The organism is Luteimonas dalianensis (assembly GCF_049339425.1).
Classification (GTDB): Bacteria; Pseudomonadota; Gammaproteobacteria; order Xanthomonadales; family Xanthomonadaceae; genus Luteimonas; species Luteimonas dalianensis.
This window is the reverse complement of the sequence record NZ_JBMPPO010000006.1, coordinates 56840-113074: the sequence shown is the minus strand read 5'-3', so window position 1 is coordinate 113074 and position 56235 is coordinate 56840. Positions and strand designations below refer to the sequence as shown.

53 protein-coding genes, 1 other RNA gene and 1 pseudogene (2 of these 55 only partly in view) are annotated in these 56235 nt (G+C 70.7%); 7 read left to right on the top strand and 48 right to left on the bottom strand.

The genetic code is table 11. From position 1 onward, the window contains the following. The 3 genes from ACOZ90_RS10160 to ACOZ90_RS10150 all read left to right on the top strand — a co-directional run. Positions 1–102, top strand: the 3' end of a protein-coding gene (locus tag ACOZ90_RS10160) for a SirB2 family protein (RefSeq protein ID WP_422893540.1). It extends 300 nt beyond the left edge of the window; only the last 102 of its 402 coding nucleotides appear in the window; its start codon lies off the left edge, out of view; its stop codon occupies positions 100–102. A 42-nt stretch (positions 103–144) separates the two neighbouring features. Then, the gene (locus tag ACOZ90_RS10155) at positions 145–1251 is read left to right on the top strand and encodes a PLP-dependent cysteine synthase family protein (RefSeq protein ID WP_422893539.1); all 1107 of its coding nucleotides are present in this window, start codon (positions 145–147) and stop codon (positions 1249–1251) included. 206 nt (positions 1252–1457) lie between these two features. Continuing rightward, entirely contained in the window at positions 1458–3524 is a 2067-nt protein-coding gene (locus tag ACOZ90_RS10150) for a TonB-dependent copper receptor (RefSeq protein ID WP_422893538.1), read from the top strand. Between the two features lie 76 nt (positions 3525–3600). On the opposite strand, the gene fabB is transcribed toward ACOZ90_RS10150, so the two are convergent. The 17 genes from fabB to ACOZ90_RS10065 all read right to left on the bottom strand — a co-directional run bounded on the left by fabB (position 3601) and on the right by ACOZ90_RS10065 (position 18563). Next, positions 3601–4824, bottom strand: a complete 1224-nt coding sequence (gene fabB, locus ACOZ90_RS10145) for a beta-ketoacyl-ACP synthase I (RefSeq protein WP_422893537.1) — start codon at positions 4822–4824, stop codon at positions 3601–3603. A 2-nt stretch (positions 4825–4826) separates the two neighbouring features. Beyond that, complete coding sequence (gene fabA, locus ACOZ90_RS10140; protein WP_422893536.1) at positions 4827–5342, bottom strand: 3-hydroxyacyl-[acyl-carrier-protein] dehydratase FabA; 516 nt, start codon at positions 5340–5342, stop codon at positions 4827–4829. A 96-nt stretch (positions 5343–5438) separates the two neighbouring features. Further along, positions 5439–6113 (bottom strand): 7-cyano-7-deazaguanine synthase QueC, encoded by a 675-nt coding sequence (queC, locus tag ACOZ90_RS10135; protein ID WP_422893535.1) that lies wholly within the window; start codon positions 6111–6113, stop codon positions 5439–5441. Positions 6114–6153: 40 nt separating this feature from the next. Next, positions 6154–6837 carry a 7-carboxy-7-deazaguanine synthase QueE gene (gene queE, locus ACOZ90_RS10130; RefSeq protein WP_422893534.1) on the bottom strand — a complete coding sequence of 228 codons (684 nt, stop codon included), beginning with the start codon at positions 6835–6837 and terminating at the stop codon, positions 6154–6156. Between the two features lie 53 nt (positions 6838–6890). Further along, on the bottom strand, positions 6891–7685 hold the full coding sequence (ybgF, locus tag ACOZ90_RS10125) for a tol-pal system protein YbgF (protein ID WP_422893533.1): 795 nt from the start codon (positions 7683–7685) through the stop codon (positions 6891–6893). Between the two features lie 25 nt (positions 7686–7710). Then, the gene (gene pal, locus ACOZ90_RS10120; protein ID WP_422893532.1) at positions 7711–8223 is read right to left on the bottom strand and encodes a peptidoglycan-associated lipoprotein Pal; all 513 of its coding nucleotides are present in this window, start codon (positions 8221–8223) and stop codon (positions 7711–7713) included. Positions 8224–8284: 61 nt separating this feature from the next. Then, entirely contained in the window at positions 8285–9604 is a 1320-nt protein-coding gene (gene tolB, locus ACOZ90_RS10115; protein WP_422893531.1) for a Tol-Pal system beta propeller repeat protein TolB, read from the bottom strand. Between the two features lie 151 nt (positions 9605–9755). After that, entirely contained in the window at positions 9756–10706 is a 951-nt protein-coding gene (tolA, locus tag ACOZ90_RS10110) for a cell envelope integrity protein TolA (protein WP_422893530.1), read from the bottom strand. Continuing rightward, positions 10707–11144 (bottom strand): protein TolR, encoded by a 438-nt coding sequence (gene tolR / locus ACOZ90_RS10105; protein WP_422893529.1) that lies wholly within the window; start codon positions 11142–11144, stop codon positions 10707–10709. Positions 11145–11215: 71 nt separating this feature from the next. Next, the gene (gene tolQ / locus ACOZ90_RS10100; RefSeq protein WP_422893528.1) at positions 11216–12016 is read right to left on the bottom strand and encodes a protein TolQ; all 801 of its coding nucleotides are present in this window, start codon (positions 12014–12016) and stop codon (positions 11216–11218) included. Further along, positions 12013–12456 carry a tol-pal system-associated acyl-CoA thioesterase gene (ybgC, locus tag ACOZ90_RS10095; protein WP_422893527.1) on the bottom strand — a complete coding sequence of 148 codons (444 nt, stop codon included), beginning with the start codon at positions 12454–12456 and terminating at the stop codon, positions 12013–12015. The genes tolQ and ybgC overlap by 4 nt, the downstream gene beginning before the upstream one ends. After that, the gene (gene ruvB / locus ACOZ90_RS10090) at positions 12449–13492 is read right to left on the bottom strand and encodes a Holliday junction branch migration DNA helicase RuvB (RefSeq protein WP_422893526.1); all 1044 of its coding nucleotides are present in this window, start codon (positions 13490–13492) and stop codon (positions 12449–12451) included. Before ruvB ends, ybgC begins: the two co-directional genes overlap by 8 nt. A gap of 175 nt (positions 13493–13667) precedes the next feature. Beyond that, on the bottom strand, positions 13668–14681 hold the full coding sequence (locus ACOZ90_RS10085) for an LLM class flavin-dependent oxidoreductase (protein WP_422893525.1): 1014 nt from the start codon (positions 14679–14681) through the stop codon (positions 13668–13670). A 51-nt stretch (positions 14682–14732) separates the two neighbouring features. Beyond that, the gene (locus ACOZ90_RS10080; protein WP_422893524.1) at positions 14733–16643 is read right to left on the bottom strand and encodes a potassium transporter Kup; all 1911 of its coding nucleotides are present in this window, start codon (positions 16641–16643) and stop codon (positions 14733–14735) included. 29 nt (positions 16644–16672) lie between these two features. Next, entirely contained in the window at positions 16673–17263 is a 591-nt protein-coding gene (ruvA, locus tag ACOZ90_RS10075; RefSeq protein ID WP_422893523.1) for a Holliday junction branch migration protein RuvA, read from the bottom strand. A gap of 16 nt (positions 17264–17279) precedes the next feature. Beyond that, positions 17280–17801 (bottom strand): crossover junction endodeoxyribonuclease RuvC, encoded by a 522-nt coding sequence (gene ruvC / locus ACOZ90_RS10070; protein WP_422893522.1) that lies wholly within the window; start codon positions 17799–17801, stop codon positions 17280–17282. A 21-nt stretch (positions 17802–17822) separates the two neighbouring features. Then, positions 17823–18563, bottom strand: a complete 741-nt coding sequence (locus tag ACOZ90_RS10065) for a YebC/PmpR family DNA-binding transcriptional regulator (protein ID WP_422893521.1) — start codon at positions 18561–18563, stop codon at positions 17823–17825. Here ACOZ90_RS10065 and ACOZ90_RS10060 point away from each other — a divergent pair. Beyond that, the gene (locus tag ACOZ90_RS10060) at positions 18557–18784 is read left to right on the top strand and encodes a putative transporter small subunit (protein WP_422893670.1); all 228 of its coding nucleotides are present in this window, start codon (positions 18557–18559) and stop codon (positions 18782–18784) included. The two genes, ACOZ90_RS10065 and ACOZ90_RS10060, sit on opposite strands and share 7 nt — an antisense overlap. Positions 18785–18793: 9 nt before the next feature. Here the strand turns inward: ACOZ90_RS10060 and ACOZ90_RS10055 are convergent, their stop codons facing one another. From ACOZ90_RS10055 to ACOZ90_RS10030, 6 genes are all read right to left on the bottom strand, one after another. Continuing rightward, positions 18794–19408 carry an esterase/lipase family protein gene (locus ACOZ90_RS10055; RefSeq protein ID WP_422893520.1) on the bottom strand — a complete coding sequence of 205 codons (615 nt, stop codon included), beginning with the start codon at positions 19406–19408 and terminating at the stop codon, positions 18794–18796. 11 nt (positions 19409–19419) lie between these two features. Beyond that, complete coding sequence (locus tag ACOZ90_RS10050) at positions 19420–19932, bottom strand: GNAT family N-acetyltransferase (RefSeq protein ID WP_422893519.1); 513 nt, start codon at positions 19930–19932, stop codon at positions 19420–19422. Positions 19933–19941: 9 nt separating this feature from the next. Beyond that, complete coding sequence (aspS, locus tag ACOZ90_RS10045) at positions 19942–21702, bottom strand: aspartate--tRNA ligase (RefSeq protein WP_422893518.1); 1761 nt, start codon at positions 21700–21702, stop codon at positions 19942–19944. Between the two features lie 169 nt (positions 21703–21871). Continuing rightward, a complete protein-coding gene (locus tag ACOZ90_RS10040; RefSeq protein ID WP_422893517.1) occupies positions 21872–22174 on the bottom strand; it encodes an FmdB family zinc ribbon protein in 303 nt (100 codons plus the stop codon). A gap of 126 nt (positions 22175–22300) precedes the next feature. Further along, a complete protein-coding gene (locus tag ACOZ90_RS10035; protein WP_422893516.1) occupies positions 22301–22996 on the bottom strand; it encodes a hypothetical protein in 696 nt (231 codons plus the stop codon). 62 nt (positions 22997–23058) lie between these two features. Then, positions 23059–24915: an ABC-F family ATP-binding cassette domain-containing protein gene (locus ACOZ90_RS10030; protein WP_422893515.1), complete on the bottom strand. Its 1857-nt coding sequence runs from the start codon at positions 24913–24915 to the stop codon at positions 23059–23061. Between the two features lie 59 nt (positions 24916–24974). Between ACOZ90_RS10030 and ACOZ90_RS10025 the strand changes: the two genes are divergently transcribed. Continuing rightward, positions 24975–25733, top strand: coding sequence for an SIR2 family NAD-dependent protein deacylase (locus tag ACOZ90_RS10025; protein ID WP_422893514.1), 759 nt, complete (start codon positions 24975–24977; stop codon positions 25731–25733). A gap of 17 nt (positions 25734–25750) precedes the next feature. Here ACOZ90_RS10025 and ACOZ90_RS10020 read toward each other — a convergent pair whose 3' ends face one another. From ACOZ90_RS10020 to rluD, 6 genes are all read right to left on the bottom strand, one after another. Further along, complete coding sequence (locus ACOZ90_RS10020) at positions 25751–26656, bottom strand: TIGR01777 family oxidoreductase (protein WP_422893513.1); 906 nt, start codon at positions 26654–26656, stop codon at positions 25751–25753. Between the two features lie 67 nt (positions 26657–26723). After that, the gene (locus tag ACOZ90_RS10015) at positions 26724–28013 is read right to left on the bottom strand and encodes an O-acetylhomoserine aminocarboxypropyltransferase/cysteine synthase family protein (RefSeq protein ID WP_422893512.1); all 1290 of its coding nucleotides are present in this window, start codon (positions 28011–28013) and stop codon (positions 26724–26726) included. A 124-nt stretch (positions 28014–28137) separates the two neighbouring features. Next, positions 28138–30723: an ATP-dependent chaperone ClpB gene (gene clpB, locus ACOZ90_RS10010; RefSeq protein WP_422893511.1), complete on the bottom strand. Its 2586-nt coding sequence runs from the start codon at positions 30721–30723 to the stop codon at positions 28138–28140. 140 nt (positions 30724–30863) lie between these two features. After that, entirely contained in the window at positions 30864–31397 is a 534-nt protein-coding gene (gene gloA, locus ACOZ90_RS10005; RefSeq protein ID WP_422893510.1) for a lactoylglutathione lyase, read from the bottom strand. A gap of 70 nt (positions 31398–31467) precedes the next feature. Next, on the bottom strand, positions 31468–32271 hold the full coding sequence (pgeF, locus tag ACOZ90_RS10000) for a peptidoglycan editing factor PgeF (protein WP_422893509.1): 804 nt from the start codon (positions 32269–32271) through the stop codon (positions 31468–31470). Position 32272: 1 nt separating this feature from the next. Next, positions 32273–33298 carry a 23S rRNA pseudouridine(1911/1915/1917) synthase RluD gene (rluD, locus tag ACOZ90_RS09995; RefSeq protein WP_422893508.1) on the bottom strand — a complete coding sequence of 342 codons (1026 nt, stop codon included), beginning with the start codon at positions 33296–33298 and terminating at the stop codon, positions 32273–32275. An 87-nt stretch (positions 33299–33385) separates the two neighbouring features. Between rluD and ACOZ90_RS09990 the strand changes: the two genes are divergently transcribed. Beyond that, a complete protein-coding gene (locus tag ACOZ90_RS09990) occupies positions 33386–34237 on the top strand; it encodes an outer membrane protein assembly factor BamD (protein ID WP_422893507.1) in 852 nt (283 codons plus the stop codon). A 21-nt stretch (positions 34238–34258) separates the two neighbouring features. Here ACOZ90_RS09990 and ACOZ90_RS09985 read toward each other — a convergent pair whose 3' ends face one another. The 19 genes and pseudogenes from ACOZ90_RS09985 to ACOZ90_RS09895 form a co-directional block, all read right to left on the bottom strand. Then, on the bottom strand, positions 34259–35149 hold the full coding sequence (locus ACOZ90_RS09985) for a vitamin K epoxide reductase family protein (RefSeq protein WP_422893506.1): 891 nt from the start codon (positions 35147–35149) through the stop codon (positions 34259–34261). Positions 35150–35164: 15 nt separating this feature from the next. Beyond that, positions 35165–36802 carry an NAD+ synthase gene (locus ACOZ90_RS09980; protein ID WP_422893505.1) on the bottom strand — a complete coding sequence of 546 codons (1638 nt, stop codon included), beginning with the start codon at positions 36800–36802 and terminating at the stop codon, positions 35165–35167. A gap of 264 nt (positions 36803–37066) precedes the next feature. Further along, positions 37067–37975 carry a UDP-3-O-acyl-N-acetylglucosamine deacetylase gene (gene lpxC / locus ACOZ90_RS09975; RefSeq protein ID WP_422893504.1) on the bottom strand — a complete coding sequence of 303 codons (909 nt, stop codon included), beginning with the start codon at positions 37973–37975 and terminating at the stop codon, positions 37067–37069. Positions 37976–38251: 276 nt separating this feature from the next. After that, on the bottom strand, positions 38252–39514 hold the full coding sequence (ftsZ, locus tag ACOZ90_RS09970; RefSeq protein ID WP_422893503.1) for a cell division protein FtsZ: 1263 nt from the start codon (positions 39512–39514) through the stop codon (positions 38252–38254). A gap of 95 nt (positions 39515–39609) precedes the next feature. Continuing rightward, complete coding sequence (gene ftsA / locus ACOZ90_RS09965) at positions 39610–40845, bottom strand: cell division protein FtsA (RefSeq protein WP_422893502.1); 1236 nt, start codon at positions 40843–40845, stop codon at positions 39610–39612. Beyond that, complete coding sequence (locus ACOZ90_RS09960; RefSeq protein ID WP_422893501.1) at positions 40842–41579, bottom strand: cell division protein FtsQ/DivIB; 738 nt, start codon at positions 41577–41579, stop codon at positions 40842–40844. The genes ftsA and ACOZ90_RS09960 overlap by 4 nt, the downstream gene beginning before the upstream one ends. Then, positions 41576–42514 carry a D-alanine--D-alanine ligase gene (locus tag ACOZ90_RS09955; protein WP_422893500.1) on the bottom strand — a complete coding sequence of 313 codons (939 nt, stop codon included), beginning with the start codon at positions 42512–42514 and terminating at the stop codon, positions 41576–41578. The genes ACOZ90_RS09960 and ACOZ90_RS09955 overlap by 4 nt, the downstream gene beginning before the upstream one ends. Beyond that, positions 42511–43959 (bottom strand): UDP-N-acetylmuramate--L-alanine ligase, encoded by a 1449-nt coding sequence (gene murC / locus ACOZ90_RS09950; RefSeq protein ID WP_422893499.1) that lies wholly within the window; start codon positions 43957–43959, stop codon positions 42511–42513. The genes ACOZ90_RS09955 and murC overlap by 4 nt, the downstream gene beginning before the upstream one ends. Next, entirely contained in the window at positions 43956–45275 is a 1320-nt protein-coding gene (ftsW, locus tag ACOZ90_RS09945; protein ID WP_422893498.1) for a putative lipid II flippase FtsW, read from the bottom strand. The genes murC and ftsW overlap by 4 nt, the downstream gene beginning before the upstream one ends. Beyond that, on the bottom strand, positions 45275–46360 hold the full coding sequence (mraY, locus tag ACOZ90_RS09940) for a phospho-N-acetylmuramoyl-pentapeptide-transferase (RefSeq protein WP_422893497.1): 1086 nt from the start codon (positions 46358–46360) through the stop codon (positions 45275–45277). The genes ftsW and mraY overlap by 1 nt, the downstream gene beginning before the upstream one ends. Then, positions 46350–47747 carry a UDP-N-acetylmuramoyl-tripeptide--D-alanyl-D-alanine ligase gene (locus tag ACOZ90_RS09935; protein WP_422893496.1) on the bottom strand — a complete coding sequence of 466 codons (1398 nt, stop codon included), beginning with the start codon at positions 47745–47747 and terminating at the stop codon, positions 46350–46352. The genes mraY and ACOZ90_RS09935 overlap by 11 nt, the downstream gene beginning before the upstream one ends. Further along, complete coding sequence (locus tag ACOZ90_RS09930; protein ID WP_422893495.1) at positions 47744–49213, bottom strand: UDP-N-acetylmuramoyl-L-alanyl-D-glutamate--2,6-diaminopimelate ligase; 1470 nt, start codon at positions 49211–49213, stop codon at positions 47744–47746. Before ACOZ90_RS09930 ends, ACOZ90_RS09935 begins: the two co-directional genes overlap by 4 nt. A 41-nt stretch (positions 49214–49254) precedes the next feature. Then, a pseudogene (locus ACOZ90_RS09925) lies at positions 49255–50982 on the bottom strand (peptidoglycan D,D-transpeptidase FtsI family protein); the annotation flags it as partial. After that, complete coding sequence (ftsL, locus tag ACOZ90_RS09920; RefSeq protein ID WP_422893669.1) at positions 50979–51239, bottom strand: cell division protein FtsL; 261 nt, start codon at positions 51237–51239, stop codon at positions 50979–50981. The pseudogene ACOZ90_RS09925 and the gene ftsL, both read right to left, overlap by 4 nt. 2 nt (positions 51240–51241) lie before the next feature. Further along, the gene (gene rsmH / locus ACOZ90_RS09915) at positions 51242–52210 is read right to left on the bottom strand and encodes a 16S rRNA (cytosine(1402)-N(4))-methyltransferase RsmH (protein WP_422893493.1); all 969 of its coding nucleotides are present in this window, start codon (positions 52208–52210) and stop codon (positions 51242–51244) included. Further along, positions 52207–52653, bottom strand: a complete 447-nt coding sequence (gene mraZ / locus ACOZ90_RS09910) for a division/cell wall cluster transcriptional repressor MraZ (RefSeq protein ID WP_422893492.1) — start codon at positions 52651–52653, stop codon at positions 52207–52209. Before mraZ ends, rsmH begins: the two co-directional genes overlap by 4 nt. 389 nt (positions 52654–53042) lie before the next feature. Then, the gene (locus ACOZ90_RS09905; protein ID WP_422893491.1) at positions 53043–53258 is read right to left on the bottom strand and encodes a hypothetical protein; all 216 of its coding nucleotides are present in this window, start codon (positions 53256–53258) and stop codon (positions 53043–53045) included. 128 nt (positions 53259–53386) lie between these two features. After that, positions 53387–53737: RNase P RNA component class A (rnpB, locus tag ACOZ90_RS09900), an RNA gene on the bottom strand. Between the two features lie 64 nt (positions 53738–53801). Continuing rightward, positions 53802–54656 (bottom strand): ferritin-like domain-containing protein, encoded by an 855-nt coding sequence (locus ACOZ90_RS09895; RefSeq protein ID WP_422893490.1) that lies wholly within the window; start codon positions 54654–54656, stop codon positions 53802–53804. A 199-nt stretch (positions 54657–54855) separates the two neighbouring features. On the opposite strand from ACOZ90_RS09895, the gene ACOZ90_RS09890 reads away from it, so the two are divergent. Continuing rightward, on the top strand, positions 54856–56235 hold the 5' portion of the coding sequence (locus tag ACOZ90_RS09890; protein ID WP_422893489.1) for a 4Fe-4S binding protein. Its footprint extends 810 nt past the window's final position; the window shows 1380 of its 2190 coding nt (coding positions 1–1380); the start codon lies at positions 54856–54858; its stop codon lies beyond the right edge, outside the window.

The window sequence follows — 56235 nt, the reverse complement described above, 5'->3', positions numbered from 1 at the left end:
AGGGCGGCCTGCTACGTGGCCGCGCTGGCCACGTTCGCGATGATCTACGGCATCGCCCGCGCCCACCATCCGCTGGGATACCTGTACGGCTTCTTCGCCTGAGGGCCTGCGGTTGAAGCGGCGGTACGCGTATCCTGTACGCCCATGGACAATCAACTTCCCCCGGCCACCAACGACCCTGCCGCCCAGCGCAGCTGGACCCGTGAAGCGCTGAAGCTCCTGCGCCAGGAGGCCGCTCGCTCGGCCGACACCCACCTGCTGCGGCTCTCGTTCGAGGGCTTCCCCGGCATCGACTTCTACTTCAAGGACGAGGCCGCCCACCCCACCGGCAGCCTCAAGCACCGCCTGGCCCGCTCGCTGTACCTGTACGCGCTGTGCAACGGCCGCCTGCGCGCCGGCCAGCCGGTGGTGGACGCCTCGTCGGGAAGCACCGCGATCTCCGAAGCCTGGTTCGCGCGCCTGCTGGGCCTGCCGTTCACCGCGGTGATGCCCGCCGCCACCGCGCCGCGCAAGATCGCCGACGTGCAGGCCCTGGGCGGGCACTGCGACCTGGTCGACGACCCCTCGCAGGTGTACGAGCGCGCCGCCTGGCACGCCGCCAACGGCGCCTGCCACCTGGATCAGTTCGGACTGGCGGTCACCGCCACCGACTGGCGCGGCAACAACAACATCGCCGAATCGATCATCAGCCAGCTCGCCGCCGAGCCGCACCCGGAGCCGGCGTGGATCGTCTGCGGCGTAGGCACCGGCGGCACCTCGGCCACCATCGGCCGCTACCTGCGCTACCGCGGCATGGCCACCGGACTGTGCGCGGCCGAGCCGGCCGGCAGCGCCTTCGTCCACGCCTGGCGCGAACGCGACCGCGGCGTGCGCTGCAGCCGGCCCACGCTGATCGAGGGCATCGGCCGGCCGCAGGTTGAGCCGGGCTGGGTGTTCGAGACCGTGGACGAGGTGATCGAGGTGCCGGACGCGGCCTCGATCGCGGCGATGCACGTCCTGAAGGAACACCTGGCACGCCCCTACGGCGGATCCTCGGGCACCAACCTGGTGGCCTGCCTGCAGCTGGCCTGCCGCATGCGCGAGCAGGGCCGGAAAGGCAGCATCGTCAGCCTGCTGTGCGACCCGGGCGAGCGTTACGACCAGACCCTGTACGACCCGGCCTGGCTCAAGCACCAGGGCATCGACCCCGGGCCCTGCACCAGTGCCCTGCGCCGTACCCTCGCCACCGGCACCTGGCGGCCCCTGGCCTGACTCCTCCGGAAAAAGCGGGAAATCATACGTCTGTTTGACTTGGGTCATGGGGGCGGGAACGACCTGTCGATAAGCTTTTCAACACGGGGAAACCAGCCCCGCATGAAGAATCGACAGCCGTCCACCGCTGCCGCGTAGAGGGCGACCCGGAGTCGCATCCGCACGCGCGAGGACGCGCCGCAGGGATCTGAAACCGGAGCTTCCCCATGAACAGATCCATCCTGTGCCTCGCGCTCGCGGCAGCACTTGCACATGCGCCTGCGCTGGCGTCCCAGCTCGACGCGGCCGGCGCCGATCCGCAACAGAACGTCGTCGACTTCGACGCCATGGTCGTCACCGGCGTGGCCCCAAGCGCCGCGCTCACGTTCGTCACCGACCCGCGCCAGCCCAGGCAGCCGGTTCCCGCAAGCGACGGTGCCGACTACCTCAAGACCATCCCCGGCTTCGGCACCATCCGCAGCGGCGGCACCAATGGCGACCCCGTGCTGCGCGGCATGTTCGGCTCGCGCCTGAACCTGCTCGCGGGCGATGGCGCCCTTGCCGGTGCCTGCCCCTCGCGCATGGACAACGCGATGTCCTACATCTCGCCGGAAACCTGGGACGCCCTGACCGTCACCAAGGGGCCCCAGACGGTGCTGTGGGGTGGTGGCGCCGCCGCGGGCACGGTGCGCTTCGAGCGCGACATCCCGTATTTCCCCGAGCCGGGCGTGCAGGTCCGCGGCAGCGTGCTGGCCGGCAGCAACGGCCGCAATGACCAGGTGATCGACTTCGCCGGCGGCAATGAATCGTTCTACGGCAGGGTCACCGCGAACCGCTCCGACTCGGACGACTACCAGGACGGCGACGGCAACCGCGTGCCTTCGGCATGGCTCAAGTGGAACGCGGACGCGGCCATCGGCTGGACCCCGGACGCGGACACCGTCATCGAGGCCAGCTTCGGCCGCGGCGACGGCGAGGCCCGCTACGCCGGCCGCGGCATGGACGGCTCGCAGTTCGACCGCACCAGCTACGGCCTGCGCTTCGAGAAGAAGAACATGCAGGGCACGCTCAACGAGGTCGAGGCCAACCTGTACTACAACGACATCGACCACGTGATGGACAACTACTCGCTGCGCGACCCGGATCCGGACGGCATGATGCCGATGCCGATGGCCAGCAACGTGGCCCACCGCACCGTGGGCGGGCGCGCCGCGCTGACGTGGCGAGGCCACCACTGGGATCTCACCGGCGGCATCGACGGCCGCGCCAGCAGGCACTCCCAGCGGCGGGGCGCGGGCCGCGACGCCTATCTTGCCCAGCCGTGGAACGTGGACGCCCGTTTCCGCCAGGCCGGCGCCTTCGCCGAGCTGCACTGGCACCTGAGCGACCGCCACCACCTGATCGGCGGCGCCCGGCTGGATCGCTCCGAGGCCGAAGACCGGCGCATGCACGCCGGCGGCGGCCACGGCGGCGGCGCGATGCCGATGCCCAACCCGACGTCCGGGATGACCCGCAGCGAAACCCTGCCCTCGGCCTTCATCCGCTACGAGCAGAACGTGCCCGATTCGAACCTGAGCTGGTACGCCGGCGTCGGCCACACCGCGCGCATGCCGGACTACTGGGAGCTGTTCTCGCCCGACCACGGGCCGGACGGGTCGGCCAACGCCTTCGCCGGCGTGGATCCCGAACGCACCACCCAGCTCGACCTGGGCCTGAACTACAAGGGCAAGTCGATCGACGCCTGGGTATCCGTCTATGCCGGCCGGATGCGCGACTACATCCTGTTCGACTACGGCATGCACGGCACCACCGCCGGCAACGCCGACGCCGACATCCGCGGCGGCGAGGCGGGCATCGAGTGGCGGCCGGCGGAGAGCTGGAAGGTCGGCGGCAGCCTGGCCTACGCCTGGGGCGAGCTGGCCGACAGCGGCCAGCCGCTGCCGCAGATGACGCCGATGGAGGCGCGCCTGACCGCGGGCTACGACAACCGGCGCTGGAGCGCCGGAGCGCTGCTGCGGGTGGTGTCCGGCCAGGATCGGGTCAGCAAATCGCTGGGCAACGTGGTCGGGCGCGACCTGGGCCCGAGCCCCGGCTTCGCGGTGTTCTCGCTCAACGGCGGCTACCGCTTCAGCGAAACGGTGCAGCTGACCGCCGGCATCGACAACCTGTTCGACCGCAGCTACAGCGAGCACCTCAACCTGGCCGGCAACAGCGCCTTCGGCTACCCGGCCGACCCGGTGCGCATCAACGAGCCCGGCCGCACCGGGTGGGTCAAGCTCAACCTGGAGTTCTGACCCCGCCTGTGGCGCCCCGCCATCGGTGGGGCGCTGCGGTACCGGCGTCGAAGCGCGCCATGCGCCGCCGGGGAGGTCAGGCGGGGCGGGCGAACACCAGGCTGGCGTTGGTACCGCCAAAGCCGAAGCTGTTGGACATCACCGTACGCAGCTCCGCGTCGCGGCTTTCGCGCACCACCGGGAAGTCTTCGGCCTTCGGATCCAGGGTCTCGATGTTGGCCGACCCGGCGATGAAGCCGCCGTGCATCATCAGCAGGCTGTAGATCGCCTCGTGCACGCTGGCCGCGCCCAGCGAGTGGCCGCTCAGGGCCTTGGTCGAGGACAGCGGCGGCAGCTTTTCGCCGAAGGCCTCGCGCACCGCCTCCAGCTCGACGATGTCGCCGGCCGGGGTCGAGGTGCCGTGGGTGTTGAGGTAGTCGATATCGCCCACCGGCGTGCCGTTCAGGCCCGCCAGCGCCATGCGCATGCAGCGCACCGCGCCCTCGCCGGACGGCGCCACCATGTCGGCGCCGTCGGAGGTCACGCCGTAGCCCACCAGCTCGGCCAGGATCGGCGCGCCGCGCGCAACCGCGTGCTCGTAGTCCTCCAGCACCAGCATGCCGCCGCCGCCGGCGATCACGAAGCCGTCGCGGTCGGCGTCATACGGGCGCGAAGCGGTCAGCGGGCTGTCGTTGCGCTTCGTGGACAGCGCGCCCATGGCGTCGAACTGCGCGGTCATCGCCCAGTGCAGCTCCTCGCCGCCGCCGGCGATCACGATGTCCTGCGCGCCGTGGCGGATCAGGTCGGCGCCGGCGCCGATGCAGTGCGCCGAGGTCGCGCAGGCCGCCGACAGCGAGTAGCTCACGCCGCGGATGCCGAAGGCGGTCGACAGCGTCGCCGACACCGTGGAGCCCATCGAGCGCGGCACCATGTACGGGCCGACCTTGCGCACGCCGCGGTTGCGCAGCAGGTCGGCGGTTTCCACCTGCCACTCCGGCGAGCCGCCGCCCGAGCCGGCCACCAGCCCGGTACGCTCGCTGCGCACCTGGGCGTCATCCAGGCCCGCCGCCGCGATGGCGTCGCGCGCGGCGACATAGGCGTACGCGGCCGCGTCGCCCATGAAGCGCTTGAGCTTGCGGTCGATCTGCGCGGCCAGGTCGATCTCCGGCACGCCCGCCACCCGGCTGCGCAGCCCCAGCTCCTCGTATTCGGGCACGAAGCGGATCCCGGCCCGGCTGTCACGCAGCGAGGCGGACACCGTTTCCAGGTCATTGCCAAGGCAGGACACCACACCCATCCCTGTCACCACGACGCGACGCATTTTCAGAATCCCTTGGTGGAGGAGAACAGGCCCACGCGCAGGTCGGAGGCCAGGTAGATTTCACGGCCGTCGACCAGGGTGCGGCCATCGGCGATCACCAGGTCGAGCTTGCCGCGCATGGTGCGGCGGATGTCGATCTCGTAGCTGACCAGCTTGGAAGTGGGCAGCACCTGGCCGCTGAACTTCACCTGGCCCACGCCCAGCGCGCGGCCCAGGCCGGTCGCGCCCAGCCACGGCAGGTAGAAGCCGCACAGCTGCCACATCGCATCCAGCCCCAGGCAGCCCGGCATCACCGGGTCGCCTTCGAAATGACAGTCGAAGAACCACAGGTCCGGCCGGATATCCAACTCGGCCCGCAGCTCGCCCTTCCCGTAACGGCCACCCTCGGTGGAAACGTGGGTGATGCGATCGAACATCAGCATCGGCGGCGCCGGAAGCCGGGCGTTGCCGGGCCCGAACAGTTCGCCACGCGCGCAGGCGAGCAGCTGTTCGTAGTCGTACGAGGAAGGCTGGTTCATGTCATCCGATGCTGGGAGTAAGCGGGCCATTTTGCGGGTTTTCCGCGAAAATTTCCCCATACGCGGGCGTATCCCGGCTCCCGCCGCGGCCCCGGCTCAGGCGTAGCGCGTGGGATCGGCCACCCCGGCCCCCGCGAACCCCTGCGCCCGCAGCCGGCAGGCGTCGCAGCGGCCGCAGGCGCGGCCTTCGGCATCGGCGCTGTAGCACGACACCGTGGCGGCGAAGTCCACGCCCAGCCGCACCCCTTCGCGCACGATATCGTCCTTGCCCAGCGCCATCAGCGGCGCATGCACCTGGATGCCGGCGCCCTCCACGCCCGCCCTGGTGGCCAGGTTGGCCAGCGCCTGGAACGCCTGGATGAACTCCGGCCGGCAGTCCGGATAACCGGAGTAATCCACCGCATTGACGCCGCAGAAGATATCCGCCGCGCCAAGCACCTCGGCCCAGCCCAGGGCGATGGACAGCATGATGGTGTTGCGCGCCGGCACGTAGGTGACCGGGATTTCGCCCGCCGCATGGTCGGCAGCCTCGGGCACGGCGATGTCGTCGGTCAGCGCCGAGCCGCCGATGCCGCGCAGATCCACCGCGACCACCTTGTGCGCCGCCGCGCCCTGCGCCCGCGCCACCCGCGCCGCCGCCTGCAGCTCGGAGGGATGCCGCTGCCCGTAGTCCACGCTCAGCGCGTGCGCGGCGAACCCGCGCTCGCGGGCCAGGGCCAGGACGACGGCGGAATCCATGCCGCCGGACACCAGTACGACTGCGTTCTTCATGGGTCGACGGGAACTCCCGCAACGGGCCGGGCCGCGAAGGTCATCGTCCGGGCTCGTCGTTCCAGAGGATCTTGTGCAGCTGCATCTGGAAGCGCACCGGCAGCCGGTCGGCGACGATCCAGTCGGCCAGCTCACGCGCCTCCAGCTCGGACTTGCTGGGCGAGAACAGCACGTCGCAGCGGGCGGTGATGTCGTGCTCGCCCACCACCTCCTTCGCCCAGTCGTAGTCCGCGCGCCCGCACAGCACGAACTTGACCTGGTCGTGGGGCGTGAGCAGGCCGATGTTGTCCCACAGGTTGCGGTGCGCCTCGCCCGAGCCCGGGGTCTTGATGTCCAGCACCCGGCTCACCCGCGGATCGGCCTGGCCGATGTCGATCGCGCCGGAGGTCTCCAGCGACACCGCGTAGCCGGCATCGCACAGCCGCCGCAGCAGGTCGGCACAGCGCTTCTGCGCCAGCGGCTCGCCGCCGGTCACGCACACGTGGCGCACCCCGTGCCGGGCCACTTCGTCCAGGATGTCGCCGATCGTCCACCACTGGCCACCGTGGAACGCGTAGGCGGTGTCGCAATAGGTGCAGCGCAGCGGGCAGCCGGTCAGGCGCACGAACACCGTCGGCCAGCCCGCCTCGCGGGCTTCGCCCTGCAGCGACAGGAAGATCTCGGTGATGCGGAGCCGGTCGGCCGCGACCGCGGCGTCGGCCGCGTGGGGGGCGACGGCGTTCATGGCGATATTGTAAGCGGTGCGCGCGCAGGCCCGGGCCGGCCCGGCGGCGGGGTTCAGCGCAGCCGGGTCAGCCGGATCACGCGCAGGCGGTCGTCGGCGGTCACCGCCGCGTCGCTGCCGGGGTAGCGCTCAACCACGCTGGCCAGGGTCTGCTCGGCCGCATCCAGCTCCTGGCGGCCAAACTGCGACAGGCCGACCTTGAGCAGGGCGCGCGGCGCCCGCGAATCCTCGGGAAACTGCTCGATCAGCGCCTCGAACTGGCGCTGTGCGCGCTCGTAGTTCTCCAGCACGTAGAAACTCTCGCCCAGCCAGTAGTGGGCGTTGGGCGCCAGGCCACCGGCCGGGTGCGCCTGCAGGAACTGCTGGAACAGCTCCGCCGACTGCTCGTACTCGCCCGCGCGCAGGGCACTGAAGGCGACCTCGTAGGCGGCCCGCTCATCCGGATCCTGCGCGGGCAGGACGCGGGCGGGCGCGGATTCGCCCGCATCGCCCACCTCGGGCACGGGCACCGGCAGTCCGTCGCCACCTTCCGGGTCGGGCAGCGCGGGCGCGGGCATCCCGCCCTCCAGCCGGTTGAGCCGGCCGTCCGCGTCCAGGTACTGGGCACGCGAGGTTTCGCGCATCTGTTCGATGCCGTGCTGCAGCTCTTCGATCTGCGAACGCAGGGACACCACCTCGCGCCGCAGCTCGCTGACCTGTTCAAGCAGATCCACGTTGCTGGTGCGCGACATGGAATCCTGGCGCTCCAGCGCCGCGACCCGGTCGGCCAGGCTGGCGCGCTGTGCAAATGCGGGTGCGGCGGCCACCAGGGCCGCCGCAACCACGATTGGAACGATTGACTTACGCATCTGTACGACTACGTGCTACGCCGGATCAGCGCGCGGTGTAGATGATCTCGACCCGACGGTTCTGCGCCCAGCAGTCTTCGCTGGTGTCGGTGCACTGCGGACGCTCTTCGCCATAGCTGACCACGGTGAGCTGGGTGCCCGAGCCGCCGTTGGCCTGCAGGGCCGACGACACCGAGTTGCCACGGCGCTCGCCCAGGCCGAGGTTGTAGTCGCGGCTGCCGCGCTCGTCGGCATGGCCTTCCAGGGTGATGCGGGCCGACGGACGGTCACGCATGTACTTGGCATGGCACGCCATCTGCGCCTGGAACTCGGGACGCAGGGCCTCCTGGTCGAAATCGAAGTACACCACCCGCTGGCGCAGGCAGGCATCGGTATCCAGGTCCTCGGGGCCGAACACGCCGGTGGTCGGCGCGGGCTCGGTGGTGGTCGGCGGCGGGGCCGGCGGCGGCGGCGGAGCCTCCTCCTGCACCTGGCGGGCGCAGCCGACAGCGACGAAACACAGCGCGGTGGCAAGCAGGACTCGGGTAGTGGTCTTCATCTCGTCGATCCTATTGATTGAACTCGGCGTTCAGGTTGATGGAAACGATGTGGAGACGGCGTCAGCGTGATTCCCGGAAAGGTCCCCAGGCCGGCTCCCGCACATCCCCATCGGCAAGCACCAGGCGCTGGCGCACGCGACCATCGGACGAAACGGCGTACAGCACCCCTCGCCGTCCCTCACGTGCCGCGTACAGGATCATGCTGGCGTTCGGTGCGAAGCTCGGTGATTCATCGAGCGAACCGGGCGACAGCGTGGACCAGCGCGGCGTGCCGAGGCTGCGATCCAGCACCGCAATACGGTACACGTTGCCGGCGCCTTGTGCCACGGCAATCTTCTGCCCGTCGAAGGAAACGCTCGGATCGGAGTTGTAGCTGCCCTGGAACGTCACCCGGCTTTCGCCGCCGCCGCTGGCGGGCACCTGGTAGACCTGCGGCCGGCCGCCGCGATCGGAGGTGAAGTACACCGTGCCGCCGTCGTTGCTCCAGGCCGGCGAGGTGTCGATGCCGAAGTGGTTGGTGAGCCGGGTCAGCGCCTTGCTGGCCAGGTCCATCACGTAGATCTCCGGGTTGCCGCTGCGCGAGAGGGTCAGCGCCAGCCGGTTGCCGTCCGGCGAGAACGCCGGCGAGGCGTTGATGCCGCGGAAGCTGGACACCAGCTCGCGCCCGCCGCTGGAAATGTCCTGGATGTAGATGGCCGAATTGCCGCGCTCGAAGCTCACGTAGGCCAGGCGGTTGCCGTCCGGGCTCCAGGAGGGCGACAGCAGCGGCTCGTTGGAACGCACCACGGTCTGCGGGTTGTGGCCGTCGGAGTCGGCGACGATCAGCGCGTAGCGCGCGTTCTCGCCCGCGCCGGACTGGGTGACGTAGGCGATGCGCGTCCAGAACGCGCCGCGTACGCCCAGGATCGCCTCGTAGATCGCGTCCGACATCTGGTGGGCGACGTCACGCATGGCGCCGGTGCGGGCGGTCATGGCCATCCCCAGCACGCGCTCCTGCTTGGCCACATCGAACAGCTCGTACTCCACCCGGTAGGCGCCGCCGGCGGCGTCCAGCACCCGCCCGACCACCAGGAAGTCCTGGCGCAGCATGCGCCAGGTCGGGTACTGCACCTCGGCGCCGCGCGTGGGCTGTTCGACGATGTCGCGCTCGGGCAAGGTCCGGAACTGACCGGAGCGGTCGAGGTTGGCGCGGATCACCGCGGCCACGTCGGTGTCCGGCGCGGCCGCCGACCCCTGGTAGGGCATCGGCACCACGGCGATCGGCAGCGCCGAGGCGTGGCCGCCGACGATGTCGATCTCCAGGCCCTGCTGCTGCGCGGAGGCGATCACGGGCAGGAGCAGGGCAAACAGGGCGAACAGGCAGCGGATCATCGGTTTCATCGTCGTACCCGGGTTGAATTGGGGAATATCAGCAACGCTAAAGCTTGGGGGAGAGGCGTGTAGCCAGGATGAATGCCGCCCGATCCTTCGTGGGCGGGCCGGCGAGGCAGCCCTTGGCGGGATCACGCTGGCTCACACGGACGGAACGCAGCTATCGATCCTGGGCGGTGAAGTTGAGGTTGAGGCGGCGGTTGAAGACAGACTCGAAGCCGGCGTACGGAAGCGGCTCGGCGCGGCGCACCGCCGCTTCCACCGAACGCCGCCCGAGGGCGTCGTAAGGACAGGAATTGTCGAATTCGACGTTCATCACCTGCCCCCCCGGCAGCTGAGTAATGTAGATCCGGCAGCGCTGGCCCAGCGGCACGTTGTCCGGCCGCGTCCAGTTGCGCACGATCGCCTCCTGCAGCGCGGCGGCGTAGCGCGCGGCCAGGTCGCTGTCGCCATCGGGCGTGCCGGGCGGAGGACTGGCGGTGGAGCCGCCAGTTTCCCGGGTCTCGCGTTCGCGCCGGGAATCGGCGATCTGGTCGAGCTTGCGCTGGGCCTCCTCCGCCTCGCGCCGCACCCGCTCCTGCTCGGCGCGCAGCTTCTTCAGCTCCTCTTCGCGCTGCTGGCGGGCCAGGCGGCGCTTCTGCTCGGCCTCTTCCTGTGCCTGGCGCTCGGCCAGCTCGATCTGCTCCTGGCGGCGGCGCTCCTCCTGCTCGCGCTCGGCGCGCAGTTCGGACTCGGCGTCGGCGCGGGCTTCCTCCTGCTCCACCACGTCCGGATCGGGGATCTGCTCCTGCGGCTCCGGCTGCGGTTCCACCGGCGCGTCCTCGGGAACCGGCTCGGGCAGCGGCTGCGGTGGCGGCACGGTCTCCTCTTCCACCGGCTCCGGCTCGGGAGCCGGCTCCGGCAGCGGCTCGGGCGCTTCGGACAGGGCCTGGCGGGCGGCCGGCGACAGCGCGTCGGCGTCCACGATGTCGGCGCTGATCGGCAGTCCGGCCGACTGCGGCGCGGCGCTGCGTGTCCAGTACATGCCCACGAACACCAGCGCGAACAGCAGCACGTGCAGCAACAGCGCCAGCACGACTGCCTGTGCGGTGTCTGCCCGCGCCTCGCGCATCTACTCGGCGCCCTCGCGCGGACGGCTGAGCAGGCTCACCCGGGTGATGCCGGCGGCGTTGACCTGGTCCAGCGCGTCCATCACCTGCTGGTAGCTGGCCGCGCCGTCACCGCGGATGAGCACCGAGGCGTCCGGATTCTGGTTGTGGATCGCGCCCAGGCGCGCGCCAAGGTCGTCCGGGCTCACCGACTGGTTGAGGCCTTCCACCATCAGCGCCAGCGAGCCGTCGGGGTAGATGCTCACCACTACCGGGTCGCTGGGCGATTCCAGCGAACGGGCGTTGGAATCGGGCAGGTTGATGTCCGTGCCCAGGTTCAGCAGCGGCGCGGTGACCATGAAGATGATCAGCAGCACCAGCATCACGTCGATATAGGGAACGACGTTGATTTCGTTCTTGAGCTTGCGCCGGTGGCGGCGGCGGGTGGAGATGACCGACATGGGGACTCCGGGCTTGTCTTGCGTTCAGGCCAACGGCCGGGCGCGGGCGCTGGGGTTGCGCGCGCGGCGGGCTACTCGTCGTCGGCGTAGGCCTGGCGTTCCAGGATCGTGGAAAACTCGTCGGAGAACGCCTCGTAGCGGGTGGCGATGCGCTCGACCTTGGTGGCGTAGCGGTTGTAGGCCCAGACCGCCGGGATCGCGGCGAACAGGCCCATCGCGGTGGCGATCAGCGCCTCGGAGATGCCCGGGGCGACGGTGGCGATGGTGGCCTCGCGCACGTTGGCCAGGCCCTGGAAGGAGATCATGATCCCCCACACGGTGCCCAGCAGGCCCACGTAGGGCGCGATCGAGCCGACGTTGGCCAGGAACTCAAGGTTGTGCTCAAGGCCGTCCAGTTCGCGCGAGGTGGCCACGCGCATGCCGCGCTGGGCGCCTTCCAGCTGGCTGCCGGGGGTGGCGCTGCGGCGCTGGCGCTGGCGCGAGAACTCGCGGAAGCCGGCCTCGAAGATCGCCTCCAGGCCCTCCACCTCGCGGTTGCGCTCGGTGGCGGCGGCGTAGAGCTTGCCCATGTCCGAGCCCGACCAGAAGCGCTCCTCGAAGCGGTCGGCCTCGCGCGCGGCGCGGTCGAGCATCTTCTTCTTGCGGAAGATGATCACCCACGAGGCGATCGAGGCGAACAGCAGCAGCAGCATCACCAGCTGCACCGGGATCGAGGCGTGCAGGATCAGCTGCAGCATGTCGATGTCGCTGCCCACGGCGACCGCGGCTTCGGCCACGCCGGGATCGGCGGGCAGCTGGCTGGCGGTGGCCGCGCCGTCTTCCGGAAGCGGCTGGATTTCAGTCGCCTGCATCAACATCGTCAGTGGGATCATGCATCCGCTCCAGGGTTGTTTGTCACGTGTGTCGCAAGTTGTCGGTGCAGCGCCTCCGGGATGCCCCGGGGACGGAAGCCGGCCGCATCCAGCGCCGCCAGCCGCACCTGCGCATCCAGCAGGCGCCGGCCCCCGCACTCGATCGCCTGGTCGACGACCAGGCTGGCCCGGCGGCACTCGCGCAGCGCCACCGTCACCTCGAGCACATCGTCCAGCCGCGCCGGCGCGCGGAAGTCGATCCGCATCGCCCGCACCGCGAACACCAGCCCGTGCGAGGCCCGCAGTGTTTCCTGCCCGTAGCCCAGCCCGCGCATCCATTCGGTGCGGGCCCGTTCCATGAAGGCCACGTACCGGGCGTGGTACACCACGCCACCGGCGTCGGTATCTTCCCAGTACACCCTTGTCGGAAGGCTGAACAAGGGCTCAGACCCGCTACTCATCGAACAGTTCCCGCGAATCCCCGGCCGCCTGCGGCTGCGGGCGCGGCTTCAGCCCCAGGTGGCGGAAGGCCTTGTTGGAGGCCATCCGCCCGCGCGCGGTGCGCACCAGGAAGCCCTGCTGGATCAGGTAGGGCTCGATCACGTCCTCCAGGGTGCCGCGCTCCTCGCTCAGCGCCGCGGCCAGCGATTCCACGCCGACCGGGCCGCCGTCGAAGTTCTCGATGATCAGGTTCAGCAGGCGCCGGTCGAGGTCGTCGAAGCCCTCCGGGTCGACGCCGAGCATCTTCATCGCCGCGTCCGCCACCTCGCGGTCGATCCGGCCGCCGGCGCGCACCTGGGCGTAGTCGCGCACCCGCCGCAGCAGCCGGTTGGCGATGCGCGGTGTGCCGCGCGAGCGGCGCGCGATCTCCCCGGCGCCCTCCGGCTCGCAGTCGATGCCCAGGATCCCGGCCGAACGCCGCACGATCCGCTCCAGCTCCGCAGCGCTGTAGAACTCCAGCCGCTGGACGATGCCGAAGCGGTCGCGCAGCGGCGCGGTCAGCAGCCCCGCGCGGGTGGTGGCGCCGATCAGGGTGAACGGCGGCAGGTCGAGCTTGATCGAGCGCGCGGCCGGGCCCTCGCCGATCATGATGTCGATCTGGAAATCCTCCATCGCCGGGTACAGCACCTCCTCGACCACGGGCGAGAGGCGGTGGATCTCGTCGATGAACAGCACGTCGTGCGGCTGCAGGTTGGTCAGCAGCGCGGCCAGGTCGCCGGCCTTCTCGATCACCGGCCCGGAGGTGACCCGCAGGCTCACCCCCAGCTCGTTGGCGATCACGTGGCTGAGCGTGGTCTTGCCCAGCCCGGGCGGGCCGAAGATCAGCACGTGATCCATCGCCTCGCCGCGCTTTTTCGCCGCCTCGATGTAGATCGACATCTGGTCGCGGACGGGCTGCTGGCCCAGGTAGTCGTCCAGCCGCTGCGGCCGGATCGAGGCCTCCGCGGCCTCGTCCTCGCGGGTCGCGCCGGGGGTGATGATGCGCTCTTCGGTCATCGGGCTATGGTCGCATAGGTGCGCGCCCCGGGCGCATGCGCCGCCCCCGCAGGAGCGCGCCATGCGCGCGATACCGCGTGACATTCATCCCCGCCACGTGGCTCCGGCCATGATGTGCTGGCCGAAGCTGATCCGCGAAGCACGATTCACGCGGCTTCGCGCGCATGGCGCGCTCCTACCGGAGTAGATCCCAGGCTTCGGCGGCGATGCTGAAGCTGCGCTTGCGCGCCTCCAGGCTGGCCAGGTTGGCGGTCAGGATCAGCTCGTCGGGACGGTGGCGCTCGACGAAGTCGGCGATGCCCTCGGCCACGTCCTTCGCGTCGCCCACCACCGAGCAGGACAGCGCCTGCCCCACCGCGGCCAGCTCCGGCGGCGTCACCACCGAATGGATGTCGTCCACCGGCAGCGGCACCTTGCCCGGCGGCCCGGAGCGGCGCAGGTAGGCGAACATCTGCTGCAGGCTGGTGAACTCGCGCTCGGCCTCGGCGCGGGTATCGGCGGCCACTACGTTCAGGGCCAGCATGGCGTAGGGCTCGCGCAGGCGCCTGGAAGGCTTGAAGTTGCGGTGATACACCGCCAGCGCCTCGCTCATCATCGCCGGGGCGAAGTGCGAGGCGAACGCATACGGCAGGCCCATCGCCGCCGCCAGCTGGGCGCCGAACAGGCTCGAGCCCAGGATCCACACCGGCACGTCCACCTCCGAGCCGGGCACCGCCTGCACCAGCTGGCCGGGCTTGACCGGCTCGAAGTAGTTGATCAGCTCGGCGACGTCGTGCGGGAACGCCTCGGCGCCCTCGTAGTAGCGGCGCAGCGCGCGCACGGTGGGCTGGTCGGTGCCCGGCGCGCGGCCCAGGCCCAGGTCGATCCGGCCCGGATACAGCGTGGCCAGGGTGCCGAACTGCTCGGCCACCTGCAGCGGCGCGTGGTTGGGCAGCATCACCCCGCCCGCGCCGACCCGGATGGTCTTCGTGGCGCCCGCCACGTGGCCGATCAGCAGCGCGGTGGCGGCGCTGGCCACCCCCGGCATGTTGTGGTGTTCGGCCATCCAGTAGCGGTTGTAGCCAAGCTGCTCTGCGTGCCTGGCCAGCGCCACCATGTCGGAGAACGCGGTGGCAACGTCGCTGCCTTCGGCCACCGGGGCCAGGTCGAGGATGGAAAGCGGGATCTTCTGCGTCGGGGCTGTGCTCATGTGCACAGCATGGGGGCGGGCCGGCGGCTTTGCCACCGGCCGCGGCGCATCTCAGATTTCCACCGGCGTGCCCAGTTCCACCAGGCGGTCGCCGGGGATGTGGAAGTATGCCGAGGCCGGCGCGGCGTTGCGGTGCATGGCCGAGAACAGCCGCTCGCGCCACAGCGCCATGCCGTGGCGTACGCCCGCCACCACCGTCTCTCGGCTGGTGAAGTAGGTGGTCTCCAGCGGGTCGATCCAGAGCCCGTCCTCGTCGTCGCAGGCCGCCATCAGCGCCACCGGCACGTCCGGGGTCTCCATGAAGCCGAAGCGCAGGGCCACGCGATAGAAGCCGTCGCCGATCTCCCTGACCTCCATGCGCTTTTCGCGCGGCGCCCAGGGCACCTCCAGCGTGTCCACGGTCAGCACCACGTTGCGCTCGTGCAGCACCTTGTTGTGCTTGAGGTTGTGCACCAGCGCCGGCGGCACCACGCCCTTGTCGGCGGTCAGGAACACCGCCGTGCCCGGCACCCGCTGCGGCGGCGCCAGCATCAGCCCGGGCAGGTAGTCGTCCAGCTTCTCGCCGTGCTCGCGGATGCGTTTGCGCAGCAGGATCCGGCCGCGGCGCCAGGTGCGCAGCAGGGTGAACAGCACCAGCCCCAGCAGCAGCGGGAACCAGCCGCCCTGCGGCACCTTGGCCAGGTTGGCGGTGACCAAGGCCAGGTCGATCACCAGGAACAGCGCGCAGGCCGGCAGCACCCAGCGCCGCCAGCGCGGCCACAGCGCGCGGGCAACGATTGCCAGCAGCGCGGTGTCGATCAGCATGGTCATCGACACCGAGACGCCGTAAGCCGATGCCAGCGCCGACGAGCTGCCGAAGCCGAGCACCAGCGCCAGCACGACCACCATCATCAGCCAGTTCACCACCGGGATGTAGATCTGGCCGATGGTCTCGTGCGAGGTATGGCGCACCCGCATGCGCGGGACATAGCCCAGCTGCATCGCCTGGCGGGCGATGGAGAAGCCGCCGGTGATCACCGCCTGCGAGGCGATCACCGTGGCCGCCGTGGCCAGCACGATCATCGGGAACCGGCCCCACTCCGGCACCCCGTGATAGAACGGATTGGCGATCGCGGCCGGATCCTCCAGCACCAGCGCGCCCTGGCCCAGGTAGTTGAGCATCAGCGAGGGCAGCACCAGGCCGTACCAGGCGTAGCGGATCGGGCGCGCGCCGAAGTGGCCCATGTCGGTATAGATCGCCTCGCCGCCGGTCACCGCCAGCACCACCGCGCCGAGGATGAAGACCCCGCCCCAGGCGTGGTCGATGAAGAACCGCGCCGCCCAGTACGGATTGATCGCCTTGAGCACCTCCGGCGCGTGCAGGATGTCGGCCACCCCCAGCACCGCCAGCACCAGGAACCAGAGGATGGTGATCGGCCCGAACACCCGCCCCACCTTCTCCGTTCCGTAACGCTGGGTGGTGAACAGCACCAGCAGCACCAGCACCGCGATCGGCACCACCCAGTGATCCAGCGCCGGCGCGGCCACTTCCAGCCCCTCCACCGCCGCCAGCACCGACACCGCCGGGGTCAGCACGCCGTCGCCGAAGAACAGCGCCGCGCCGAGGATGCCGAAGATCCCCACCCACCACGCCGAACGCGACCCCTGCGGCAGGCTGCGCTGGGCCAGCGCCATCAGCGCCATGATCCCGCCCTCGCCCTCGTTGTCGGCGCGGGTCACGATGCTCACGTACTTCACCGTCACCACCAGCACCAGCGACCAGAACACCAGCGACAGCACCCCGAGCACGGTGTCGTGGTCGGGCACCAGGCCGTAGTCGGGGGAGAACGCCTCGCGGATCGCGTACAGCGGGCTGGTGCCGATGTCGCCGAACACCACCCCCAGCGCGCCGACGGTCAGGCCGAACAGGCCGATCCTGGCGTGGCCCTGCGGCTGCCTGCGGGAGGGAACGGATCCGGCCATGGGAAGTCCTGGCGACGGCGGGGGGGCCGTCAGCGAAGTGCGGACTGTAGCGCCTTGCGGATGATGGTTTCGGCAGTGTCGCCCTCGCCGCCGGCGGCGCGGGCCATCTTCTGCGCCTCCGCCGGGCGGTAACCGAGCTGCTGCAGGGCCACCACCGCCTCGGACATCGGGTCGGCCGGGGCCACGCCGGCGCTCGCCACCGCCGCGCCACCGGCCAGGTCGGCCGCACGGTCACGCAGCTCCACCACGATCCGCTCGGCGGTCTTCTTGCCGATGCCGGGGATCCGGCACAGGGCGGTGATGTCGCCGGCCTGCACCAGCAGCGCGAACTCGCCCACCGAAGCGCCCGACAGGATCGCCAGCGCGATCTTGGCGCCAATGCCGCTGACCTTCTGCACGTCGCGGAACAGGCGCCGCTCGGCCTCGGTGAGGAAGCCGTAGAGGGAAACCGTGTCTTCCTTGTGCGCGTAGTGGGTGAACAGCGACACCTCGCGGCCCACCTCGGGCAGGTCGTAGAAGGTGCTCATCGGCGCCTCCAGCTCGTAGCCCACCCCGGCCACGTCCAGCACCAGCCACGGCGGCTGCTTGTGCGCGAGGGTGCCGCGCAGTCGTCCGATCATGTCGTTGCCGTCCTCTTCACTTGCGCGCCCAGGCCTGGCGCGTACCCACGCCCAGCCGGCGTGCGCTGGCCCTGACGTGGGCGTGGGTGATGGCCGCCGCCAGCGCATCGGCGGCGTCGGCCTGCAGCTTGCCGTGCAGGTTGAGCAGGATGCCGACCATGTGCTGGATCTGCGCCTTCTCCGCGCCGCCGCGGCCCACCACCGCCAGCTTGATCTCCTTGGCCGCGTACTCGTGCACCGGCAGGTCGCGCAGCACCGCCGCGCAGATCGCCGCGCCGCGGGCCTGGCCCAGCTTCAGCGCCGAGTCCGGGTTGCGGGCCATGAACACCTGCTCGATCACCGCCTCGTCCGGCCGGTGCGCCTCGATCACCTCGCCCAGCCCGTCCAGCAGCAGCCGCAGCCGGCCCGGGAAGTCTGGCGCCGACAGCAGGGTCAGCGGCCCGTGGAACACGTGCGTCATGTTGCCGGCGGCATCGACGTCGATGATGCCCACGCCGGTGCGCTGGGAGCCGGGATCGATGCCGAGGATGCGGGTCATGTCGGGGCCGGGGCGACGCCGTCAGGCGTAGGCGTCCTCGCCCAGCTCGGCGTTGGAGTACACCGCCTGCACGTCGTCGATGTCCTCCAGCCAGTCCAGCAGCTTGACCACCTGCTGGCCGGCCTCGCCGTCCACCGCCACGTCGTTGTCGGCGCGCCAGGTGACCTCGGCCTGGGCCGGCTCCGCGCCGGCGGCCACCATCGCGTCGCGCACCTGGGCGAAAGCCTCCGGGTCGGTCAGCACGTCGATCGAGCCGTCGTCGGGATAGGTCACGATGTCATCGGCGCCGGCCTCGATCGCCGCCTCGGTGATCGCGTCCTCATCCGAGCCCGGCGGGTAGCTGATCACGCCCAGCTTGCGGAACATGAAGGCCACCGAGCCGTCGGTGCCCAGGTTGCCGCCGAACTTGCTGAAGGCGTGGCGCACGTCGGCCACGGTGCGCACGTGGTTGTCGGTCAGGCAGTCCACGATCACCGCCACCCCGCCCGGGGCGTAGCCCTCGTAGCGGATCTCCTCGTAGTTCACGCCCTCCAGCTCACCAGTCGCCTTCTTGATGGCGCGCTCGACCACGTCGCGGGTCATGTTGGCGCCGAAGGCCTTGTCCATCGCCGTGCGCAGGCGCGGGTTCTGGGCCGGGTCACCGCCGCTGGCGCGCGCCGCCACGGAGATCTCGCGGATGATCTTGGTGAAGATCTTGCCCCGCTTCGCGTCCTGCGCGTTCTTGCGGTGCTGGATGTTCGCCCACTTGGAATGTCCTGCCATCTTGCCGGATCCGGAAAAAGCCTGAGGGATGGCGCGATTATAGGGCTTCCGCCGGGCTCCACGACGCCCGCCGGGGAAGGGCCGGCCCGGCCAGCATCGCCCTGCTTTCCTTCTGCATCCTGGCCTGGCCCGCCCTCGCCCTGGGCGTGCTGGTGCTGCTGTGCGTGGCCCTGGCCCGCGATATCCGCGCCGTCAGGAAAAAGGGCACCGGCCTGGTCTGAGCCGGAGCGCTAGCCGCGCCCGAACCCGCCGCCGCGCAGGAACCGGGCCGCCTGCGTGGCAACTTCGGGTGAGAGCAGCAGGCCCGTGTGGCTGGTACGCACGACCAGGTGATCCACCAGCCCCGGGGCGCGGGTTTCGGCCACCGCCACCGTGCCGTCGTGGTCGCCCTGGAAGTGGCCGAAGAACCGGCCCAGGCCGTAGGGCGCGCTGCCGGCGATCATTCCCACCGCGATCCCTTCCGGCCAGCGGGGGCAGCCCTCCAGCAGGATCTCCCGGCTGCGGCCGAAATAGATCCCCGACAGGCGGAACCCGGACAGCTCTCCGGCCGCGGCGCTCCCGCACAGCGGCGAGCCCAGGCACAGCACCCGCCCCACCCGGGCCTCCGGATCGGCGCGCAGCGCATGCAGCGCCACCAGGCCGCCCATGCTGTGTCCGACGACATGCGCCGGCCCGCCTTCGCGCAGCCTGTCCAGCAGCGCCGCCATGGCCGCGCGCGGGCTCTCACGGATGGTGTGGTAGCCGAGCACCTCGGGCTCGAACCCCGCCGCTCGCAGCCTGCGCGCCAGCGGCCGCATGGTGATGCCGGCCATCCACAGCCCGTGCAGGAGGATGACGCGCCTCATGCCCAACGATCCTAACGGCGGCGCATGATGAATTCGCGGTCGCGGGCGCGGCCGACGGGGAACAGGTATTCGCCGACGATCTCGAAGCCGCGGCGGGCATAGAAGCGCTGGGCACCGAGGTTCTCCGACCACACGCCGATCCACAGCGTGCGCGGGCCCTCGCGCTGCAGCCAGTCCATCGCGGCGTCGAACATGCGCGCGCCCCAGCCGCCGCGCTGATGCGCCTTGAGCAGGTACAGCCGCTTCAGCTCGCCGTCGCCCGGCGCCACGTCCGGATGCGGCAGCCCGCACGGGCCCGCGGCCGCGTGGCCGACCGCCTCACCGTCGTACTCCAGCAGCCACACCGCGTAGTCCGGGTGCGCCAGGATCACCCGCTGCTTCTCCACCGCATAGGCGTCATCGAAGAACGCCTGCAGGTCTTCCGGCGGGTACAGGTGGCCGAAGGTCTCGTCGAAGGTACGCTCCGCCAGCCGCGACAGCGTCGCGGCGTCGTCGACCGTGGCGCGGCGGATCGTCAGCGACATCGACCTGGCCTACTCCGGCTTCCGCACCGCCACGTGCAGCTCCACAAGCTGGGCATCGTCGATCGGCGACGGCGCATCGGTCATCAGGCACTGCGCGCCGGTGGTCTTGGGGAAGGCGATCACGTCGCGGATCGAATCGGTGCCCGCCAGCAGCGCCGCCATCCGGTCGATGCCGAAGGCGATGCCCGCGTGCGGCGGCGCGCCGTACTTCAGCGCGTCCAGCAGGAAGCCGAACTTCTCCTGCGCCTCCTGCGCGCCGATGCCCAGCAGCTCGAACACCGCCTTCTGCATCGACGGCCGGTGGATGCGCACCGAACCGCCGCCGATCTCGTTGCCGTTGAGCACCAGGTCGTAGCCACGGCTGGTCGCCGTGCGCGCGTTGGCGCGCAGCGCGTCCTCGTCGTCCACGGCGGGCGCGGTGAACGGGTGGTGCAGCGCCACGTAGCGGTTCGCCTCCTCGTCCCATTCGAACATCGGGAAATCGGTGACCCACAGCGGCTTCCAGCCGTCTTCCACCAGCTCGAAATCCTCACCCGCCTTCAGCCGCACAGCGCCCATGAAGGCGCTCACGGTCGGATAGTCGCCCGCGCCGAAGAACACCATGTCGCCGCTGCCCGCGCCCACGTGCGCCAGCAGCGCCTCGAACGGCGCGTCCTCGAAGAACTTGCGGATCGGCGACGACACCGCGCCGTCTTCGCCGATCTTCACGTAGGCCAGGCCCTTGGCGCCGTACTTGCCCGCGTGCGCCGCGTACTCGTCGATCTGCTTGCGCGACAGCCGCGCGCCGCCGGGGATCCGCAGCGCGCACACGCGCCCGTCCTCGGTCCCGGCCACGTCGGCAAACACCTTGAAGCCGCTGTCCTTCACCAGGTCGGCAACGTCCACCAGCTCCAGCGGGTTGCGCAGATCCGGCTTGTCCGAGCCGAAGCGGCGCATCGCCTCCGCATACGGCATGCGCGGGAACGGATCGGCCAGCGCCACCCCGGCCACCTCGACGAACACCTCGCGCACCATCGCCTCCACCGTGTCCTGCACGCTGGCCTCGTCCACCCACGCGAACTCCATGTCCAGCTGGGTGAACTCGAGCTGGCGGTCGGCGCGCAGCGCCTCGTCGCGAAAGCAGCGCGCAATCTGGTAGTAGCGGTCGAAGCCGGCCACCATCAGGATCTGCTTGAACAGCTGCGGGCTCTGTGGCAGCGCGTAGAACTCGCCCGGGTGCTGGCGCGCCGGCACCAGGAAGTCGCGCGCGCCCTCGGGCGTGGCCTTGGTCAGGATCGGCGTCTCGATGTCCTGGAAGCCGCGCCCGTCCAACCAGCGGCGCAGCGCGCTGACCAGCTTCGTGCGCACCCGCATGCGGCGCTGCATCTCCGGATGGCGCAGATCCAGGTAGCGGTACTTCAGGCGGATGTCCTCGCCCGGGTTCTCGTGGTGGTGGAACGGCAGCGGCTCGGCCTTGTTGAGCACCTCGATCGCGGTCGCCACCACTTCCACCTGGCCGGTGGGGATCTTCGGGTTCACCGATTCGCGCCTGCGCACGGTGCCGGTCACCCGCAGGCAGTCCTCGTAGCCCACGTCGGCGGCGATGGCGATGACTTGCGCATTGCCATCGGCCTGCGACGGCTCGGCCACCACCTGCACGATGCCTTCGTGGTCGCGCAGGTCGATGAAGCACAGGCCGCCCAGGTCACGGGCAACGTCGGCCCAGCCGCAGAGGGTGACGGTCTGGCCGATCAGCGACTCGTCGATCAGGCCGCAAAAATGGGTACGCATGGGGACTCCGGGAACGGGAAACGGGCCGCCGGCAGGGCGGAACCCGTCATTTTAGGTTGTTCCGGGGAGCGCTGGGAGCCCGGCGGCGCGGTGGTGGCGATTGGGCGCAGCCGGGCGCAGTGGCGAACGCGGGGCGCTGGCGTCACGCGGCTTCGCGCGCATGGCGCGCCTACGCGGAGTTGGGCTCGACCTTCTTCGGCGTGCTGGTCTTGGCGGGCGCGTCGGCGGGCTTGTCCGCAGCGGGCTTGCCGGCCTCGCTGCCGCCGGCCAGGTTGCGCTTCTTTTCCCCGCCCTTCTTGAAATCGGTCTCGTACCAGCCGCTGCCCGACAGGCGGAACGACGGCGCGGTGAGCTGGCGCTTGACGGCGGCCGCGGCGCACTCGGGGCAGGCGTCAGGGTCGGGATCGGACATCTTCTGCAGGCGGTCGAAGGCGTGGCCGCAGGCGGTGCACTCGAAGGCGTAGATCGGCATGGCTGGCTCGGGCGAAAAGTCGGGGAAAAACGCAATCGGCCCGATATATCGGGATGAACCCCGCGCTTTCAAGCCCCCTGTAGGAGCGCGCCATGCGCGCTCCTACAAAGGGGAGTCGAGCCGGTCTCAGTAGCCCCAGGGCGTGGGCGGGGTCTCGACCGGCTGGGTGAGGTCGAACTCCACCTGGAACAAGCGTCCCTCCGGATTCAGCTCATCCGCCGGTCGCGCCAGCTCGTACAGGAAGCGCTGGCCGGGCTCGATCTCCATCGCCCACGCGTTGGTGGTCGACACCGACAGCCCGTCGCGGGCGTTGAACATGTCGATCGACTCCTGGTCGACCGGGAACACCTGGCGCTGGGCGGTGCCCGGCTCCACGGTATCGCCGCCGTACATGGTGGTCGGATCGTCGCTGCCGTCCTCCAGGCGATGGTCGTGCTTCAGGCGCAGGCCGTCGTCGGTGCGGGTGAGGATCCAGGTGCGCGAATGGTTGTCGCCCACGTGGAACGGCACCTGCAGCTCGCGGGTCGGGTCGTCGCAGCCGCGCACGTGCATCACCAGATCCTGGCCTTCGAAGGCGTCGGGCTCATCGGTCGCCGGTTCGTTGGCGATGATGCGCCCGGCAAACGCCTGGCCGCAGTGCTCGGCCAGCCGCACCAGGAACTCGTCGGCGGGAGCGAAGGTGTCCTCGGCGGCGGCAGCGGCCACGGCCGCCGCGGCTTCGGCCTGGGCCTCGGCCACCGGATCGGTGTCGTCGGTGGAGGGCGCGCAGGCCGCCAGGGCCAGCGCGAGCGCGGTCGTCAGGGGAATGGTCAGTCTGTTCATCCGCGAAACTTAACCCGCGCCGCCAACGCAGGCAAACGCGCTCCCGCAGCGCGGCACCGGCCTCAGTCTTCCAGCAGCGCCAGCCAGCGTTCCTCGGCGCCGCCGAGCCGCCCGGCCACCGCCTCGCGCTCGCGGCCCAGTTCCACCAGCCGGTCGGCGTCGGCGTGGTGGGCCGGATCCGCAAGCGCCGCGTCGATCCGCGCAAGCTCGGCTTCCAGCTCCGCCACCTCGCTTTCCGCCTCGGCCAGCCTGTGGGGATTGACCTTGCGCGCCGGAGCGGCCGGTTTCGGCGGTGCCGCTGCGGGCTTCGTCGACCCCTTGCCGCTGCCGTCGCCCCGGCTTTCCCCCTGGCGCGAGCGCAGCCACGCCGCGTACTCGTCCAGGTCGCCGTCGAACGGCTTCACCACGCCGTCCGACACGCGCCAGAACAGGTCGCTGACCAGGCCGATCAGGTGCCGGTCATGCGAGACCAGCACGATCGCGCCGTCGAAGTCGCTCAGCGCCTCGGCCAGCGCCTCGCGCATGTCCAGGTCAAGGTGGTTGGTGGGCTCGTCGAGCAGCAGCACGTTGGGCTGCTTCCAGGCGATCAGCGCCAGCGCCAGGCGCGCGCGCTCGCCGCCGGAGAAGCCGTCGATGCTCTCGAACGCGCGGTCGCCGGGGAAGTACCACTTGCCCAGGAAGTCGCGGAACGCCTGGGTGGGCGAATCCGGCGACAGCTCGCGCAGGTGATCGATCGGCGAGGTGCCGGCCACCAGCGACTCCACCGTGTGCTGGGCGAAGTAGCCGATGCGCAGATCCGGGTGCGCCGCGCGCTCGCCTTCCAGCAGCTCCAGCTCGCCCACCAGCGACTTCACCAGGGTCGACTTGCCGGCACCGTTGGGCCCCAGCAGGCCGATGCGGTCGCCGGCCTCCAGGCCGAAGCCGACGTTCTCCAGAATGCGCGCATCGGCGCCGTAGCCGCATACACCGTCGTTGATGCGCAGCAGCGCGTGCGGCAGCTTCGCCGGCTGCGGGAACTCGATCCGGAACCCGCGCTCGACCCGCACCGCCTCGGTGCCGGCCAGCTTGGCCAGCCGCTTCACCCGGCTCTGCGCCTGGCGGGCCTTGCTGGCCTTGGCCTTGAAGCGGTCGATGAACTTCTGCAGGTGGGCGCGCTCGGCCTGTTCCTTCTCGTGCGCGATCTGCTGCTGGCGCAGGTGCTCGGCGCGCTGGCGCTCGAAGGCGGTGTAGTCGCCCACGTACAGCTTCGCCTTGCCATCGTGCAGGTGCAGGGTATGCGTGCTCACGCCGTCCAGGAACTCGCGGTCGTGGCTGATCAGCAGCAGCGTGCCCTGGTACTTGAGCAGCCACTGCTCCAGCCACAGCACCGCGTCCAGGTCGAGGTGGTTGGTGGGCTCGTCCAGCAGCAGCAGGTCGCTGGGCATCATCAGCGCGCGGGCCAGGTTCAGGCGCACCCGCCAGCCGCCGGAGAACGCGCTGACCGGGCGGCGGTGGGTGTCGGGCGCAAAGCCCAGCCCGTGCAGCAGGCGCCCGGCGCGGGCCTCGGCGTCGTAGCCGTTGAGTTCGGCCAGGCGGTGGTGGGCCTGGGCGACGGCGTCCCAGTCCTCGGCCGCGGTCGCCTCGGCCTCGGCGCGCAGCGCGGCGGCCACCTCGGTGTCGCCGGAGAGCACGAACTCGATCGCGGGATCGGGCAGCGAGGGTGTTTCCTGCGCCACGCTGGCGATACGCAGCCTGGACGGCAGGTCCAGGTCGCCCTGGTCGGCCTCGACCTCACCGCGCACGGCGGCGAACAGCGAGGACTTGCCGGTGCCGTTGCGGCCGACCACACCCACCCGCCAGCCCGCGTGCAGGGCCAGGTCGACGGAGGACAGCAGCAGCCGCTCGCCGCGGCGCAGGGCGAAGTTCCGGAAGGCGATCATGGGGCGCGCAGTTTAACGGTCAGGCCCGGCCATCGGGCGCCCTGGGGCACAATCCGTTCATGCAGATCACCGTCATCACCGGCGCCGGCATGTCGGCGGACAGCGGCATTCCCACCTTCCGCGACGCGCTGACCGGCCTGTGGGCGCGCTTCGATCCCCAGCGGCTGGCCACCCCGGAGGCCTTCCACGAGGATCCGGCCCTGGTCTGGGGCTGGTACCGCTGGCGCGCGGCCCTCGTGCTGCGCGCGCAACCCAATGCCGGGCACCTCGGCCTTGCCCGGCTGGAAGACGCGGGCCACGAGGTCACGGTGGTCACCCAGAACGTGGACGACCTGCACGAGCGTGCCGGATCAAGCCGGGTGCTGCACCTGCACGGCAGCCTGTTCGCCTCGCGCTGCATCGATTGCGGGCGGGTGCCGGCCACCGAGCCGCTGGGCGAAAGCCTGGATGCGGTCGCCGCCGACGGTGCGCGCGAAACACCACCCGCCTGCACCGCCTGCGGGTGCCCGCTCCGCCCCGGCGTGGTGTGGTTCGGCGAAGGCCTGCCGGAAGACCAGTGGCTGCAGGCGCAGGACGCCGTTGCCGGCTGCGACCTGGCGCTGGTGATCGGCACCTCCAGCCTGGTCTACCCCGCCGCGGCCCTGCCGCTGGCCGCCCTGCAGGCCGGAACCCCGGTACTGGAGATCAATCCGCAGCCGACCGCGCTGTCCACGCAGGCCGACGCCAGCTGGCGCCTGACCGCCAGCGCCGGCGTCGAGCGCCTGCTCGCCCGGCTGCAGGCACTCCCCCACGCCAACCCCGCCGACCTGCTCCCGTAGGGGCGTCTGTGGGGGTGTTATCGGCGCAGCGCGGATTCCAGGTAGGGCGCGAGTCGGGGGTGCCGGAACTCGAAGCCGGACTCCTGCAGCCGCTCCGGCAGCACCCGCTGGCCGTCCAGCAGCAGGGTCGACATCTGGCCCAGGGCCAGCCGCAGCGCCCGGCCCGGCACCGCGAACACCGCCGGCCTGTGCAGCGCCCCGGCCAGCGCGCGGGTGAACTCCCGGTTGCTGACGGGCTCGGGCGCGGTCAGGTTGACCGGCCCGACCGGTGCGCTGCCGGCTCCCTCCAGGTGCTGCAGCAGCAGGCGCCGCACCGCCTCCACCCAGTCCCGCCGCGCAACCCAGCTCAGCATCTGCCGGCCGTCGCCCAGGCGCCCGCCCAGGCCCATCCGAAACGGCAGCAGCAGCCGCCCGAGCATGCCACCGTCCGGGTGCAACGCGATGCCCGTGCGCAGCAGCAGCACCGGCACCTCCAGCGACACCGCCTCCATCGCCGCATTCTCCCAGGCCTCGCACAGCGAATGCGAGAAGTCGTCGGCCGGCGCACTGTCCTCGCCCAGCGGCGTGTCGCCCTGGGCACCGTACCAGCCCACCGCCGAACCGCTGAGCAGCACCCGCGGGCGCTCCTCGCTGCGGCGCATCCAGTCGACCAGGCGCCGGGTCGGGCCGAGCCGGCTTTCGAACAGCAGCTTCTTGCGCCTGTCGCTCCAGCGCTTGCCGGCGATGTCGGCGCCGGCCAGGTTCACCACCGCGTCGAAGCGGTCATGCGGTGCGAGGGCGTCGTAGGCCAGAACCCGCACCCCGTCGGGCGCCTCACGCGAAGCGTCACGGGACAGCCATGCAACCCGCACACCGTCCTCCTGCAGCCGCGCGGTGAGCGCGCGCCCCAGGAAACCGCTACCGCCCGAAATGAGGATCTGCATTGCACCAACCGTCAGCCAGTGGCGGCAGTGTGGTGCCCGGCGGATCAAGCCCCCGTAAAAAGACCGCTCACACCTGCGCCAGCGCCTGCTTGATGTCGGCGATCAGGTCGTCCACGTGCTCGATGCCCACGCACAGGCGCACCGTGTCCTCGCTCACGCCGGCCTTCTCCAGCTCTTCGGGCGAGAGCTGGCGGTGGGTGGTGGAGGCCGGATGGGTGGCCAGCGAACGGGTGTCACCGATGTTGACCAGGCGGGTGAACAGCCCCAGCGCGTCGAGGAACTTCGCCCCCGCCTCGCGCCCGCCCGGCAGGCCGAAGGTGAACAGCCCCGAGGCCGCGCCGCCGCGCAGGTACTTGCGCGCCAGCGCGTGTTCGGGGTGCTCCGGCAGGCCGGCGTAGTGCACCCACGCCACCTTCGGGTGCTGCTGCAGGTGGCGAGCGATGGCCATGGTGTTGGCGTTGATCCGATCCATGCGCAGCGGCAGGGTCTCGATGCCCTGCAAAATCAGGAACGCGTTGAACGGCGACAGCGCCGCGCCGGTGTTGCGCAGCGGCACCACCCGCGCCCGGCCGATGAACGCCGCCGGGCCCAGCGCCTCGGTGTAGACCACGCCGTGGTAGCTGGGATCCGGTTCGTTGAGCTGCGGGAAACGGCTCCTGTGCTCCGCCCAGGGGAATTTCCCGGAGTCCACGATCGCCCCGCCGATGCTGTTGCCGTGCCCGCCCAGGTACTTGGTCAGCGAATGCACCACGATGTCGGCGCCGAAGTCGATTGGCCGCAGCAGGTACGGCGAGGGCACGGTGTTGTCGACGATCAGCGGCACCCCGTGCGCGTGCGCCACCTCGGCCACCGCCTCGATGTCGGTAATGTTGCCCAGCGGGTTGCCGATCGATTCGATGAACACCGCCTTCGTGCGCCCGTCGATCAGATTCGCAAACGCCTGCGGGTCGCGGTGGTCTGCGAAGCGCACGTCGATGCCGTACTGCGGCAGGGTGTGCGCGAACAGGTTGTAGGTGCCGCCGTACAGGGTGCTGGCCGAGACGATGTTGTCGCCGACGCCGGCGATGGTCTGGATCGCGTAGGTGATCGCCGCCTGCCCCGAGGCCAGGCCGAGCGCGCCCACGCCGCCCTCCAGCGCCGCCACCCGCTGCTCGAGCACGTCGGTGGTCGGGTTCATGATCCGGGTGTAGATGTTGCCCGGCACCTTGAGGTCGAACAGGTCGGCGCCGTGCTGGGTGTTGTCGAAGGCGTAGGCGACAGTCTGGTAGATCGGCACCGCCACCGAGCGGGTGGTCGGATCCGGGGTGTAGCCGCCGTGGACGGCGATGGTTTCGGGCTTCCAGTCGGGGTTGCTCATGGCGGGCTCGCGCGGTGGATCGGCCTTCCACGCTAACCCGGCGGGCCCTGGCGGTGGCGCCCGCAGGGGAAATCAGCTTGCCGGCAGTGGAACGGTTCGCCGCGGCGAACCGTTCGCGCCCTGCTCAGCCCTTGGTGAAGGCCAGTTTCCCGCCGTCCGCATCCACCCGGACGGTATCGCCCTGGCCGAACTCGCCGGCAAGGATCTTCGACGCCAGTGGGTTCTCCAGCTGCTGCTGGATCGCCCGCTTGAGCGGCCGGGCGCCGTAGACCGGGTCGAAGCCGACGTTGCCCAGCAGCTCGAATGCCGCGTCCGACACCTGGATCCGCAGCCCGCGCTCGGCCAGGCGCTTCTCCAGCCCGGCCATCTGGATCCTGGCGATCGACTTGATCTGCGCCTTGTCCAGCGGATGGAAGACCACGATGTCGTCGAGCCGGTTGATGAACTCCGGGCGGAAGTGCGCCTGCACCACGCCCATCACCGCCGCCTTCATCCGGGTGTAGGCCTCCGCCGAATCGTCGCCGTCGAACTCCTGGATCATCTGCGAGCCCAGGTTGGAAGTCATCACGATCACCGTGTTGCGGAAATCCACCGTGCGGCCCTGGCCGTCGGTGAGGCGGCCGTCGTCGAGCACCTGCAGCAGGATGTTGAACACGTCCGGGTGCGCCTTCTCGACCTCGTCGAGCAGGATCACGCTGTACGGGCGCCGGCGCACCGCCTCGGTGAGATAACCACCTTCCTCGTAACCGACGTAGCCCGGGGGTGCGCCGACCAGCCGCGAGACGCTGTGCTTCTCCATGAACTCGCTCATGTCGATGCGTACCATCGCGTCGCTGGAGTCGAACAGAAATTCGGCCAGCGCCTTGCACAGCTCGGTCTTGCCCACGCCGGTCGGGCCCAGAAACAGGAACGAGCCGTCCGGGCGGTTGGGATCGGCCAGTCCGGCACGGGCGCGGCGCACCGCGTCCGACACCACCTTCACCGCCTCGTCCTGGCCCACCACGCGCGCGTGCAGCGCATCCTCCATTTTCAGCAGCTTGTCGCGCTCGCCCTCGAGCATCTTGCTCACCGGGACCCCCGTCCAGCGGGCCACGACTTCCGCGATCTCCTCGTCGGTCACCTTGTCCTGGAGCAGGGTGAAGCCGGTGGTCTCCGCCTCCTGCGCGGCGGCCAGCTGCTTCTCCAGCTCCGGCAGGCGGCCGTACTGGATCTCGCTCATCTTCGTGTAGTCCTGCGCGCGCTGGGCCGACTCCAGCTCCAGCCGCGCCTGCTCGATCTGCTCCTTGATCTTCGTCGCGCCCTGCACGGTGGCCTTCTCGGCCTTCCACACCTCTTCCAGGTCGTTGTACTCGCGCTCCAGCGTTTCGATCTCGGCCTCCAGGTCGGCCAAGCGCTGCCTGGAGGCGTCGTCGCTCTCCTTCTTCAGCGCCTCGCGCTCGATCTTGAGCTGGATCAGGCGCCGCTCGCGCCTGTCCAGCTCCTCGGGCTTGGAATCGATCTCCATGCGGATGCGGCTGGCGGCCTCGTCCATCAGGTCGATGGCCTTGTCCGGCAGCTTGCGGTCGGCGATGTAGCGGTGGCTGAGCGTAGCCGCGGCCACCACCGCCGGGTCGGTGATCTCCACCCCGTGGTGCACCGCGTACTTCTCCTTCAGCCCGCGCAGGATGGCGATGGTGTCCTCCACCGTCGGCTCGTCCACCACCACCTTCTGGAACCGCCGCTCCAGCGCCGCGTCCTTCTCGATGTACTGCCGGTACTCGTCCAGCGTAGTGGCGCCGATGCAGTGCAGCTCGCCGCGCGCCAGCGCCGGCTTGAGCATGTTGCCCGCGTCCATCGCGCCGTCGGCCTTGCCCGCGCCGACCACGGTGTGCAGCTCGTCGATGAACAGGATGATCCGGCCCTCGTTCTTGGCCAGGTCGTTGAGCACGCCCTTGAGCCGCTCCTCGAACTCGCCGCGGAACTTCGCCCCCGCGATCAGCGCGCCCATGTCCAGCGCCAGCACCCGCTTGCCGCGCAGGCCCTCGGGCACCTCGTTGTTGACGATGCGCTGCGCCAGCCCCTCCACGATCGCGGTCTTGCCCACGCCCGGCTCGCCGATGAGCACCGGATTGTTCTTGGTGCGCCGCTGCAGCACCTGGATCGTCCTGCGGATCTCCTCGTCGCGCCCGATCACCGGATCCAGCCTGCCCGACTCCGCCCGCGCGGTGAGGTCGACGGTGTACTTCTCCAGCGCCTGGCGCGACTCCTCGGCATTCTCGTCCTGCACGCTCTCGCCGCCGCGCACCTTGTCGATCGCCGCCTCCAGCTGCTCGCGATTGGCGCCGGCGCCCTTCATCAGCCGCCCTGTTTCGCCGCCGTCCTCCAGCGCCGCAAGCAGGAACAGCTCCGACGCGATGTAGGCATCGCCGCGCTGCTGGGCCAGCTTGTCGGTCACGTTGAGCAGCCGCCCCAGGTCGTTGCCGACCGAAACGCTGCCGGCCTGTCCGGATACCTTGGGCAGCCGGTCCAGTACCTCGCCCAGCTGCTCTCGCAGCAGCGGCACGTTGACGCCGGCCTGCCCCAGCAGCGGCCGGGTGCCGCCGCCCTGCTGGTCGATCAGGGCGACCAGCAGGTGGGCGGGTTCAATCAGATTATGGTCACGGCCAACGGCCAGCGACTGGGCGTCGGCCAGCGCCTGCTGGAAGCGTGAAGTGAGCTTGTCCATCCGCATCGGACTGTCCTCTGGAAGTGTGGCCGGAGCGTCCCGGCAATGATGTCCAGATGCGGGCTTCAGGGTTGTGAATCAAGGGCCGGGAACGGCCGACTGCCGCCCGAGCCGAGCCCCGCCTTGCCCGGCAGGCCACCGCAAAGTCAGTCGAGCGGCACCGGCTGGATGATCTCCACCCAGTAACCATCCGGATCCTTGATGAAGGCGATCTCGCGCATCCGCCCGTCGGTGAGGCGCTTCTGGAAATCGACCCCGAGCTCCTCGAACCGCTCGCACGCTGCCACCACGTCGGGAACGGTGATGCACAGGTGGCCGAAGCCGCGCGGGTCCGAATTGCCGTCGTGGTACACCGGGCCGTCTTCCTTCTCGGTGCCGTGGTTGTGGGTCAGCTCCAGCACCCCGCGCTGGCGCGCCACCCACTCCTTGCGCGCCGCATCGTCCTGCGGGATCACCGACGGGTCGTCCACCGTCACCAGGAAATACAGGCTGAAACCGTTCTCCGGGTAGTCGTTCTTCCGCACCAGCGTGAAACCCAGCACCCGGGTATAGAAATCCAGCGACGCCCGCGGATCCTTCACCCGCAGCATCGTGTGGTTGAAGAGGAAATCGCGGGTGGCGGGGTCGCGCTCGGCGACGCCCGGGACCTGCGCCAACGCGGCCAGGGAATCTGCGGACATGGTGTTCTCCTGCATGGGGGATCGCCCATTATCGGCCACCGCCCGGTGACCGCGGCGTCGTGACCGGGCCTCAGGCGAAATGGATCACGCTCGCCATGCGCCCGGCGCGGCCATCACGGCGATGGGAATGGAACCGCTGCGGATCGGAGATCGTGCACAGCCCGCCGCCGTGGATGTCGGCCGCGGCGATGCCCGCCGCCTCCAGGCGCCTGCGCGCCAGCGCGTACAGATCCACGTGCCAGTGGCCCGGCCGGGTCGGCATGAAGGCTGCGGCGGCCGCCGGGTCGTGCCCGGTGAACGCGTCGCGGACTTCGGTACCCACCTCGTAGGCCTGCGGCCCGGCCGCAGGGCCCAGCCACGCCAGCAGCGCCTGCGGCGGCGCGGCCATCGCGGCGACGGTGTTTTCCAGCACCCCCGCCGCCAGCCCGCGCCAGCCGGCGTGGGCCGCGCCGACCCGGCGACCGTCCCGGGACGCGAACAGCACCGGCAGGCAGTCGGCGGTCAGCACCGCAAGCACCACGCCGGCCGCTGCGGTCACCGCCGCGTCGGCCTCGCATTCGCCGGCCACGCGGGCCCCTTCCGCGACCGCATCCCCGGCAGCCAGCGCGCGATCCACCACCAGCACGCCGGTTCCGTGCACCTGGCGCAGCCAGTGCGGCGCGGACGGCAGCCCGGCCCGGGCCACCAGCGCGGCGCGGTTCGACGCCACCACCGCCGGATCATCGCCGTCCGGCCCGCGCGCATTGCCCAGGTTGAAGCTGCCGAACGGCGGCGCGGAGCCACCGGCGCCATGGCGCAGGGTGGTGAAGGCGCGCACGCGCGGCGGCGCGGGCCAGTCGGCCGGGAGGAGTGCCTCGGCCGGGGCGGCCGCCACGTCAGCGGCGCCCGCCGCCCGCGTGGGCCGCCGTATCCTCGCGCAGCAGCCGCATCAGCTCCTGCATGTCCGCCGGCACCGGCGCGCTGGTACGCACCGGCTCGCCGCTGCGCGGATGGGCGAACTCCAGGGTTTCGGCGTGCAGCGCCTGGCGCCGCAGGCCGCGCAGCGCCACCACCAGTTCCTCCGACGCCCCCTTGGGCAGCTTCAGCGCGCCGCCGTACAGCGGGTCGCCGATGATCGGGTGGCGCAGGTGCTGCATGTGCACCCGGATCTGGTGGGTGCGGCCGGTTTCCAGCCGGCACTCCAGCGCGGTGTGGGCGCGGAAGCGCTCACGCAGGCGGAAATGGGTGACCGCCTCGCGGCCGTTCTCGCGCACCGCCATGCGCAGGCGGTCGCGCGGGTGGCGGTCGATCGGCGCATCGGCGGTGCCGCCGCTGACCAGGGCGCCGAGCACGATCGCCAGGTACTGGCGATGCACCTCGCGCGAGGACAGCTGTTCGACCAGGGCCGCGTGCGCCTGCAGGGTGCGGGCGACCACCATGACCCCGGAAGTGTCCTTGTCCAGCCGGTGCACGATGCCGGCGCGCGGCAGCGCGGCCAGAGCCGGATCGCGGAACAGCAGGCCGTTGACCAGGGTGCCGGTGCGGTTGCCGGCGCCCGGGTGCACCACCATCCCGGCCGGCTTGTCGATCACCAGCACGTCGGCGTCCTCGTACAGGACGTTGAGCGGGATGTCCTCGGGCGCGTCGCTGGTCTGCTCGTCCAGCACCACGTCCAGGCTGACCGTCTCCCCGCCGGCGAGCGGGTCGCGCGGGCGCGCCGGGCGGCCGTCCAGCAGCAGGTCGCCGGCCTTGATCCAGGCCGACAGGCGCGAGCGGGAGAATTCGGGGAACAGCTCGGCCACGGCCACGTCGAAGCGGCGCCCCGCCAGCGTGGCGGGTACCTGGATACGGCGGACGCCGTCCGCGCCGTCTTCGGCAGCGTCATCGTCCAGCGGCGGCGGGTCGTTGGCAGGCGTGTTCATCAGGAGGCCGGGGTTCAGGCGCGGGCGCCGGAGCGGCGATGCGGGCTGCTATTATCCGCCTTTCGTCCCGCTCCGGCCCAACGCCACATGACCCGACCCGGCTTCCTGCTCCGCAACGCGCTGCTGCTCGCGCTGCTGGCCATCTTCCTCGCCTCCGGCTGCTCCCGCCTGCGCGGCGACCGCGACGACCCCAACGAGGGCGTGCCGGTGGAGGAGCTGTACGAAACCGCCCACCAGTCGATGCGCATGGGCAACTGGAGCCGTGCCGCGACCACCTTCCGCCGCCTGGTGGCGCAGTACCCCTACGGCCCGTACACCGAGCAGGCGCTGATCGAGACGGCCTATGCCCAGTACAAGATGGGCTCGCACGAAGAGGCGATTTCCAGCATCGACCGCTTCCTGCGCACCTATCCCACCCACCGCAACTCGGCCTACATGTACTACCTGCGCGGGCTGGTGAACGCCTCGCGCGACACGGTGTTCCTGCAGCGGGTGTGGTCGCTGGATCCGGCCAGCCGCGACCTGACCACGCCCAACCAGGCCCACGCCGATTTCGCAGTGGTGGTGGAGCGCTTTGGCAACACCCGCTACGCCGAGGATGCCCGCAAGCGCATGATCGACCTGCGCGACATGTTCGCCCGCCACGACCTGGACACCGCGCTGTACTACCTGCGCCGCGGGGCCAACGTGGCCGCGATCAACCGCGTGACCTACCTGCTGGAGCAGTATCCGCAGTCCAGGCACCAGAACGACGCGGTGGCGGTGCTGGCCGAGGCGCATACCCGCCTGGGCAACGAGGCGCTGGCCGCCGATGCGCGCCGGGTACTTGAACTGAACGAGCCCGATCACGCGTGGCTGAGCGGCGACTGGCCGGATTACCCGTGGGCGATCCGCAAGCTCAACCCGTTCGCCGGCGAGCGCTCGCCGATCGACGACTGACCCGCGCGGCGGGCCGCGCGCTCACTCGTTCTCCCAGTCGAACCCCGAAAGCCGGGCCAGATCCTGCGGGGTCTGGATGCCCGGGTGCATCAGGCCGTTGACCTGCCAGCTGGGGAAGGACGACACCCCGGCCTCCGCGCATTCGCGCGCGGTCGGGCCGCCGCGGCCCTGCGGGCTGCACTCCACGTAGGGCAGGCGCGAGGCCGAGGCGCCGAACAGGCGGTTCTGGCGCGCGCAGCTTCCGCACCACGATGCGCCGTAGTAGCGGGCGCCGGTCTGCTGCAGGTGCTCGGCCAGCGCCGCGACCCGCGCGTTCTCCGGACGCCGGTCGAGCACGCCCCCCAGCACCAGCTGCAGCGCCACCACCACGCCCAGGGCCACCAGGCCATTGCCCAGCCACCAGCTGCCCCAGCTGCCCTGCCCCAGCGGCGCGCCCGGGCGGCGCAGGTGAACCAGCGCGAACAGCGCCGCCATCACCGCCAGCGACACCAGGCACCAGCCGCAGATGGCCTCCAGCGCCACCACGCCCACGATGGTGAGATAGACGCTGATCGCCAGCCCCAGCAGGGTCAGCCGCGACAGCCGGCGCCAGCGCGCGGCGGGCGTGGATCCGGTCACCGCCGCCAGGGCGATCAGCGCATACAGCCCGAAGCCCCACAGCGCCAGCGGCAGGCCCAGCAGGCTTGACCAGCGGCTGTCCTGGATCACGTCGCAGCCGCTGCCTTCGGCACAGAACGCCGGGGTTCCGCTGCCCCAGGCCGACAGGGTGAGGTAGCCGCTCACCAGCAGGCCGACGACCGCAAGCGCCAGCGCCCACGCATCGGGCGGCAGGCGCCGGCTGGCCGGCCGCGGCGGGGAGGATGCCGCCGCCTGCGGGCGCCGGGGCTGGGGTCTACGCTTCTTCTTCGACATCCGGATGGATCCTCTTCAATCCCTGTAACCATTGCTGATCGGATAGCGGCGCTCGCGGCCGAAGGCGCGCAGCGACACCTTCGGCCCCGGCGCGGCCTGGTGCCGCTTCCACTCGCCGATGCGCACCAGCCGCAGCACCCGCTCCACGGTTGCGGCCTCGAAGCCCGCCGCGATGATCTCCACGCCTGACTGCTCGCCTTCGACATACCGCTCCAGGATCGCGTCCAGGACCTCGTACGGCGGCAGCGAATCCTCGTCGCGCTGATCCTCGCGCAGCTCCGCCGAAGGCGGGCGCGCGATCACCGCCGGCGGAACCGCCGGGACATCACCGAGTGAATTGCGCCAGCGTGCCAGCGCGAACACCCGGGTCTTGAACAGATCCTTGAGCGGCGCGTAGCCGCCGCACATGTCACCGTAGATGGTCGCGTACCCCACCGCGTACTCGCTCTTGTTGCCGGTGGTCAGCACCAGTCCGCCGAACTTGTTGGCCAGCGCCATCATCAGCGCACCGCGGGTGCGCGACTGCAGGTTTTCCTCGGTGGTGTCCGGCTCAAGCCCGACGAAGGCATCGGCGAGCGCGTCCAGATAGCCCTTGAACGGCGCCTCGATCGGCACCGTCAGCATCCGCACCCCCAGCGCCTCGCACTGCTCGGCGGCCAGGTCGTTGCTCAGCTCGGCCGTATAGCGCGAAGGCAGCCGCACCGCGGTCACCGCATCCGCCCCCAGCGCATCGACCGCCATCGCCAGCACCACCGCCGAGTCCAGCCCGCCCGACAGTCCCAGCCAGACCTTGCCGAACCCGTTTTTGCCGCAGTAATCACGCAGCCCGCGCACCGCCGCCCGCCAGGCCAGCGCATCCTCACCGGCACGCTCCTCCAGCGGCCACTGCACCGCCTCCAGGCGGCCGGAGCCCGGTTCAAAATCAGCGACCAGCCAATGCTCCTCGAATGCCCGCGCGGCGTGGTGCACGCGCCCGTCCGCATCGGCCAGGATCGAACTGCCGTCGAACACCAGCGAATCCTGCCCGCCAACGGTGTTGAGGTACGCCAGCGCCACCGCGCTTTCGCGGGCACGCTCGGCCAGCAGCGCATCGCGCCGCGCGTGCTTGCCGTGTTCGAAAGGCGACGCGTTGGGCACCAGCACCAGCTTCGCGCCCGCGGCGGCGGTATCGGCCAATGGTTCGGCGAACCACAGATCCTCACACACCACCACCCCGACCGGCACGCCCTTCACCTCGAACACCAGCGGCGCGCCGTCAGGGTCGACGTGGAAGTAGCGGCGTTCGTCGAAGACGTTGTAGTTGGGCAGCTCGCGCTTGCGGCAAGTCGCCTCGATGCGTCCATCGCGCAGCACGCTGGCCGCGTTGTACAGCGCGCCACCGGCCGACTCCGGCCAGCCGACGACGGCCACGATGCCCTTCACCTGCGCGGCGACATCGCGCACGGCCTGCTCGCAGTCGCGCAGGAACGAGGGCCGCATGAGCAGATCCTCCGGCGGGTAGCCGCTGATCGCCAGCTCGGGGAACAGCACCACGTCCGCGCCATGCTCGTCCCGCGCCCGGGCAATCATCTCCCCGACCCGCTCCGCATTGCGCGCCACCGCGCCGACGGGGAAGTCGAACTGGGCCAGGGCGATTCTCAGCTTGTCGGACATGGGAGCCGGGTATTCGGGTGTGGCCCTATTGTTCCAGAAGGGCGGCAACCAGAAGAAGAGCCGCAGTCACCGATGGGGTGAGCCGTGCGCTGGCGGCGGGGGTATCGCGACAAGCAATACATGGATGTATTGCACGCGCGTCGGGACAGGACGTCCCGCCGCGCGAAAAGCGATACCCCCGCCGCCAGCGCACGGCGTCAGACCGAAGCCACCGAAAACAGGGGAGCTTTGCAGGCGGCGGGGCGTAGCCCCAACACGCACGACTCAGGCAGGAACCGGCTCGCCGTAAGCAACCGGAGCCGACGCGCTTTCCGGGAAAGTGACGATTTCCCAGGCCGACTCCTCGGCCATCAGCGCCCGCACCAGCTTGTTGTTGAGCGCATGCCCGGACTTGAAGCCCTCGAACGACCCCAGGATCGGATGCCCGGCCAGATACAGGTCACCAACCGCATCCAGGATCTTGTGCCGCACGAACTCGTTCGCGTAGCGCAGCCCGTCCTCGTTCAGCACCCGGAACTCGTCCAGCACGATCGCGTTGTCCATCGAGCCGCCCAGGCCCAGGTTGCGCTCGCGCATGAACTCCAGGTCGCGCATGAAACCGAACGTCCGCGCCCGGCTCACCTCGCGGATATAGGCCTCGGTGGAGAACTCCACCTCCGCCCGCGACTCCGACACCGGAATCGCCGGATGATTGAACTCGATCGTGAAGCCCAGCCGGAAACCGTCATACGGCTCGAAGCGCGCGACCTTGTCGCCCTCGCGTACCTCCACCGGCCGCTTGATGCGGATGAAGCGCTTCGGCGCGTCCTGTTCAACGATCCCCGCCGACTGCAGCAGAAACACGAACGGGCCCGAGGAGCCGTCCATGATCGGCACTTCGGCCGCGGACAGATCCACGTAGAGATTGTCGACGCCCAGGCCGGCCAGGGCCGACATCAGGTGCTCGACCGTCATCACCTTGCCCTCGCCGTGGGTCAGGCCGGTGCAGAGCATGGTTTCGGTCACCAGGTCGCCACGGGCCGGGATCTCGGCCACCGGATCCAGGTCGACGCGGCGGAACACGATACCGCTGTCCACCGGCGCCGGACGCAGGGTCAGGTACACCTTTTCGCCACTGTGCAGCCCCACGCCGGTGGCGCGAATGATGTTCTTGAGGGTGCGCTGCTTGGGCATGGACAGGTCTGTTCGCTGGGGGAACGCGGCTCGCTCCCGGGAACGATCGCATGAAATATTAACACGCGGCCGGCTGAACCTGAATGAAAGGGACAGACCGCCGACAGGATCACCGGCCACCCTGCGGCAGGCTCCGTGACGACGACGCCAACCACCTTGGGTCACCGGGTCAAAACCCCGCCGGGCCGGCGCGGCCCGGCGGGAAAGATGACACGACATGGCGCGGCCCGGCGCAGCGCCGGGCTGCGGTTGCGGGGCTCACGCCCCGCCTGGCGCTCAGTCCGCCTGGCGGCGCAGGAACGCCGGGATGTCCAGGTAGCTGCTGTCGGCGCCGAAGTCGGCCACCTCCGGCTTGGACGCCGACTCGGCAGCGGCAGCGGCACCGCCGCCGTTGCCGCCGTTGCCGCGCAGGCTGGCGGCAATGCTCGGCGCCTGGCCGTAGTCGGCCACCGCGTCGTCGATCGGCAGCCCGGTGGTGCCGTCGCGCTTGGCCTGGGTGTGGACCAGCTGCACGTTCGGACGCCGCGCCGGCTCCTGGCCGAAATCGTTGCCGCGCGGGCTGGCCTGGCGCGCGTTGCCGCGGTGCAGCCCGGTGGCCACCACGGTCACGCGCACTTCGTCCTGCATCTCCTGGTCGAGCACGGTGCCGATGACGATGGTGGCGTCCTCGCTGGCGAAGTTCTCCACCGTGCGGCCGACCTCGTCGAACTCGGCCATGGTGAAGTCCGGGCCGGCGGTGATGTTGACCAGGATGCCGTTGGCGCCGGCCAGGTTCACATCGTCCAGCAGCGGGTTCTGGATCGCCGCCTCGGCCGCGGCCTGGGCACGGTCGTCGCCGCGCGCCTCGCCGGTGCCCATCATCGCCAGGCCCATCTCGCTCATCACGGTGCGCACGTCGGCGAAGTCGACGTTGATCAGGCCCGGACGCACGATCAGGTCGGCGATGCCCTGCACCGCGCCCAGCAGCACGTCGTTGGCGGCGCGGAAGGCCTGGATCATGGTCGCGTTGCGGCCCAGCACCGAGATCAGCTTCTCGTTGGGGATGGTGATCAGCGAGTCGCAGTGCTGGCCCAGATCCTCGATGCCCTTAAGCGCGACCTGCATCCGGCGCCGGCCCTCGAACGGGAACGGCTTGGTGACCACGGCCACGGTCAGGATGCCCATTTCCTTGGCCAGCTGCGCCACCACCGGCGCCGCGCCGGTGCCGGTGCCACCGCCCATGCCGGCGGTGATGAACACCATGTCCGCGCCCTGCAGCGCGTCGATGATGACCTCGCGATCCTCCAGCGCGGCCTGGCGGCCGACCTCGGGGTTCGCACCAGCGCCCAGGCCCTTGGTGACGCTGTCGCCCAGCTGCAGCTGCAGCTTGGCGCCGCAGTTGCTGATCGCCTGCGAGTCGGTGTTGGCGGTGATGAATTCCACGCCGTCAACGGCGCTGTTCACCATGTGCGCCACGGCGTTGCCGCCGCCGCCGCCCACGCCGATCACCTTGATGTTGGCATTGGGTGCCATTTTTTCTACCAGTTCGAAGTGCGCCATGTCATGTGTCCTCGTATGCAAGAGTTTCTGGTTATGTTGTTCTGCTGACCTGCTTTGTCGCCGCCTTTCCGCCTTCCGCTCTCCGCCCGCCGCGCTCAGAACGCGCCGCGGTACCACTCCTTCAACTTCCTGAAGAAATTCCCCGCCGGCCCGGTTGGCAGCACCGGGCGGCGCGGGTTCTCGATCTGGCTGCCCATCAGCAGCAGGCCCACGCCGGTGGCGTGGACGGGGTTGCCGACCACCTCGCCCAGGCCGGTCACGTGCTGGGGAATCCCCACCCGCACCGGCATCTGCAGCATCTCCTCGGCCAGCTCGACCACGCCTTCCATCTTCGCGGCGCCGCCGGTGAGCACCATGCCGGCGCGCACGTGCTGCTCGAAGCCCGAGCGGCGCAGTTCGGCCTGCACCATCTCGAAGATCTCTTCGTAACGCGCCTGCACCGCCTGCGCCAGCGACTGCCGCGGCAGCCGCCGCGGCGGCCGGTCGCCCACGCTGGGCACCTGGATCGACTCCTCGCTGGTCGCCAGCTGGGCCAGCGCGCAGGCGTAGCGCACCTTGATCTGCTCCGCTTCCGGGGTCGGCGTGCGCAGCATGTGGGCGATGTCCTCGGTGACCTTGTCACCGGCGATCGGCAGGCTGGAGGTGTGGCAGATCGCGCCCTGCACGAACACCGCCAGATCCGTGGTGCCCGCGCCGATGTCCACCAGCACCACGCCCAGCTCGCGCTCGTCGCCGGTCAGCACCGCGGTGCTGGACGCCAGCGACGACAGCACCAGGTCGTCGATCTGCAGGCCACAGCGCTGCACGCACTTTGAAATGTTGGCCGCGGCCGACTGCGCGCACACCACCAGGTGCGCGTGCACCTCCAGGCGCACGCCGGTCATGCCGACCGGGTTGCGGATGCCCTCCTGCGAATCGTCCAGCACGTACTCGCGCGGGATCGCGTGCAGGATCTTCTGGTCGGCCGGGATCGCCACCGCCTTGGCCGCTTCCAGCACCCGATCCAGATCCGCCCAGGTCACCTCGCCGTCGCGGATCGGCACGATCCCGGGCGAGTTCTTGCACTGCACGTGGTTGCCTGAGATCGACGCGTAGACCGAACGGATCTCGCAGCCGGCCATCAGCTCGGCCTCCTCGATCGCGCGCTGGATCGACTGCACCGTGGACTCGATATCCACCACCACGCCGCGCTTGAGCCCGCGCGATTCGTGGCTGCCGATGCCGATCACCTCGATGGGGTTGCCCGGCGAATACTCGCCGACCAGTGCCACCACCTTGGAGGTGCCGATGTCGAGGCCGACGATCAGGGCCTTGTCGCCTTTGCGGTTCATGTCGTTTGCGGATCCGGATTGCGGGTGGGGGATGGTTCGGCTTCGCCCCAGACCAGGGCGAAGCCGTTGGTGTAGCGCAGGTCGGCGCGCTGCAGGCGTTCGGTGCGGTACTGCAGCAGCTGCGGCAGCAGGCGGGCGAAGCGCTCCAGCCGCGGCCGCGCCTGCTGGTTGCCGACCACGATGCGGGTGCCGTTGGAGAGCACCAGCGACCAGCTGCCGCGGGTGTCCAGCGCGACCTCGGCGATGTCGTAGCCGATCGGGGTGAACAGCACCCGCGACTCGTTGTAGACGGCCACCACCTCGGCGACCCGGCTGTCGGGCCCGGCCAGGCGCGGCAGCCGCTGCGGCGGCTCGATGCCGGCCGCCGGGAACAGGCGGCCCTGCTCGGACAGCAGCCGGCCATCGCCCCAGTGCGCGAACGGCCGGTGCTCGACCACGTGCACTTCCAGCACGTCGGGCCAGCGCTTGCGGACTTCGGCGCTTTCCACCCACGGCAGGGCCGCGACCGACTCCTGGGCATCGGCCAGGCGGGTGGCGAAGAAGCCCTGCTGCACGTGCGGCAGCACCGCTTCGCGCAGCGCCTGGTCGGGCACGTGCTCCAGCTCGCCGGTCACCCGCAGGGTGCTCAGCGGCCAGCGTTCGGCGCCGATCCAGCCTTCCAGCACCGCCACCACCGGCAGCGCCACCACGGCCAGGGCCAGGATCCAGACGAAGGTGCGCAGCAGCGCGCTCACAGCGTCGTCTCCAGGATCCGCCAGCACAGCCCGGCGTAGTCGATGCCCAGCTGCGCGGCCGCCTTGGGCACCAGCGAATGGCCGGTCATGCCCGGCGCGGTGTTGATCTCCATCAGCGCGAAGCGGCCGTCGGCGTGGCGCATCACGTCCACCCGGCCCCAGCCGCTGCAGCCGGCGGCGCGGAACGCCTCCAGCGCCAGCTGCCGCAGCACGGTTTCGTCGTCGCCCTCCAGGCCCGGGCACAGGTACTGCGTATCGTCGGACACGTACTTGGCGTGGTAGTCGTACCACTCGCCCGCGGGCACGATCCGGATCGACGGCAGCGCCAGGTCGCCGAGGATGCCCACCGTGTACTCGCCTCCGGCCACCAGCTGTTCGGCCAGCAGCTCGTGCGGATAATCGCGTGCGAACGCGACCGCCTCGGCCAGCCCGGCCTCGTCCACCACCCGGAACACGCCGACACTGGAGCCTTCCGCCGACGGCTTGATGAACACCGGCAGCCCGAGCTCGCGCACCGCCGCCTCCACCTCCGCGCCCGGCGGCAGGCGCACGAAGCGCGCCGTCGGCAGCCCTTCGGCCTGCCACACCTGCTTGGTGCGGATCTTGTCCATGGTCAGCGCCGAGCCGAGCACGCCCGGGCCGGTATACGGCACGCCCAGCGCCGCGAGCAGGCCCTGCAGCACGCCGTTCTCGCCGTCGCCACCGTGCAGGATGTTGAACACCCGATCCACGCGGCCGGCGCGGATGTCCTCCAGCAGCGCCGGGATGCCGTCCACCGGATGCGCGTCCACGCCGCTGGAGCGCAGCGCCTCAAGCACCCCGCGGCCCGAATCCAGCGACACCTCGCGCTCGCTCGAGGTGCCGCCCAGCAGCACCGCGACGCGGCCGAAGGCGGCCGGATCGGTCACCCGCAGCGGCGGCAGCGCCTGGCTCATGCCGGCTCCTCCGGAAAACCCTCGTCGGCCAGCCGCTGGGCGGCGTGGCCAATCGTGCCCGCGCCCATCATCAGCAGCATGTCGCCGTCCTCAAGCACGTCGGGGAGCACCCGGGCCAGCTCGTCCATGTCGTCCACCACCACCGGATCGACCCGGCCGCGGGCGCGGATCGCCCGCGCCAGCGAGCGCGCGTCGGCGCCGGCAATCGGCTCCTCGCCGGCCGGGTAGACCTCGGTCAGCACCAGCGCGTCCACTTCCGACAGCACCGCGGCGAAGTCGTCCAGCAGGTCGCGGGTACGGCTGTAGCGGTGCGGCTGGAACGCCACCACCAGGCGCCGATCCGGCCAGCCGCCGCGGGCGGCCTGGAACACCGCCGCCAGCTCGTTGGGATGGTGGCCGTAATCATCCACCAGCTGCACCTGCGCGCCGCGCGGGGTGCGCAGCACGGCCTTCATGTTGAAGCGCCGGCCGATGCCCTGGAACTGCTCCAGCGCGGCGGCGATCGCCTCCGGGCTCACGCCCAGCTGCCAGGCCACCGACGCGGCCGCCAGCGCGTTCTGCACGTTGTGGCGGCCCGGCAGCGCCAGCGTCACGTCCGTGCGCCCGCCCTCGGGCAGCATCAGGTCGAAGCGCATGCGCGGGCCGTCCTGGCGCACGTTCTCCGCACGCACGTCGGCCGCTTCGGAGAAGCCATAGGTGGTCACGTGACGCGACGCGTCGCTGGCCAGCGCCGCCACCTCCAGATCGTCGATGCACAGCACCGCCAGGCCGTAGAACGGCAGCCGGTGCAGGAACTCCGAGAACGCCTGGCGCACGCGGCCGAAGTCGTTGTCGTAGTGCTCCATGTGGTCGACGTCGATGTTGGTGATCACCGCCACCAGCGGGTTCAGGCGCAGGAAGCTGCCGTCGCTCTCGTCGGCCTCGGCCACCAGCCAGTCGCTGCCGCCCAGGCGCGCGTTGGCGCCGGCGGCCAGCAGCTGGCCGCCGATCACGAAGGTCGGATCCAGCCCGCCGCGCGCCAGCACGCTGGCCAGCAGCGAGGTGGTGGTGGTCTTGCCGTGGGTGCCGGCCACCGCGATGCCGCGGCGGAAGCGCATCAGCTCGGCCAGCATCTCCGCGCGCGGCACGATCGGGATCCGCTGCGCCTTGGCCTCCAGCAGCTCCGGGTTGTCGGCGCGGATCGCGCTGGACACCACCACGCAGTCGGTGTCGTGCACGTTGGCCGCATCGTGGCCCAGCTGCACGCTGGCGCCCAGCTCGCGCAGGCGGCGCACGGTGGCGCCTTCGGCCAGATCCGAGCCCGACACCCGGTAGCCCAGGGTGCACAGGACTTCGGCGATGCCGCTCATGCCGGCGCCGCCGATGCCGACGAAGTGCACGCGCGAGAAGGCGCGCCCGACTTCGGCGGTGGACAGCGCGCGGGTGCTCAGCAGGCGGCGGGTCATCGTACGGCTCCAATGGTGGGTTCAATGCGCTGGCGCTTGCGGCCGGAGCCGCGCGTGGCGGCGGTGGCCACGCCCGGCTGCGGAGCCGGCGGCGGCGCGCTCTCCACGTCGCCCGGCGCCGGCACCGGCGCCGCCTCGCCGCGCAGCCGCGCCACCTGGCGCTGGGCGCGGTCGAGCTCGTAGGACACCCGCAGCAGCAGCCCCACCGCCACGCAGGTCATGACCACGCTCGATCCGCCGTAGGAGATCAGCGGCAGGGTGAAGCCCTTGGTCGGCAACAGGCCCAGGTTCATGCCGATCGACACCGTGCTCTGCAGGCCGATCACCAGGGCGATTCCGAACGCGCAGTAGCCGGCGAAGTGGCGGCGCATCTCCACGCACTTCAGGCCGATCCAGAACGCCCGCCCCACCAGCAGCGCGTACAGGCCGATCACCAGGCACACGCCGATGAAGCCCAGCTCCTCGGCGGTCACCGCGAAGATGAAGTCGGTATGGGCCTCGGGCAGGTAGGACAGCTTCTGGATCGAGGCGCCCAGGCCCACGCCGCCGAACTCGCCCCGGCCCACCGCCATCAGCGCGTTGGCCAGCTGGTAGCCGCTGTTGAACGGGTCGGCGAACGGATCCATGAACGAGGTGATCCGGCGCACGCGGTACGGCTCGGCCACCGCCACCACCGACAGCAGCACCAGCACGCCCACCACCGGCCCGGCCATGCGCGGCAGGTGCACCCCGCCCAGCACCAGCATGCCGGCGGTCACGCCCAGGATCAGCGCGGTGGAGCCGAAGTCCGGCTGCAGCAGCAGCAGCGCCATCAGCGCGCCGGCCACCAGCAGCGGCTTGATCATCGCGCCCCAGGTGGCGTTGACCTCGTCGCGGAAGCGCACCAGGTAGCTGGCCAGCCAGACGATGTACATCAGCTTCACCGCCTCGACCGTCTGGAAGTTGGCCACCCCCAGGTTGATCCAGCGCTGCGCGCCGTTGACGGTATGGCCCAGGCCGGGGATGAACACCAGCAGCAGCAGCACGAAGCAGCCCAGCAGCAGCAGCTGGTTGTACTCCTCGATGTTCTTCAGGTCGGTGCGCGCCATCAGCACGCACAGCACCACGCCCACGGCCAGGAACATCAGGTGCCGGGTGAGGAAGTGGAAGGCCCCCACGCCGTGGTCTTCGCCGATGGCGATCGAGCTGGAGCCCACCATCACCACGCCAAGCGCCACCAGCGCCAGCGCCGCGCCGATGATCCACGGGTCGAAGCGCCCGTGGATGTCATCGATGCGGGTGGCCTGTCGCGTCTGCGGCGTGTCGAAGCGATCCATCAGCGCACCTTCAGCGTGGCCAGCCCGACCAGCACCAGGATCACCGAGATGATCCAGAAGCGCACGATCACGCGGGGCTCGGGCCAGCCCTTGAGTTCGAAGTGGTGGTGGATGGGCGCCATCCGGAACACGCGCCTGCCGGTGAGCTTGAACGACGCCACCTGGATCATCACCGACAGCGTTTCGATGACGAAGATGCCGCCCATGATCACCAGCACCAGCTCCTGGCGCACGATCACCGCGATCGTGCCCAGCACCGCGCCCAGCGCCAGCGCGCCGATGTCGCCCATGAACACCATCGCCGGGTAGGTGTTGAACCACAGGAAGCCCAGGCCCGCGCCGGCGATCGCCGCGCAGATGATGGTCAGCTCTCCGGCGCCGGGAATCTGCGGGATCTGCAGGTAGTCGGCGAACACCACGTGGCCCGACGCGTAGGCGAACACGCCCAGCGCGCAGGCCACCAGCACCGTGGGCATGATCGCCAGCCCGTCCAGGCCGTCGGTGAGGTTGACCGCGTTGGAGAAGCCGACGATCCAGAAGTAGGCGATGGCGACGAAGGTGATGCCCACCATCGGCAGCGCGACCGCCTTGAACAGCGGGATGTAGAAGGTGGTCGCCGCCGGCACGTCGGCGGTGTAGAACAGGAACAGGCCCGCCGCCAGGCCGAACACCGACTGCAACAGGTACTTCCAGCGCGACTTGAGCCCGTTGGGATCGCGGTGGACGATCTTGATCCAGTCGTCGTACCAGCCAATGGCGCCGAAGGCGACCATCACCGCCAGCACCACCCAGACGTACTTGTTGCGCAGGTCGCCCCACAGCAGCACCGAGGCCAGCACGGTGAACAGGATCAGCGCGCCGCCCATGGTCGGCGTGCCGGCCTTGGAGAAGTGGGTCTTGGGGCCGTCGTCGCGGATTGGCTGGCCGCCCTTGTACTGGGCCAGGCGGCGGATCACCGCCGGGCCCCACCACAGCGACAGCGCCAGCGAAGTCAGCGCAGCCAGGATGCCGCGGAAGGTGAGGTAGTTGAACAGCCCGAAGAAGCCTTCCAGCCCCTGCAGCCAGCGCGTGAGTTCAAGCAGCATGGGTGGGGTCCCCTCCGTTGTTGTCCAGCAGCGCGGAGACAATCCGCTCCATCGCGCTTGAACGCGATCCCTTCACCAGCACCCGCGCCTGCGGGTGCAGCTCCCCGCGCAGCGCGTCGGCCAGCGCGGCGTGGGAGTCGAAATGCGCGCCGCCCTCGCCAAAGGCCTCGGCCGCAGCCTTGCCCAGCGCGCCCATGGCGAACAGCCGCTCGATCCCGGCCTCCCTGGCCCGCCGGCCCACGCCGGCATGCAGCGCCGCGGCGTCATCGCCCAGCTCGCCCATCTCGCCCAGCACCAGCCAGCGCTCGCCTTCGGTCGCGGCCAGGGTGTCGATGGCCGCGGCCAGCGAGCCGGGGTTGGCGTTGTAGCTGTCGTCGATCACCAGCGCGCCCGACGCCAGCCGGTGGCGCACCAGCCGGCCGGCCACCGGCTCGGCGGCGGCCAGCCCGGCCGCGATCGCGTCCGGCGTCGCTTCGGCCATGCCCATCGCCATCGCCGCCGCCGCCAGCGCATTGGCCACGTTGTGGCGCCCGGCCAGGGCCAGCCGCACCGGCGCCTCGCCCTGCGGCGTGACCAGGGTGAAGCTGGATCCTTCCTCGTCCACCCGCACGTCGCGGGCAGTCACGTCGGCGCTGGCCTCCAGCGCGAAGCGGATCACCCGGCGCCCGTGCGAGCGGCCGGCAAAATACTGGGCGAAGGCGTCGTCGGCGTTGATCACCGCCACCCCGTCGGCCGGCAGCGCATCGTAGATCGCGCCCTTGGTGTCGGCCACGCCCAGCAGGCTGCCCATCCGCTCCAGGTGCGCCGGCGCCACGTTGTTGACCAGGGCCACGTCCGGTCGCGCCACCGCCGTGAGCCAGGCGATGTCGCCGGGCTTGCCCGCGCCCATCTCGTAGATCGCGTAGCGGGCGTCCTCGGGGGCTTGGATCACCGACAGCGGCAGGCCGATCTCGTTGTTGAAGTTGCCCGGATTGGCGTGGGTGGGGCCGAGCAGGCGCAGGATCGACAGCAGCATCTGCTTGACCCCGGTCTTGCCGTTGCTGCCGGTGATCGTCGCCACCCGCGCCACGCGGCCGTGCTGCATCGCCGCGGCGATCGCGGCCAGCGCGTGGCCGGTGTCGCGTACCACCACCTGCGGGATCCGCACCTGGGCCGGCCGCGAGACCAGCGCCGCGCGCGCCCCGGCCTCGGCCGCGGCCTGGACATGGTCGTTGCCGTCGAAGCGCTCTCCGGCCAGGGCAACGAACAGCGCCGCGCGGCCGTCACCGGCGTCGAAGCCGCGGGTATCGGTGAACAGCGTCTCGATCAGCACGTCGCCGCCGGCTTCGGCGCCGTGCAGGCGGCCGTTCGTCCACTGGGCGATGCGCGAGAGCGGCAGCGGGTTCATGCCCTGCCCTCCAGCGCCGCGCGGGCGACTTCGGCATCGTCGAACGGATGTCGCACGCCGTCGATGTCCTGGTATGGCTCGTGGCCCTTGCCGGCCACCAGCACGATGTCGCCCGGCCCGGCCTGCCCGACCGCGCGGTTGATCGCCGCGCGGCGGTCGCGCTCGACGGTCACGGCGGATCGATCCGCGAATCCTTCCAGGATATCGGCCACGATCACGTCGCCGTCCTCGCCCCGCGGGTTGTCGTCGGTGACGATCACCACATCGGCCAGGCGTCCGGCCACTTCGGCCATCTGCGCGCGCTTGCCGCGGTCGCGCTCGCCGCCGCAGCCGAACACGCACACGATCCGCCCGCGGGCGTGGCCGCGCAGGCTGGACAGCGCCTGTTCCAGCGCATCCGGCGTGTGCGCGTAGTCCACCACCACCAGCGGCCGGCCGTTGCCGCCCAGGCGGTTCATGCGACCGGCCACCGGCTGCAGCCGGGCGAGCGTAGCGGCGATGTCGGCCGGGGCCTCGCCCAGCGCGTGCAGCGCCCCGGCCACCGCCAGCATGTTGTCGACGTTGAAGCGGCCCAGCAGCGCCGCGCGCACCGGGTGCTGCTGGCCGCCGATGCACAGCCGGAAGCCGATGCCATCGGCATCCAGCAGCACGTCTTCGGCCCGCACCGCGGCGTCCGCGCGCCCCTGCCCGCTGGTGCCGATCACAGCCAGGCCCTCAGGCAGCTCCGCATGCAGCGCGCGCCCGAACCCATCGTCCAGGTTCACCACCGCCGCGCGCAGCCCCGGCGCCTGGAACAGCCGTGCCTTGGCCGCCCCGTAGGCCTCCATGTCGCCGTGGTAATCAAGATGGTCGCGGGTGAGGTTGGTGAACACGCCCACCGCGAAACGCACCGCATCCACCCGACCCTGATCCAGCGCGTGCGAGCTGACCTCCATCGCCACCGCCTGCGCGCCGTCGTCGCGCAGCCGCGCCAGCAGCGCGTGCATGCGCGACACCTGCGGAGTGGTGAAGCCGGTCGGCTGCACCTGCCCGTGCAGGCCCGCACCCAGGGTGCCCACGCTGCCCGCCTTCAGCCCGCGCAGGGTCCAGGCCTGGGCCAGCATCTGCACGGTGGAAGTCTTGCCGTTGGTGCCGGTCACGCCGACCACGGTCATCGCCGCCGACGGGCCGCCATGCAGGCGGTCGGCCATGGTGCCAATGCGCGTGCGAAGCCCGGGCACCGCGACCGCATCCGCCGGCACCGGGACGCCGTCCGGCGCCGGCGGCTCGTACACGACCGCCGCCGCGCCGGCGGCCCGCGCCTGGTCGACGAAGCGCAGCCCATGGGTGCCGAACCCGGGAATGGCCAGGAACGCCTCCCCGGCCACGATCTCCCGGCTGTCCTGCGACAGCCCGGACACCCGCAGCCCGGCCGGCACCCCGGCCACGTCCGGCAGCAGCTCCGACAGCGGCATGCCGGCGCTCATCGTGCGCCTCCGGCCGCCGCGCGGCGCCTGTCATCGCTTTCGGCCTGCGCGGCCAGCCAGGTCTCGATATCGTCCGGCGGCACGTCCATCAGCCGCAGCGCGCCTTCCATCACGCCCTGGAACATCGGCGCGGCCACCAGCCCGCCGTAGTAGCCGCGCGCCGGATCCGGGTCGTCAATGACGATGGCCATCGAAAAACGCGGGTTCTCCACCGGCACGATGCCGGCGAAGAAGGACACGTAGCGGCGCGAATAGCCGCCGCCGCTGGCCTTGCGCGAGGTGCCGGTCTTGCCGGCCACGTGGTAGCCCAGAACCCGCGCCCGCGTCGCGGTGCCGCCCGGCTCGGTCACGGTCTGCATCATCCGCAGCACGGTGTCGGCCACGCCCGCATCCAGCGCCTGGCGCGACTCGCCGTGCTGGCCCTTGACGAAGGTCGGCTGCACCAGCTTGCCGCCGTTGGCGATGGCCGCATACGCGGACGCGATCTGCAGCGGCGTGGCCGACAGCCCGTAGCCGTAGGAAATGGTCTGCTTGCTGGTTCCGCTCCACTGCGAGGGATCGGGGAACAGCCCCGACGCCTCGCCCGGGAACCCGCTGCGCGTGCTCTGGCCCAGGCCGAACGCGCGCAGCACGTCGTACAGCTGCCGATCCTCCAGCCTGGCCGCCACCTTCGCGGTGCCCACGTTGGAGCTCTTGGTGATCACGCCGGTGACGTCGAGCAGGCCGTAGTTGCGCACGTCGCTGGTGCGGTAGCGGCCGTTGGGCATCCAGCCCGGGCTGGTGTCCACCGGGGTGGCCGGCGTGACCACGCCGGCCTGCAGGGCCGCGGCCACGGTCAGCGGCTTGATCGTGGAACCGGGCTCGATCAGGTCGGTCACCGCGCGGTTGCGGCGGGCGTCGCGGTCGCTGCCCGAGACCACGTGGGGGTTGTAGGTGGGCAGGTTCACCATCGCCACCACCTCGCCGGTGGCCACGTCCAGCACCACCGCCGATCCGGCGCTGGCACCGGTGCGCACCAGGGTGTTGCGCAGCTCGCGGTGGGCCAGGTACTGGATCCGGCGGTCGATGCTCAGCACCAGGTCGCGGCCCGGCTCGGCCGCGCGCACCAGATCCACGTTCTCCACGATCCGGCCGCGGCGGTCGCGGATGACCCTGTGCGCGCCCGGGCGCCCGCGCAGCCAGTCGTCGAACGCCAGCTCGATGCCCTCCTGGCCGCGATCGTCGATATTGGTGAACCCGAGCACGTGCGACATCGCCTCGCCCTGCGGGTAAAAGCGGCGGTACTCGCGCTGGCTGAACACCCCCGGCACGCCCAGCGCCAGCACCTCTTCGGCCGCGGCCGGGTGGATCCGGCGCTGGCCCGGCAGGTACATGAATTCCTTGTCGGCGCGCTGGGCAACCCGGCGCGCCAGCTCGTCGGCATCGACCCTGATCGCACCGGCCAGCTCCACGATCCGGTCCGGGTGCTTCACCAGCTCCTGCGGGTTGGCCCACAGCGAGGCCACCGGCGTGGAAATCGCCAGCGGCTCGCCGTTGCGGTCGGTGATCATGCCGCGCGAGGTCGCGATCGGCAGCTCGCGCAGGAACCGCGCGTCGGCCTTCTGCTGGTAGAAGGCGTTGTCGATCAGCTGCAGGTCCACCGCGCGCCCCACCAGCACCACCGCGCACAGGCCCAGCCCGCCGGCCACCAGCGCCAGGCGCGCGCGCAGGTTGAACCTGGCGCGGGTGCGGCGGCGCTGCGGGCGGCTGCCGGAGGAACGCCCGATCATGGCCGCACCACCACGATTTCAGCCGCTTCCGGGAACTTCATCCCCAGCCGCTCGCGCGCGACCTGGTCGATGCGGTTGCTCTCGGCCCAGGTCGCCTGCTCCAGCTGCAGGCGGCCGAAATCGATGTTGAGCTCGTCGCGGTCGTGCTCCAGCCGGGTCAGCTCGGCGAAAAGCTGGCGGTGCTGGTGGCGCGCGTGCACCACGCCGATCGCGGTGATCACGTTGGCGGCCAGCAGCACGGCGATGACGATGCGCATGGTCATGTGCGCACCTGCGCCGGCAGCTTTTCGGCAACGCGCAGCACCGCGCTGCGCGCCCGCGGGTTGGCCGCGGTCTCGCCGGCATCGGCCTTGATCGCGCCGCCCAGCGCGCGCAGGGTCGGCACGAAGCCGGTGGCCTCGGGCAGGCGACGGTCGGCCGGCGGCGGCTTGGCGCGGCCGGCGATGAAGCGCTTGACGATGCGGTCTTCCAGCGAGTGGAAGCTGATCACCGCCAGCCGGCCCTGCGGGCGCAGCGCGTCGTGGGCGGCGGCCAGCCCGTCCTCCAGGTCTCCCAGCTCGCGGTTGACGTGGATGCGGATGGCCTGGAACGAGCGGGTGGCCGGATGGATGTCCGGCTTGCCCGGCGCGCGCCGCGGGCGCGGCACCACCGAGGCGATCAGTTCGGCCAGCTCGCCGGTACGCTGCAGCGGCGCATCGGCGCGGCGGGCGACGATGGCCCGCGCGATCCGCCGGCTCATGCGCTCCTCGCCGTAGGTCCACAGCACGTCGGCGATCGCGGCCTCGTCGGCGCGGGCCAGCCATTGGGCGGCGCTCTCACCGGAGTCCGGATCCATGCGCATGTCCAGCGGCCCGTCCTTGCCGAAGCTGAAGCCGCGCTCGGCCACGTCCAGCTGCGGCGAGGACACGCCCAGGTCGAACAGCACCCCGTCCAGCCCCGCCGCCGCGGCGTCCCAGTCCGCGAGCGCAGCGAAGCTGCCGCGGCGGATCGCCACGCGCGGATCGGCACCGAACTCGCGCTCGGCCACCACAACCGCTTCGGGGTCCTTGTCCATGAGCAGCAGCCGGCCTCCGGGTCCCAGGCGTTGCAGCACTCCGCGCGCATGGCCTCCGCGCCCGAACGTGCCATCCAGGTAGGTTCCATCCCCGCGCACCTGCAGACCCTCCATGACCTGCCCGAACATCACCGGAAGGTGGCCGGACCGGGCGTCCGCGCCACCGTCCGTCACAGTTGCAACCCTTCCAGGTCCTCACCGGCCATGTCGTCATCCCCCAGCGTCTGGCGGATCTGGTCCTGGTGCGCCTGCTCGCTCCAGAGCTCGAGCTTGTCGCCCATCCCCACCAGCACCGCCTTGCGGTCGATGCCGACCGTGTTGCGCTGGCTGGGAGGCACGGAAATGCGCGAGCTGCCGTCGGGCTCGACCACGGTGGCTGCGCCGACCAGCTTCATCTGCAGCGTGCGGTTGGTGGAGCGGGTACGGGACAGCGCGTTGACCTTGTCGCGCACGCCTTCCCAGACGTCATGCGGATACAGGTACAGGCTGCCGGCATCGAAGGGGTTGTACGTGATCACCAGACGGCTGCCGGCACGCGACACCTCCTCGCGCAGGCTGGTCGGGATCACCATCCGGCCCTTGTCGTCGATTGTGATGGCGTACTCGCCCTGGAACACGTCGGTCCTGCCCGGTATGCCCGTCTGCGGCGGGCTTCATTGCGCAGGATTTCCACGAAATTCCCGTTTGCCCCACGCAACGCCACCTTATGACCCGGATATGGGGTTGTCAACAACCGTGGAGGGGTAATTTCGCCAAGCAGGTCAATGACTTGCACAACTCTTGAGAGAATTGTTCAAGCTTTATCCACAAGCTGCTGTTTCGTCTCAAATTTTGAGACGAGGGCCGCGAAGGGGGATGTTCAGGCGCCGTGAAGGGCCAACGTTAAGGCCGCGTGAGGCGGCGCCGGAAACGCGCGGATCCGGCGGCCGGGGCGGCGGATGCCGGGCGGCAGCGAGGCCGGCCCGGGATCATGCCCGGGCGGTACCGCCCGGTTGCGCGGCCAGGCTCAGCCGCCGGCCGAGGGCACGGAGAACTCCAGAACCCTGGTGATGCTGCGATCAGGTGCGCCGGACTCGAAGCGCCACTGGCGGGCGGCGCCGGACGACGGCTGTGCCGCGCCGGTCACGGGCGCGGCGGCTGTCCCGCTTTCACCGGCGCAGCCGGCCAGCCCGAACAGCAGGCCAACCAGCAGCGCCGACAGTGGCTGTTTCCACGGTCGCATCGCAAATCCCCCTGTAGCCCGCCAACGGGCCCGGGGCGCACCTCAGGCGTTGAGCGTGACCGGAGCTGGTCATCCAGACGACAACATCGCGCCGCAACATGCGGCAACGGGGTGGAAACAGGGAAAAGAGGCGGAGCCGGCCTGTAAGCCGGGTTCTGTCGTGGGCAACCATTCCTCTGGGCGCATCGTCACCGATACGCTCAAGCAACCTACCCGGACCTGACGCGGGCAACGTCGTGGGGTCCCTATTCGGTCTTGCTCCCGGTGGGGTTTGCCGTGCCGGCCTGTTGCCAGGCTCGCGGTGCGCTCTTACCGCACCATTTCACCCTTGCCACGCATCCCGAAGAACCGTTCGGCGGTATCTTTCTGTTGCACTTTCCGTCGGCTCGCGCCGCCCAGGCGTTACCTGGCACCGTGCCCTGTGGAGCCCGGACTTTCCTCGGCATCCCGAAGGATGACGCGATTGCCCGGCCGGCTCCGCCAGCGCGCATTATCCCACGCGCGGCGGGCAAAGACGCGGACGGCGCTGAACGGTTCCCCAGCTCAGGCGTCGTCCTCCCGCAGCGAAATCCGGGTGATCCGCTCGATCACGCCGGCCATCGCGGCGGCGGCTTCGTCGAACAGCTCGCCTTCGGCCGTGGCCATGACGGCCTCAAGCACGTCCGCCAGCGCTTCCAGCGGCTTTTGCGCGTCCACCAGCAGGTGGCGTGGATCCTCGCCGGCGCGCTCCAGCCGCTGCGCCAGGGCAAGGTGCGCTGCGGCGATCTCCGCCTCCTGCTGCGCCAGGAACTCGCGCAGCATCGCGACCGACTCGATCCGCACCGGCCCGGGCTGCCGGGAACGGCGCTCGCGGTGATACGCCCGGCGCCGCCACCGGCGCAGCAGCGCGGCGTGCCGCAGCTCCTCCACGCCGAGCTTCTCGGCTTCCGCCCTGACCTGCTCGTCTCCGGCGCGGGCGGCCAGGTAGGAGTAGAAGGCGAACGCGCGCTCCTCGTTCTCCACCGCCACCGCGAAGGCGCGGTAAGGCGTGAGCAACGCGCTGCCGGCCACGTCGTCCCAGGAGCTGGAGAGGTCGGCCGGCAGCCGCCACTCGAACTCCTCGGCCGCCGGCACCGGGTCTCCCAGCGCCGCGGCCCAGCGATCCACGGCGACGACGTGGCTCAGCTCCTCGTCCCGCATCGCGCGGAACGCCTCGGCAACGGCCGGCTCGCCGCGATCATCCATGAGCTTTGCGAGCTGTTCGTAGCGGCGCACCGCTTCGTCCTCGATGGCCCGGGCGATCTGCACGAGCGTGGCCATGTCGACCACGTCCAGGCCCGGGTCTTCGCCCAGCAGGGAGCGGCTGCGCGCTGACTGTCCACGCCTGGGGCTGTGCGCATCACGACGGTTCTGATCCACTGAAGGCGGCCCCTGCAAACTTCCGCCGGTAAGGGTTCGACGCATAACGGACGCCTCGCATATACTTGCTGCCAATGGCCGCCCAGGGGGCTGGGCGCCACGGATCCACCCCGGTTATCCTAGCAACGCGAGGGTAGACTTGAGCAATTTTGCTGGCACGGCGTGGCGCGTGGTTCTCGCCACCATGCTACTTGGCCTGATGTCCTGGCAGATGGCCGGCGCCCAGCCTTCGGCGACTTTCGACACCTTCGTGAACCAGGTCACGCCAGCCGACCTGGTGCCGGGAGCGGATCGCTTCGGGCCCACCGGGCAGACGCCGCCGGTCGCCCAGGTGTTCCGCGGCGACCAACTGGCCGGGTATGCCTACCTCAATACCCAGTACGTCAACGCGGACGGGTATTCCAGCAAGCCGATCCACATCCTGGTCGGGCTCGACACCGCCGGAACCATCACCGGCATCAGGATGGTCGAGCACAGCGAGCCGATCGTGCTGATCGGCATTCCCGAACAGCGCGTCATCGATTACCTGGCTCCCTTCGTCGGCTACAACCCGCTGCAGGCGGCCGCCAGCGGAGAAGGGCCGCCGCAGGCGGACCTGGTCAGCGGCGCCACCGTGACCGTGCTGGTGATGGGCGAAAGCGTGACCCGCTCGGCGGCCAGGGTCGCCCGGCTGCTTGGCCTGGACGGCAGCCAGCCGGCTGCGGGCGCGGGCGGCGGCGTGGCCGCGGACGCGGCCATGCAGAAGCGCGTCATCAACCCGGACGCCGGCGCGATCACCGGCTGGCAGGAACTGCTCGACCAGGGCGCGGTCTCGCACCTGCACCTGACCGTGGGCGAGGTCAACGACCGGTTCGCCGAAGCCGGCGACCCGGAGGCCGTGCGGCGCCCGCAGTCGGGCGCGCCGGACGATCCGTTCATCGATCTTTACGTGGCCCTGGCGTCCCAGCCGGCGATCGGGCGCAGCCTGCTCGGTGAGGCCGAGTACGCCAGCATGCTGGACATGCTCGAACCCGGCCAGCAGGCCATCGTGGTCGGCGGATCGGGCATCTATTCGTTCAAGGGCTCCGGCTACGTGCGCGGCGGCATCTTCGACCGCATCGAGCTGATCCAGGGCGCCGAGACGATCCGCTTCCGCGACCACTCCCACCGGCGCGTGGGGACGCTCGCCGCCGAGGGCGCGCCTTCGCTGAAGGAAATCGGGATCTTCGCCATCCCCGAAGACAGCGAGTTCGATCCGGCGCAGCCCTGGCGCCTGCAGCTGCTGGTGCAGCGGGCGACCGGTGCGCTGACCAAGGCCTTCGTGTCGTTCGACCTGCCCTATGCGATCCCGGCGCAGTACACCTCGGGCGGCGCCGCACCGGCGACGCAGGCCGCCCCGCTGGCCACCGCCGGTACCGGTGCCCACGCGTTCCTGGAGGACGACACCGATCCGCTGTGGAAGCGGATGTGGCAGAGCAAGACCGTCTCCATCGCCGTGCTCGGCGTGATGCTCATCGCGCTGACCCTGATCTTCTTCTTCCAGGACGTGCTGGTAAAGCGCGAGAAGCTCTTCGACCGCATCCGCCTGGCCTACCTGGTC

Coding starts and splice junctions, on each gene's coding strand:
- ACOZ90_RS10015 (WP_422893512.1), bottom strand. CDS start 28,013: ATGAGCAACCCCGACTGGAAGCCCGAAACCATCGCCGTCCACGGCGGC.
- queC (WP_422893535.1), bottom strand. CDS start 6,113: ATGAAGAACGCAGTCGTACTGGTGTCCGGCGGCATGGATTCCGCCGTC.
- ACOZ90_RS10065 (WP_422893521.1), bottom strand. CDS start 18,563: ATGGCAGGACATTCCAAGTGGGCGAACATCCAGCACCGCAAGAACGCG.
- ACOZ90_RS10085 (WP_422893525.1), bottom strand. CDS start 14,681: ATGAGCACAGCCCCGACGCAGAAGATCCCGCTTTCCATCCTCGACCTG.
- ftsA (WP_422893502.1), bottom strand. CDS start 40,845: ATGAACCGCAAAGGCGACAAGGCCCTGATCGTCGGCCTCGACATCGGC.
- ACOZ90_RS10055 (WP_422893520.1), bottom strand. CDS start 19,408: ATGAGGCGCGTCATCCTCCTGCACGGGCTGTGGATGGCCGGCATCACC.
- ruvC (WP_422893522.1), bottom strand. CDS start 17,801: ATGACCCGCATCCTCGGCATCGATCCCGGCTCCCAGCGCACCGGCGTG.
- tolB (WP_422893531.1), bottom strand. CDS start 9,604: ATGAAACCGATGATCCGCTGCCTGTTCGCCCTGTTTGCCCTGCTCCTG.
- gloA (WP_422893510.1), bottom strand. CDS start 31,397: ATGTCCGCAGATTCCCTGGCCGCGTTGGCGCAGGTCCCGGGCGTCGCC.
- tolR (WP_422893529.1), bottom strand. CDS start 11,144: ATGTCGGTCATCTCCACCCGCCGCCGCCACCGGCGCAAGCTCAAGAAC.
- ACOZ90_RS09985 (WP_422893506.1), bottom strand. CDS start 35,149: ATGTCGAAGAAGAAGCGTAGACCCCAGCCCCGGCGCCCGCAGGCGGCG.
- queE (WP_422893534.1), bottom strand. CDS start 6,837: ATGAACGCCGTCGCCCCCCACGCGGCCGACGCCGCGGTCGCGGCCGAC.
- ACOZ90_RS10155 (WP_422893539.1), top strand. CDS start 145: ATGGACAATCAACTTCCCCCGGCCACCAACGACCCTGCCGCCCAGCGC.
- tolQ (WP_422893528.1), bottom strand. CDS start 12,016: ATGATCCCACTGACGATGTTGATGCAGGCGACTGAAATCCAGCCGCTT.
- rluD (WP_422893508.1), bottom strand. CDS start 33,298: ATGAACACGCCTGCCAACGACCCGCCGCCGCTGGACGATGACGCTGCC.
- ftsZ (WP_422893503.1), bottom strand. CDS start 39,514: ATGGCGCACTTCGAACTGGTAGAAAAAATGGCACCCAATGCCAACATC.
- fabB (WP_422893537.1), bottom strand. CDS start 4,824: ATGCGTCGCGTCGTGGTGACAGGGATGGGTGTGGTGTCCTGCCTTGGC.
- ruvB (WP_422893526.1), bottom strand. CDS start 13,492: ATGACCGAAGAGCGCATCATCACCCCCGGCGCGACCCGCGAGGACGAG.
- ACOZ90_RS09935 (WP_422893496.1), bottom strand. CDS start 47,747: ATGAACCCGCTGCCGCTCTCGCGCATCGCCCAGTGGACGAACGGCCGC.
- ACOZ90_RS10080 (WP_422893524.1), bottom strand. CDS start 16,643: ATGGCCGGATCCGTTCCCTCCCGCAGGCAGCCGCAGGGCCACGCCAGG.
- aspS (WP_422893518.1), bottom strand. CDS start 21,702: ATGCGTACCCATTTTTGCGGCCTGATCGACGAGTCGCTGATCGGCCAG.
- lpxC (WP_422893504.1), bottom strand. CDS start 37,975: ATGCCCAAGCAGCGCACCCTCAAGAACATCATTCGCGCCACCGGCGTG.
- ACOZ90_RS10150 (WP_422893538.1), top strand. CDS start 1,458: ATGAACAGATCCATCCTGTGCCTCGCGCTCGCGGCAGCACTTGCACAT.
- ACOZ90_RS09990 (WP_422893507.1), top strand. CDS start 33,386: ATGACCCGACCCGGCTTCCTGCTCCGCAACGCGCTGCTGCTCGCGCTG.
- ACOZ90_RS10050 (WP_422893519.1), bottom strand. CDS start 19,932: ATGTCGCTGACGATCCGCCGCGCCACGGTCGACGACGCCGCGACGCTG.
- ybgC (WP_422893527.1), bottom strand. CDS start 12,456: ATGAGTAGCGGGTCTGAGCCCTTGTTCAGCCTTCCGACAAGGGTGTAC.
- ftsW (WP_422893498.1), bottom strand. CDS start 45,275: ATGGATCGCTTCGACACGCCGCAGACGCGACAGGCCACCCGCATCGAT.
- ACOZ90_RS10040 (WP_422893517.1), bottom strand. CDS start 22,174: ATGCCGATCTACGCCTTCGAGTGCACCGCCTGCGGCCACGCCTTCGAC.
- ACOZ90_RS10030 (WP_422893515.1), bottom strand. CDS start 24,915: ATGATCGCCTTCCGGAACTTCGCCCTGCGCCGCGGCGAGCGGCTGCTG.
- ACOZ90_RS09905 (WP_422893491.1), bottom strand. CDS start 53,258: ATGCGACCGTGGAAACAGCCACTGTCGGCGCTGCTGGTTGGCCTGCTG.
- ACOZ90_RS10020 (WP_422893513.1), bottom strand. CDS start 26,656: ATGCAGATCCTCATTTCGGGCGGTAGCGGTTTCCTGGGGCGCGCGCTC.
- ruvA (WP_422893523.1), bottom strand. CDS start 17,263: ATGATCGGACGACTGCGCGGCACCCTCGCGCACAAGCAGCCGCCGTGG.
- ACOZ90_RS10025 (WP_422893514.1), top strand. CDS start 24,975: ATGCAGATCACCGTCATCACCGGCGCCGGCATGTCGGCGGACAGCGGC.
- pal (WP_422893532.1), bottom strand. CDS start 8,223: ATGAAGACCACTACCCGAGTCCTGCTTGCCACCGCGCTGTGTTTCGTC.
- murC (WP_422893499.1), bottom strand. CDS start 43,959: ATGACCCGCCGCCTGCTGAGCACCCGCGCGCTGTCCACCGCCGAAGTC.
- ybgF (WP_422893533.1), bottom strand. CDS start 7,685: ATGCGTAAGTCAATCGTTCCAATCGTGGTTGCGGCGGCCCTGGTGGCC.
- clpB (WP_422893511.1), bottom strand. CDS start 30,723: ATGCGGATGGACAAGCTCACTTCACGCTTCCAGCAGGCGCTGGCCGAC.
- ACOZ90_RS09930 (WP_422893495.1), bottom strand. CDS start 49,213: ATGAGCGCCGGCATGCCGCTGTCGGAGCTGCTGCCGGACGTGGCCGGG.
- ACOZ90_RS09980 (WP_422893505.1), bottom strand. CDS start 36,802: ATGTCCGACAAGCTGAGAATCGCCCTGGCCCAGTTCGACTTCCCCGTC.
- fabA (WP_422893536.1), bottom strand. CDS start 5,342: ATGAACCAGCCTTCCTCGTACGACTACGAACAGCTGCTCGCCTGCGCG.
- ACOZ90_RS10035 (WP_422893516.1), bottom strand. CDS start 22,996: ATGAACAGACTGACCATTCCCCTGACGACCGCGCTCGCGCTGGCCCTG.
- ACOZ90_RS09955 (WP_422893500.1), bottom strand. CDS start 42,514: ATGAGCCAGGCGCTGCCGCCGCTGCGGGTGACCGATCCGGCCGCCTTC.
- ftsL (WP_422893669.1), bottom strand. CDS start 51,239: ATGCGCATCGTCATCGCCGTGCTGCTGGCCGCCAACGTGATCACCGCG.
- tolA (WP_422893530.1), bottom strand. CDS start 10,706: ATGCGCGAGGCGCGGGCAGACACCGCACAGGCAGTCGTGCTGGCGCTG.
- mraY (WP_422893497.1), bottom strand. CDS start 46,360: ATGCTGCTTGAACTCACGCGCTGGCTGCAGGGGCTGGAAGGCTTCTTC.